Consider the following 55914-nt stretch of genomic DNA (forward strand, 5'->3'; position numbering starts at 1 on the left):
CTGGTGGCTCGACGTCGAAACGGGCAACAGCTGGTCCGCCGACCAAACCGCCAACAGGGCCGATCTCGAGGGCATGACAGCCTACTTCACGAGCATCGGTGCGACGGCGGGGTTTTACTCCACGAGTGCCCAGTGGTCCCAGATAGCCGGCATCGTGCCAGCGTCAAGTCCGCTTTACACGCTCCGCAGCTGGCTGGCCGGAGCAAGATCCCTGACATCAGCCAAGCGCAAGTGCTCCGACGCTCCATTGACAGGCGGCGGGAAGGTCACGCTGACTCAGTACGTCTCAGGCGGGTTTGACTACGACTTCTCCTGCATCTGACCGCCAGTCACCGCCAGTTCCGCGCAGCCAGACGAAAGGGAACGAATACAGCGCGCTCCTGTGGCGGTCCTGCGATGCCCTCATCGGGCAGTTCTCCCGTCGCACAAGGCGTTAGTCTACGGGAGCTACTTCGGGATCCTGGGCGCTTTCAACGGCGTCGTCACCGTCCCCGAACGGCGCATACCGCAACTGGCCGTCCACGACCTGCCGCTGCTGTTGCTCGGGGTGCCGCCCTGGTGCTTACGGCCGTGTTCGCCGTGGCCGGCGCGGCCCGGCTGGCACGGCCGGACATGGCGGCCCGGAACGCCTGACGGTTCCGCCCGGGAGACCGGTCAGCGGTCTTGCTTGGCTCGCCTTCTGCCCATGACGACGGCGGCTACTGCACCGGCGATGCCTAAGCCGAGCGCAATGAGACCCGCTCCTCCCCAGACCGCGGCCGCTGGCTCATCCGTCATCGCATCTGCAGCATCGATGCGCACGCCGAGCACCCACCAGACATAGACGGCGGTCGCAGCGCCAACGGTCAGCGACACAGCCAGGAGTACGCGCAGCGCGGCGGATGTCCGGGAAGGTGCCACGCTCATCGCCTCTTCCTCGTCTTCAGGAACCACACGGCTGCCGCGACCGCCAGGAGGCCAGTCATGATGCTGAGGAACACGGGCGCAACCCAGTTCGAGGATGCGCTTTCCGCGGACAGCTGCTCCGGCGCCTTGGCGTCGGCGCCGGGTGCGGAGGTATCGGTGGCCGCCGGCGACGGGGTCGCCGACGGCGTCGTGCCGGCCGGCGCGGTCGGTTCCGGGGCGTCGGATTGAGCCGGTGCGTCGGTCGGTGCCGGTGCCGGCATCTCGCCGGCAGGTTTCAGGACAGCCTCGCCGGGGGCGAGGACTGCCCCGGCCGGGTCGGGTTCGCCGTCCGGGCCGACGGTAGCACAGGCGTCCTGATCCGTGTAGATGACGTGCATGTAACCGTCCGGGCACAGGACGGGGTCTTCCGGGACGGCGTCGGCCATGTCCGGCTCCTCGTAGGTCTTGTCGGGTGTTTCCACTTGGGAGCCGCCAGGGAGCCTGTCCTCTTGGATGACTTCGCCGGTGGACGTGATGATGATCCCTATCGTGAGGGGCTCGCCGCCGGGTCCGGCCGGGGCGCACGCATCCTGGTTGTCGAAAACGACGGGGATGTAGCCGTCGGCGCACGTCCCGGTCTCCGTGTCGGCGGTGGCGGGTCCGGCCCCGGTCAGGGCGATCAGGGCCGCGGCGGGCAGCAGAGCGGCCAGGGCCAGTGCCCTGCGGAGTGTGTTCATGTCCCTGCTGTTCTTTCGTTGCTGTAGCGCGGTCTGAGGTAGCCACTTGCCGCTGCGGGTGTGCGGACGGTCGACAGACGGCCGGAGGTTTCAGAAGAAGTGCAGTTCGCTGGAGGAGTCCGGCGACGGGTGCACTACGGGCGCCTGGCCGAGCTCGAGCAGGACATCGTTGATGCTCAACTGGCCCTCCAGCTGAGCATCGACCTGCAACGGGAAGACAGCCTCCGGGGCGGCATCCGAACTCATGTCCTGATCCTATGTGGGGACTGCTCCGGCTCCCCCGGGCCACGCCGACAGCTGGCGTGCCGGGAGGCCGGCCGTCAGCGGGCGAAGTACGCTTCGCTGTCCCGGGAGGCCGTGATGTAGCCGAGCTGCGAACCTGTGACGCGGACGGTGATCTTTGCGTCCTTATCGGCCGTCCGGACCTTGTAGGTGGCGGCCTTGGCGTCGTAGATGGAAACGCCGTTGCGCATCCACCGGTAGGTGAACACGGTGCCACTGGAGAGTGTCCCGGACCTTGGTGTGGCCCCACAGTGCTGTGTCGGATGAGTCCGTGGAGCTGACGGTGATCGCTTTCGCGACGACCGGGTTCCCCACGATGGACGGGGCCACGGTCAGGGTCGGGTCACGGGCCGCAATGGGTTTCGGACGAGGGGCGCCGGCGTCCAAGACCACGGGTGGACCGTCCCGCCACCCGTGACCACGGTGACCCGCCAGATGCTCGTGTCGCACAGCACGGCGATGACCCGTTCACTGCGCGCGTTCACAGACTGGAAGGCCGCGCCCTACACGGACGGCAGGTCAGCGGCCGTCCAGCCGTCCGCGGGTGCGGGGACGGAACTTTCCAGACCAGTTGACGGACTACTGGACGGAGCGTAGACCGGGCCTTGTTGTTGCGGGCCGCTGCCTGACGGTCTGCAGATCGTGAGGAGAGAGAAAATGCCAGTCGCAGTCATCATGGAATTCAACGGCGCCACCTTGGCGCAATACGACCAGGTCATCGTCAAGATGGGTCTCACACCGGGCGGCCCGGCCCCGGCCGGAGCACTGGGCCACTGGGTTGCCGCCACGGATAACGGGATCCTCGTCACCGATCTCTGGCAGTCCCGGGAGATCTACGACGCTTTCGCGAAAGACCAGATCGGACCCTACGCAGCCGAAGTCGGAATCCCGGAGCCACCGAAACTCACCTATCTCGAGGTCCACACCTATTTCACGCCCGGGCCCGGCGCCTGAGCCTTTCGGATCGGGAGGAGCGGAACTGGACCTCACGGCAAACTGTCCCTACTTCACAGTCAGCACCGGGTTGACGGGGGCCTTGAGTGAATCGACCTGCAGACCCACGGAGACCTTCTGTAGGGGGGCGATCTTGGTGGCCCAGTCGGAGCCGGTGCAGGTGACCGAGACCTTGGCGACGACGGTGCACTTGACGCCCCAGGAGTTGGCGACGCCGGTGACGTTGGGGTCCCGCCAGCTGACGCTCCAGCCGGGGGCTGCCCTGAGCCCGGTGATGTCGAGGCTGGCGACATAGCCGCCGGTCCAGGAGCTCGTGAGCCTCCACACCGCGTTGATGGGCGCGCCCGACGTCGGCGTCGGCGTGGGTGACTCGGTCGGCGTCGGCGTGGGCGTCGGCGTCACGGTCGGCGTCGGAGTCGGCGACTCGGTCGGCGTCGGCGTCGGCGTGGTGACCACCGGCGCGCCGCTCAGAATCGGGGCGAGCGCCGCCAGCTTGGCTGCCTCCGGCGTGCGCCAGTCCGCCTGGACGAGGCCCCCGGTGATGCCGCTGTTGGGGTTGAACGACCAGTACGCGAAGCTCATGGAGTTGGTCCCGAGGTAGGAGACGATCTTCTCCATCCACTGCTTGTCGGACGTGGTCTGCAGCGCGGTCCCGAACTCGCCGAGCAGGACCGGTGCGATGCCCTGTTTCTGGATGTAGCCCCAGTTGGCGCCCCAGACAGCGGGCAGGTTATTGGGGTAGTTCGCGTCGCTGAACCACTGCTGCGGATACAGCGAGGCCGGGTAGTCGTGCGGGGAGTAGACCACCCGGTTGGGTGTCGCCAGGGTGACCGGCTTGTTCTTGACGTCGGCGAGTCCGCCGCCCCACCAGGTGGAGGTGCCGTTGCCCTGGTTTTCGATGCCTTCGACGATGATCAGCAGGTTCGGGTTGGAGGCCAGGACGGCGTTGCCGCCGCGGGTGGCCGCGGCCTGCCAGTCGGTGGAGGCCGCCCCGCCCCAGGTTGCGGCTCCCGCAGGCTCATTGTGAAGGTCAGCTCCGATGACGGTCGGATCGTTCTTGTACCGCGCAGCGAGCATCTTCCAGTCGGAGATCCACTTGGACTCCGGGTACGCGGAGGTGTACCAGAGCGGGGACTGGTCCGCGGATGACGGACGGTGCCGGTCCAGGATGACCTGCAGTCCGTTGGCCTTGGCCCGGGCGATCACAGTGTCCATCAGGACCAGCGGCGTCTTGCCCTCGAGCCCGTAGGCGCGGTTCGCCCAGTAGTTCATATTGCCCTTGATGGACGTCGCGGCGAGGCACTCGTTCGAGTACGGAAGCCGGACGGTGTTGAAACCCATCGACTTGATGTTGGCCAGGGCGTCGTCGATGGTCAGGGTCCCCCACAGGCCGTGCGGCATGCAGTCGGAGGTTTCCATGCCGAACCAGGACACGGCCTTGATCGTGTACGGGGCGTTGTTGGAGTCCAGGATCTTGCCGCCGGCTGTGTGCAGCCAGCCGGTCGGCGGCGCCGATGAACCTGTCTCGGCCGCTGTTGCCGCGCCGCTGGGGACTGCGGCCTGCGCCGCGACGGCGAAGCCGGAAAGGGCGAGTCCGGCGGCCAGGGCGGAGCTGAGAAGTCCGGCGGCCACCGCCTTGCGTCTTCCGCCGGCATGGCGTGGTTGGTGCGAAAAAAGCTTCACAGTTCCTCCGTGTGGACGGGGCGGGGCGGAGTCCTGATTCACAGGGCGCCGGGCGCGGAGCCCTGATACTGGGGTGAGCTCATGGTTGTGAAGCCTTTCGATCCGTCATTGTGGGTCCCCCCGGCCCGCACACTGCGGTTCGGCTTTCAAAAAGTACCAAGCGGGCGCAGAAAATGATGCACTTCGCCCAATATTTCCTTCTGAGCGGCAGAGCACGGGTGGCCGGTAACTCGTATTGTCTTTTGCGCGGCGGTCCGCGAGCCTTAGGGGATGGAACGTCCAGCCCGGAGGTTGCCAGCCCGTCCGCGGGAGGGCCCTCCCGCGGTGTCCGGCATGCAGCGGCGCCTGTCCTGGGGCCCGGTGGTCGGATTCGGACTGGTCAGCCTGGCGACGGACGTCGTTTCCGACGGCGCCCGCCCGCTGGCAGGTCCCCTGCTGGCCCAACTGGGCGCGTCCGCGCTGCTCGTGGGTCTCGTTACTGGAGGTGCCGAGGCCGCGGCTCAGGGACTCCGGCTGGTGTTCGGGCCCTGGGCGGACCGCACGCGCAAGTACTGGACCTTTACGATGGCCGGATATGCGCTGACTGCCGTGTGCGTCCCCCTGCTCGCGGTGGCGCCCCTGGCGGGGGCCGCCGGACTGGTCCTGGCCTCGGTGCTCATTATCGGAGACAGGGTGGGAAAAGCCGTCCGCAGCCCGGCCAAGACTGTCCTGCTGGCCGCCGCTGCCAAGCCGGTTGGCAGGGGGCGCGGCTTCGCCGTCCACAAGTCGCTGGACCTTGCCGGGGCGCTGCTCGGGCCGCTGCTCGTCTCCGCGGTGCTGGTTGCCGCCGGTAACCTGTCGGCGGCCTTCGCCGTGCTGGCCGTTCCGGCAGCCGCGGCACTGCTCCTGCTGGTGTGGCTGCGGCGCCGGGTCCAGGATCCGGGCAACGGCCCGGCCGCTCCCGCGGAAGGCGACGTCGAGCCCCCTGTACCGCAGGGCGCCGCCGGGCAGCCGCCTGCCGGCAGACCGGCGTCGGTCTTCTCCGGCGTCTTCATCCTGTTTGCCGTGGCAGCGTTCTTCTGGAGTGCGGGTCTGGTTGCCTTCGGGGTCATTTCCTTCCACCTCACGACGACGGTGGCCGTTCCGGTGTCGGTGGTCCCGTTGCTGTACGCCGCCGCGATGGGCGCGGCGGCACTCGGGGCCCTGGCCACCGGGGTCCTGTACGACCGTGCCGGGGCGGCTGTACTGCTGGCGCTGCCCGTGCTGATCGCTTCCGTGCCGGTGCTGGCCTTGGCGCCGGGCGCCGGACTCGTCCTCGCCGGCATCCTCGTCTGGGGCATCGCCACCGGCATCCAGGACTCCACGGTCAAGGCGCTGATCGCCGATCTGGTGCCCGAACTCCGGCAAGGCACGGCCTACGGCGTGTTCGCGGCCTTCGAGGGGGCCGGGGCGCTGGCGGGCGGGGCACTCTACGGGGCGCTCTACGATGCCCGGCCGCTGCTCATCGCGGCGGTGGCCGTGTTGCAGGCCGCTGCCTTGGTGGTGCTCCTCGTGACGCTGCGGAAGGTGCGCCCCGCGTCCTGACGACCAGGGCCTCAGCGCCCCGAGGCTTTGTCCGGCTGCAAGGACGCCGTCCCGAACATCCGCTGCAGGAAGGGCAATTCGACGGCGGCCACCTGAAGCACGGTCGGCAGCAGGACTGATCCCCACAGCCGCTTGCCCGCCAATTTGCTCCTATGATTCTTGCATGGGAGCGCGGGAACTGGGGGGCATTGCGGGGCAGCTGTATGCCTTGCCGTACGGCGATTTTGTGGCCGCCCGGACGGCCGCGGCCAAAGAAGTGACCGCGGCTGGCCCCGCCGCCGAAGAACAGCGGTCCCTGGCCGCGGAAGTGCGTTCCCTGCCCAAGCCCTCCGTTGCGGCGTGGGCGGTGAACATGCTCGCGGCGCACCATCCCGAAACCCTCCGCGACCTGGCCGAGCTGGGGAAGTCGATGCGCGCCGCGCAGTCCGCCTTGGACGCCGCGGGGCTCCGCAGCCTGGGGCAGGAGCGGCGGCAGCTGCTGTCCGGTGCGGTGAGGACGGCACGCGCCGTGGCGGAGCAGCGGGGCCGGAAGATCAGCGACGCGGTGGCGACCGAGGTGGAGCAGACGCTGCGGGCCGCCACGGCGGACGAGGGGGCGGCGGCTGCCGTGCAGAGCGGCCGTCTGCTGCGGGCGCTCTCAGCGGACGGGGTCGACGTCGTCGAACTGGCAGGTGCCGTGGCGGTGCCCGGCAGCGGAGCAGGCAGTGAAACAGCCAGCGGACCAGGCCCGGTGCCCGGCGTGGCCGGCGCCCCCGGGCGGCGGCCGGCGGAGCAGCCACTCTTGCGGGCCGTCCGGAAGGAGCCGCGGGCGCCCGCACCGTCGGCCGTGGAACGGGCCCGGGCCGGCCTGCAAGCGGCCGAACAGGCGGCCCGGGCAGCCGCCGAAGAAGCCCTCCGTTGCGAAGAGGAGCTGGCCGCCGCAACGGCGGAGGCCACCAGGCTCGCCGACGAGGAACGCCGCATCAGGGAGCGGCTGCGGCGGACGGAAGAGGAGCTCAAGGGGGCGCGGAAACGCCGTGACCTTGCCGCGGCCACAGGGCAGCAGGCGGCCCGTGCCGCGGACAAGGAACGGCGCAAAGAAGTCCTCGCCCGGGAACGCTTGCTGAGGCTCGGCAACACGCCGGAGTCATAAAGTCTTACTGTCAGAGGCCTGTTGCACACTGGAATCATGGAGAACAACCAGGATTTCGAAGCCGCCCCCTATTTTGAAGTCACCTATCTGGATACGGACTCCGGCCGGATCCGCACCGAGCTCTTCGATGACGCCGCGGAGGCGGACCGCTTCGCGAGCCGGCGCATCGCGGATGCGGACGGCTGGGCCGTTGTCGACGCCGTGTCGGTGAAGAAAGTGGACCGGGCAGCCGCCTGAGCGACGGACCAGAGAGATGAGGGTCGCCACGGGCCCGCAACCGTCGGGACGGCAGCAGGGCCCTCACCCTTGCGGATGAAGGCCCTGCTGCGCGCATCGGCGGCTCCGCCAGGCGCGGCTCCGCCAGGCGCCTCTTAGGCGAAGTCGGAGACCGCCGGGTCGGGGCCGATGCGTCCGGTACCCTCCGCGGAGCGGTCCAGGCCGTTGATGGCTTCGACGTCGGTCTCGTCAAGGGTGACGTCCAGGGCCCCGTAGTTCTCGCGGATCCGGGACTCCGTCACCGACTTGGGGATGACAACGTTGCCGATGGCCAGGTGCCAGGCGATGACAACCTGGGCAGGAGTGGCGCCGTGCTTGGCTGCGATCTTCGCGATGACCGGGCTTTCCAGGAGCTCGCCGCCCTGGCCCAGCGGTGACCAGGCCTGCGTGAGGATGCCCTTGGAGGCATTGAATTCGCGCAGCTCCGCCTGGTTGAAGAACGGGTGGAGTTCGATCTGGTTGATGGCCGGAACCACGCCGGTCTCATCGATGAGGCGCTGCAGGCCTTCCTTGGTGAAGTTGGAGACACCGATGGTCTTCACGCGGCCCTGCTTCTGGAGCTCGATGAGCGCCTTCCAAGTGTCGACGTACTTGTCCTGCTTCGGCTGCTGCCAGTGGATCAGGTACATGTCCAGGGTATCGAGGCCGAGCCGCTCCATGGACTCCTCGAAGGCCGTCAGCGTGGACTCATAGCCCTGGTCCGCGTTCCACAGCTTCGTGGTGATGAAGATGTCCTCCGGCTTGAGGCCCGAGCGTTCGATCGCCTGGCCCACGCCTGCTTCGTTGCCGTAGATCTTCGCGGTGTCGATGTGGCGGAAGCCGGCCTCGAACGCCTGGACAACCACCTTTTCGGCCACGTCGTCTTCAACCTGCCACACACCGTAGCCGAGCTGGGGGATGGTGTTGCCGTCATTGAAAGTAAGAACAGGAGAAAAAGTCATTCTTTTATCCTGCCAACATCCACGCGGTCCGGCCAGTGTCAGGGCGAAGCTAAGCTAGGCGCGTAACCGGGAATAAGGCTCAGCCGGAGTGCCGGCCGCTCTCGGCGGCCTCCGCCAGCCGCCGTTCGGCGTCGCCGACCTGTTCCAGCACGGATTCGGCGCGACGCCGCACGGACGCCGAACCCGCGGGAACCGGCCCGACGGCGAGGCGGAGCATCGCCGCCGCTTCCGCCGTCGTGGCCAGGGAGTTGCCTGCCGTGGACAAGGAACGGTGGACTCCTGCCAGCGCCCCGGGAATGTCGAGGCCGTCGCTGGGTGAGCGCCGCTGGGCCTCCACGCAGATCCACCGGACCCGGGCGGAGAGGGCTGACAGCTCGTTGCCGATTTCTACGAGCTCGCCATACAGGTCTTCATCCTCGACGCCTTCGAGGACCTGGTGGTAGCGGTCCAGTCCGCGGTTGAAGCGGTCGTGGGCCCGCCGCCAGAGGCCCTTGCCGAGCTCGGCGTCGTCTTTGCGTCCCTGCCGGGCGGCGCTGAACAATCCCAAGGCTGCCCTAGAGGTACTGGCCGGGGCCGTGGTCCGGATCAGCGGGCTCGGGAGGCTGTGAGCCGTCCGCACCGCGTTTCGGCGCGGCCGCCCGGACCGGTTCACCGTTCTCCCCGATGACAACGCCGGGCGCGATCACCGTTCCCGGCGGCAGCTGGCGGAGCTGCATCTGCGCGTAAGCGTGCTCCCGCGCGGCGTGCTGGGCGGCGATGGCGGTCTGGATGCCGTGGAAGAGGCCCTCGAGCCAGCCGACCAGCTGGGCCTGGGCGATCCGCAGTTCGGCGTCGGAGGGGGTTGCATTCTCGGGGAAGGGAAGGTTGATCCGTTCGAGCTCCTCGACGAGCTCCGGGGCGAGGCCGTCCTCGAGCTCCTTGATGGAGCGTTCATGGATTTCAGCCAGCCGGACCCGGGCCGCGTCATCCAGCGGCGCGGACTTCACTTCGTCCAGCAGCTGCTTGATCATGGTCCCGATCCGCATGACCTTCGCCGGTTCGTCCACGAGGTCCTGGAGCTCGCTGCCCCTGGGCGGCCTGGGCACCGGTCCTCCGGCGGATCGGGCTGAAGCGGCGGCCGGCGGCGTCCGCGGCTCGCCGTCCGTGGGCAGTCCGTTGTCCAGGGTGGTGCCTTCGACGGGAACATCCTCGGCGGACTGAGTGTCGTTCTGATCGCTCATGGCTTCATACTCTCATGCGCCGGGGACCGGCGATCCGGTCAGCCGCCGCCGTCGAGCCGCAGCGGTTCAGCAACGGAGGAGGGGCGCCGTCGAGTGCTGTTGTGCCCGACGGCGCCCCTCCTCCGGACCCGCTGCCGGCCTCAGCAGCCCAGCAGCACCGGCCTCTCAACAGCAGCGGCCCTGCGGGTTGCTGTCCTGGCGGTCATTCCGGTCCCGCCAGAACTCGCGCTCCGTCAGGGGCGGACCGGCGTGGCCCGAGGCCTCATGGTGCTCCAGGTACTTCCTGTACGCATCTGCGCCAAGGACGCCGCCGAGGTACCCGGCAAATCCCCGGAACCCTGCCAGTACCCCGTTCATGTCAGGCTCCGCATCAGTGGTGCGTGGCCTTTTCGAGCCGACGATCTGCCGAGAGCTGATTCCACTCCGCCATGAGCTCACGCTCGGCTGCGGTGGGAATGAACCCGGCCGGGGAGTAGACCCGGGACGGCTGCGCTTGGTCTTCATGTTCGGCATTGGCGATCCCGGCGGCCGTGTTGCGGAGGGCCTTGATCGTCGCGGCCACCGCGGTGATGATGACGATGATGCTCAGCACCACGAATGTGACCGACAGCCAGCCCTGGATCATGGTGTTGCGGACCACGGCTTCCATGGCGGCCTGGGTCTTGGCCGTACCGAAGGAGGTCTTGCCGTCCGCGAGTGCCTTGGTGAAAGCGGCGTTGTTGGCGAAATAGCCAACGGCCGGCACCGGTGAGAAGATCTTCTGGAAGCTGGCCGTGATGGTCACGACGGCAGCGAATGCCAGCGGCACCGCCACAATCCACAGGTACTTCCGGGCGCTGCGCTTTGCCGCGATGGCCAGGCAGACCGACAGGGCGATTGCTGCCAGCAGCTGGTTGGCGATGCCGAACAGCGGGAACAGCGTGTTGATGCCGCCCAGCGGGTCCGTGACACCCATCAGCAGCACGGCACCCCAGGCGACGACCATGACGGCGGTGCAGATCCAGGCACCGGGCCGCCAACCGTGTTCCTTGAACTTGGGGACGAAGTTGCCGATCGAATCCTGCAGCATGAACCGCGCAACCCGGGTGCCGGCGTCGACGGCGGTCAGGATGAACAGTGCCTCGAACATGATGGCGAAGTGGTACCAGAAGGCCATCATGGCCGTGCCGCCGATGAACTGCTGCATGATGTGGGCCAGGCCGACGGCGAGGGTTGGGGCGCCGCCGGAACGCGAGATGATGCTTTGCTCCCCCACGTCCTTGGCCGTCTGCGCGAGCTGGCCAGGGGTGATGTTGACGCCGGCCAGGCCCAGGCTGTTGACCCACTGCGCCGCCGTTTCGACGGTTCCGCCGGTGAGCGCCACTGGGGCGTTCATCGCGAAATAGATGCCGCGGTCAATGGAGATCGCGGCCACGAGCGCCATGATCGCCACGAACGACTCCATCAGCATGCCGCCGTAGCCGATCAGGCGGGTCTGGCGTTCCTTCTCGATCAGTTTCGGCGTGGTGCCGGAGGCGATCAGGGCGTGGAAGCCGGACAACGCGCCGCAGGCGATGGTGACGAAGAGGAAGGGGAACACGGCCCCGGAGAAGACCGGCCCGTTGTCCCGGCCGGCGAACTCGCTGAAGGCCGGAACCGTGATTTCCGGGCGGACGACGATGATGGCCAGGGCCAGCATCACGATCACGCCGATCTTCATGAAGGTGGAGAGGTAATCGCGGGGTGCCAGCAGGAGCCATACCGGAAGGATGGCCGCGATGAAGCCGTAGATGATTAGGCCCCAGGCGATGGTGACCTTGTCCAGGTGGAAGAACGCGGCGCCCCACTCGGTGCCGGCCACGGCGCCGCCGCCGATGATGGCGGCCATGAGCAGCACGAAGCCGATCAGCGAGACTTCCATGACCTTGCCGGGCCGGATGTAGCGCAGGTAGACGCCCATGAACAGGGCGATCGGGATGGTCATGCCCACCGCGAAGACACCCCAGGGGCTTTCGCCCAGGGCGTTCACGACGACGAGGGCAAGGATGGCGACGATGATCACCATGATGAGCAGCGTGGCCACGAGGGCGGCGGTGCCGCCGATCACGCCGAGTTCCTCGCGGGCCATCTGGCCCAGCGAACGACCGCCACGGCGCATTGAGAAGAACAGTACAAGATAGTCCTGGACCGCGCCGGCGAGGACGACGCCGATGATGATCCAGATGGTGCCCGGCAGGTATCCCATCTGCGCCGCGATGACCGGGCCCACCAGCGGGCCGGCGCCGGCGATGGCGGCGAAGTGGTGGCCGAACAGGACGTTGCGGTCCGTGCGGACGTAGTCCTTGCCGTCGGCCTTGTATTCGGACGGGGTGGCGCGGCGGTCATTCGGCTTGAGCAGGTACCGCTCAATGACCTTGGAGTAGAAGCGGTAGCCGATCAGGTACGTGCAGACGGACGCGAACACAAACCAGATGGCGTTGACGGTTTCGCCGCGGATGATCGCGAGCATGAACCAGGCCAGGCCGCCCAGCAGCGCGATGGCCGCCCACAGCGCAATCTTGGCCGGTGTCCATCTCCGGTCTTCGGCGTCCTGGACGGATTCGTCCACGGATGGGGCCGGAAGGGCCGGGTCCGGGGTGAGGCCGTCGTCGCGTTGTACGGTGCCGTGCCTTCTGCTGCCTTGCTTGCCATCTGGCATTGTGCCCATGTCTCCTCCTTGAGAAACCCAGCTTGGCAGTCCACCGGTGCAGAACTGCCCCACGCACCGTACCAACGTGGCATGGCCACGGACGCGGCTGTGCGCCCGGCGGTGCGGTTGGCGCGACGAACGGTCGGGCAGGTGTGCGGCGGGAGCGGGCGGGCGCGCGGCGGGAGCCGGCGGCCGGACCTTTCCGAAGGGTTATCCCGGCGGATTGGTCAGCTGCATCAGCCGGGCCTCGCAGAGGTCCAGCCAGCGGACTTCGGCTTCGGTCTGGAAGATGAGTGAATCCAGCACCAGGAGCCTTGCGGTGTCGACCGGCCGCTGCAGGGCGGCGGTGTCACGGCGGGACTTGGTGTAATCCTGCAAGGCCCGAATGGAGACAGCCCGCTGTGCCTGGATGATGGCGCCGACGTCGATCCCGGGAATCGTCAGGCCTAGGGCGAGTTTGATGGCCAGTTCGTTCCGCGGCGGGTTGGTGCGGGCCACGGGCGACGTGAACCAGCCGCTGACCTCCGACTGGCCGGCCGGGGTGAGGCTGTAGATCACGTGACCGTCGCCGTCGGCGCCGTCCCTGCGGACAAGGCCGTCACGTTCCAGCCGGTCGAGGGTGGTGTACACCTGGCCGATGTTGAGCGGCCAGGACGAGCCGGTGCGGTCCTCGAATTCGATCCTGAGCTGGTAGCCGTAGCGCGGCCGGTCCTGCAGCAGGGCGAGGAGGCTGTGACGGATAGACATTTTGCTCCCGGAGATCGCGGAACGACACAGCATACACGCGCCCCAAGACGCGTGTATACCGCGTATGGAATCACATTATCGTCATTGGCGCCCCGTGGGCAAACAGCGCATGCCCCAGCCGGTATAAGTCCTCGGTGACCTGCGGCTTGGCGGCCTGCCCCCGCTACTTCGGGAGCTACATCACCAGCTACATCACCAGCAGGACCTTGCCGACGTGGTCGCCCGAATCGAAATACCGGTGCGCGGCGGCAACCTCGTCCAGCGGGAACGTCTTGGCCACGAGCGGCCGGATCCGCCCGTCGGTCAGCAGCGGCCACACGGCGTCGCGGACGGCGTTCATGATCACGGTCTTTTCCTCGACCGGGCGCGGACGCAGTGCAGTGGCGATGATGGCGGCCCGCTTCTTCAGCAGCTGGCCCAGGTCCAGCTCCGCCTTGGACCCGCCCTGCAGCCCGATCACCACGAGCCGTCCGTAATCGGCCAGGGCGTCGACGTTTTGATTGAGGTATTTGGCGCCGACGACGTCGAGGATCACGTCCGCCCCTTTGCCGCCGTTCTGCGCGCGCAGGCTCTCCGGAAAGTCTTCCTCGGCGTAGTTGATGGCGATGTCGGCCCCGAGGAACGCCTTCGCCGTGCCGACCTTTTCCGCGTTGCCCGCCGTCGTGGCCACACGTGAGCCTAACGCCTTCGCCAGCTGGATGGCCATGGTGCCGATGCCGCCCGTGGCCCCGTGAATGAGCACGGTTTCGCCCGGCTGCAACTGCGCCGTCATGATCAGGTTGGAGTAGACCGTGGCCGCGACTTCCGGCAACGATGCGGCGGTGACGAGGTCCACGCCGTCGGGAATCCTTAAGACCTGCCCGGCCGGAACGGCCACCTGCTGGGCGTAGCCGCCACCGGCGAGCAGTGCCACCACCTTGTCCCCCACGGAGAAGGGCTTGGTCACGCCCGGGCCGAAGCCGGCGATCCTGCCGGAAACCTCCAGCCCGGGAATCTCCGAGGCGCCCGGCGGCGGAGGGTAGTGGCCCTTACGCTGCTGGACGTCGGCGCGGTTCAGGCCGGCGGCCACGACGTCGATCAGCACCTCGCCGTGCCCGGGGACCGGGGCCTCGACCTCACGGACTTCCAGGGCCTCCGGTCCGCCGGGTTCTGAGATATAGACGGCCTTCATGGAGAACTCCCGATTCCTAACTGGCTTCGTGCACGAGTGCGCCGCGCAAACCAGGTCCGATCAACACCTTCCCCCAGAATATGGGGAGGAGCTGCACCCGTCCGCAAGCGCAGCGCGTTTTTTGTGGCAGCCGACTGCCTATGAAAGACTACTCGTTAGGGAAGGTTGTCCGAGCGGCCGATGGAGCTGGTCTTGAAAACCAGTGTGCGGTGACCCCGTACCAAGAGTTCGAATCTCTTACCTTCCGCGAATAATGCCCCCGGCGCCTGCGAATCACGCGGGAACCGGGGGCTTTTTGCGCCCCGGGAGCACACCAGGCCTGCGGATCAGGCGCGCGGATCAGGCGCGGGCGGATCAGGGCGCATGCCCGGCCGGGATCCGCCCTGATCTGCCCGCGCGACGCCCGCCTCAGTTCAGCCGGGCCAGCCCTGTGCCCGCAAGGCCTGCCGGACCCGCACCAGCACCCAGTCGTCGCCGTTTCTGACGTCGAGCTTGTTTATGACCAGCTGCCGCCAGCCGGCGCTCGCGGTACGTTCGTTGCGCAGCGCATCGGACTGCTGCTGGGCCGGCGTCAGGTGGTGACCGCCGTCGTACTCCACGGCCAGACGGTATTCCGGACAGCCGAGATCCATCCACAGCGGGGTGCCCACGGAATCCATGAGGACGTAGTTCGGCTCAAATCGCGGGATGGCGGAACACCCGAAGAGCAAGCGGAGCCGTGTTTCGGGCGGGGAGTCGACGCCGAGGCAAACCAGTTCGAGGGCGCTCCGGAGCAGCGGAAGGCCGGCGACGCGGCTCTTCTGCTCCACGTACAGGAGCAGGTCCCTCAGCGGAAGCCGGGCGATCCTCCGGTGCTGGTACCGCGGGTGCTCACAGACGAGGTCGTCGGCAATGACCACGATGTCTTCGCGGGTCAAGGCCCCGGTTCCGGCCAGATCCACCAGGGTCCGGGGTATGGAGGTGACGGGAACGCCCTGCAGCATCAACACGTCCTCGGGCGGCAGGGCGGAGCGGTGGCCAACGACCCCCTTCCGACGGGGAGCGGCGGACCCGTTCCGGGTCAGGTGCAGGATCCGGGCTGAAAGCGGAAGCCGGACGCCCGCAACGCCACCGGGCAACTTGAAGGCGTGGATTTCCGCGGCCGAGAAGAAGCTGACGGTATCGGCGGTGCCCATCGGTGTGTAAGGCCTGGCCCGCGCCAGGAGTGACTGCTCCGGCCCTGCGGGCACCCGGATGCCGCGGCTCGGCACGTGGATATCCTTGGCTTTGGCCCGCCACGGGGAGAGTCCATCCAGCCGGGCTTCGCCGATCGTGAATGAACCTGCCGCCAGTCCCTCCGGCAGGGGTTTCGCCGTCGCCATTGGACAATTAGGCCACAGGACGGCGGCAGACGCGCCGGGTTATCCACAGCCCCGGGGTGACAGGATCGGCGTCGGACCTCGCGTGCGGGCAGATCAGGGCGGATGGCCGGCCGGGATCCGCCCTGATCTGCCCGCGGCAGGCCTCCGCCACTCGCCGCCGGCCGCGTTGGAGCTTCCGCCGGCGCCCATCGTCAGGCCCGGATCCTGCGGACCATTGCAACAGTCGTGCCCCCGACATAGTCTCTGTGTTGTCTCCACCACCCACCCGAATCCGGCGGCCGCCGCAACTGGCACGAGCCGCCGAACTAGAGAAGGAGCCCTCAATGCCAACACCCGAACACTCCAACGGCGCACCATGCTGGAACGATCTGATGACAGCGGACACGGAAAAAGCCAAATCGTTCTACGGCACGATCTTCGGCTGGGACTTCCAAACCGGTGACGAGGAAAAATACGGCGGCTACATCACGGCGTGGAAGAACGGAAAGTCCGTGGCCGGAATGATGCAGAAGCAGGAAGGCCAGGCGGGCATGCCGGACACGTGGTCCACGTACCTGCGCTCGGATGACGCCGCGGCAACCGTCAAGGCCGCGGCCGAGCACGGCGGGCAGGTCTACATGGAACCCATGGACGTGCCGGAGCAGGGCCACATGGCCATGATCGGCGACGCCGCCGGCGCAGCAATCGGCGTGTGGCAGCCGGGCGAGATGAAGGGCTACGAGTTGGCCGAGGAACCCGGGGCCCCCGTCTGGCACGAGCTGCACACCAAGGACTACACCACGGCCGTCAAGTTCTACCAGGACGTCTTCGGCTGGGACACCGATGTCATGAGTGACACCCCCGAATTTAAGTACACCACCCTCGGCGCCGGCGACGCCGCCAAGGCGGGCATCTTCGACGCCTCCGGCTTCCTCCCGGAAGGGGTGCCGTCCAACTGGCAGGTCTACTTCGGCGTGGAGAACGCCGACGCCGCCGCCGCCAAGGCCGTTGAACTGGGCGGCACGGTTCTCCGCGCCCCCGAAGACACCCCGTACGGCAGGAATGCAACCCTTGCCGATTCGACCGGCGCCGTATTCATGATCAGCCAGGAACTGCCCCGCGGCGGCGCATCCACCCCGACGCAGGAGGCCTGAAGGGCTGATTCCCCTGCTCGCATGCCCTAGCCCGCACCAGTGAGCATGCCCGCCCCCGGGCCGCAGCAATGGACATTTAGGCCAAGTGTCCCCTGTTGAGCCCGGGGGTGGGGCATGCCCACTTTTCATGTGAAACCAATGTGACAGATGATGCACATGAGACAGTGCTAGCATCCAGCGAATGGGCAGAGGACGGTTCCACCAGGAGGTCGGCCTCGTGATTGCGGTCGCGGCATCCGCCGGAGCCACGCTCCTCTAGTTCACCGTGGTCGCGGGCGGGCCGGACATGGCTGTCGAAACCACCCACGAAGTCGTTGTCGGCGTCTGGAGCCTGCTCTGCAATACCGATGCCCCGGCCCCGCGCGTGATCTTCGCCGCCATCGCCCTCGCCCTCCTGATGGCCGCCGGCGTCGCACTGCTTGAACGCCGGATCACCGCCAGAACCCGCCGGTCCTCAAATCCGCGGATCACTCCCCTCGCACCCAAAGTGGTGATGGCGGCAACCCACGGCGTGTTCGCCGGGCCAGTGACGGTGACCGTGCTGATCCCTGCCTACAACGAGCAAGCCTCACTCCCTTCCACGCTCGCCTCCCTCCTGGCCCAGTCCCACCGCCCGGAGCGCATCATCGTCGTCGCGGACAACTGCACCGACTCGACCGCCGACCTCGCCCGGCGGGCCGGCGTCGAGGCCATCGAATCCGTCGGCAACACGCAAAAGAAAGCCGGCGCCCTCAACCAGGCGCTCAAGCAGCTGCTTCCGGGCCAAAGCGACAACGACGTCGTCATGGTGATGGACGCTGATACCCAGCTCGACGACGGGTTCCTCGCCGCCGCCGTCGCACGCTTCGTCAAGGACCGTGCGCTGATGGCCGTGGGCGGGCTCTTCTACGGCGAGGAAGGCCACGGCCTGCTGGGTCAGTTCCAGCGCAACGAATACATCCGCTACGGTCGGCAGATACGACGACGACGGGGCCGCGTCTTTGTGCTCACCGGCACTGCCTCCCTGTTCCGGCCCCGCGCCCTGCGCACGGTCGCCGAACAACGTGGCCATTCTCTTCCTGGCTCAGCCGGAGATGTCTACGACACCGCCGCGCTGACGGAGGACAACGAGTTGACGATCGCACTGAAATCCCTCGGCGCGCTGATCATCTCCCCAACGGAATGCACCGTGGTCACCGAACTGATGCCGAGCTGGCGCACGTTCTGGGCGCAACGGCTTCGCTGGCAGCGGGGCGCCCTTGAGAACATCGGCGCCTACGGGATCACACCCCAGACGATGCGTTACTGGGCTCAGCAGCTGGGGATCGGCTACGGCGTCATTGCCCTGGGCTGCTACCTGTTGCTCCTGCTGCTCATGCTGCTCATGCTGCTGTCCCTGGATGACTGGATCTGGTTCCCGTTCTGGGTGGGCCTGGGCGTCCTCTTCAGCATCGAGCGCGTGGCCACGGCCTGGCACGGCGGCTGGCGGGCACGCCTCCTGGCCATGACGCTGTTCCCCGAGCTGTTCTTCGACATGTTCCTCAACTTTGTCTACGTCAAAGGGATCGTCGACATTTCCCTGGGCCGGACCGCGAAGTGGAAACACCTCACGCACACAGGCTCCGACACTCCCGCGAAGGTGGGCCCGTGATCCCCGGCCTCCGCGTTCCTGCCGGCATCCTGTTTCCCGAGTCGTTCCTGCACACCCCGTGGTTCGCCATCATGGCGACCTTCGTGGCGATCCACACGGTCATGTACGCCGCATTGGCGGTCTCGAAGCTCCTGCCCAAGGTGCACCGCCCGAATTGGCTACGCCCCCGCCATGAACGCGCCGAGACGCGCAGCATCTACCCGGACGGGCCGCGCTGACCACGCCCTGCACCAATGAGCATGCCCTCCCCTGGGCTGCGGCCATGGACATACAGGCCATATGTCCGCCGCTCAGCACAGGAGTGGGGCATGCTCAATTTTGCGTTGCGGCCTCGACGCCGAGGATGTCGCGGGCGATCTCATCGGCGTCGTGCAGCGTGCGCTGGCCGCTGCGGTAGACGGGGCCGGACTTCGGCCAGGCCTCGGCCGCGATGGCTGTGCCCCACTGCGCGGCGGACAGCTGGAGCCCCAGGACGTAGAGGCCGTCCGTCACGGAGCCGTTCGCCCCCAGCGGCCGGTACGGGTGCGGGACAACATCCAGCCCGGATGTCTGCACCGGGGTGCCTTCCACCGTCATCATGAGGCGCGGGCGCACCAGCCCCTCGGCGAGCAGCTGTTCCAGCAGGGGCGAGGAGTTGACGGCGACCCGGTTGGCCGGCGCGAGCGCCTCGATCATGGCGACGGCCGCCACGGCGTCGCCCGCCATGCCGCTGCGCTCGGCTCCGCCGTCCGGGCCGCCGCCCACCCACGGCGATGCCGCGGTGAACGTCCCCGCCTTGCGGTCCACGCCGAACTTGGGATCCGGACCGACGAACCGCACGACGCCGGCGCGGACCAGGGCCGCCAGCTGTTTGGCACGCAGCGCCGGCGGCCCGCTGGCAAGGCCTTCCACGAACGATTCGAACCAGCCGCGCAGCCCTGCGACCCACGACTCGTCCGTGATGCCGCCGTCGGCCACGGCCGTCTTGAGCACCGCCCGGCCGTGGTGCAGGGCGCCGATCGTCATCTTCACGGGGTCGTCCTCGCCGAGCGCCGAACGCCGGGCATCATCCATCAGGTAGTCGACGACGGCGGCGTCCAGCTCGGCCCGGGAGCTGAACGAGCGCCCGGCCAGGGGCGCCGCGAGGCCGGGCAGGTCCAGGCGGTGGGCCGGCCGGATGTGCACGTCGATCACCGATTCCGCGGCGTCCTCCCATTTGCCCGTGGAATGCGCGTGCGGGTGCAGGGACTCCTGCAGCGCCCGCAGGAACTCGGCCGGATCCGTCAGGATCGCGCCGGGCTGCGAGCGCGCGAGCGTCGAGTAGTAGGCCCAGACGGCGTCGCGGTGCAGGAGCGGCCAGAGGTCGTGGTCGAAGGAGGGCCGGATCCCCGCATCGGCGAACTTCGCGATCGCGCCCTCGGTGCAGTAGCGCAGCGACACCGCGGCAGGGTAATAACCGGTCAGGGCGGCCTTGGCCCGGTAGGGGGTGCCGCGGCGTGAAGCGGCGATGATGAGCGGTTCGCGGCCGGACGGCAGGTACGTCAGTTCGCCGCCGTCCTCCCCCGCACGGAAGCTGCCGCCGCGCCCCTCCGTCAGCTGGCCCATCACGTCAAAGAAATTCAGGCCCATGCCGCGCACCAGGACCGGCTTGACGGCCGGCACCAGGGACCAGTCGACGTCGGCCGGCGCGGCCGGAGGCAGGTACAGGAGCCCGAGTTCCTCCGCGGCGGCCCGTAGCTCCCGCTGTTCCGCGTTCAGCTGCGCTTCGAGGTGGCCCAGGGCCAGCACCACGGAGTCGACGGTGAGCACCGCGCCGTCGTCGAGCCCGACGTCGAACCTCACCCTCCCGCCCTGGGAACCGTCCTGCCCGGCGGAAGCGGTGCCGCTGTCGCCGGCGGCCGCGGCGTGCCTGACGGACGTCGCCGTCGCCTGGTGGAAGTCCACGGTGACACCGGCCGGCAGCCGGGTGAGCAGTTGCTCGAGCGTGCACCGGAGGTAGCGGCCGTACAATGCGCGGCTGGGAAAGTCCGCCGGGCCCAGCCCGGAGAGTTCGGCCCGTTCCTGGGCGGTCAGCGAGGGATGGGGATGCCGCCGCTGGAGTTCGCGCCAGCCGTCAAAGGTGTGTCCGGCCAGCGGCTTAACCAGTTCCCGGTCTTCGGGGACGATCGTGGGGTAGAAGGACTGCGTGTTCATCAGGTACAGCCGGGACTGGCCGGGCTGCCACACGTGTCCCGGGCCCGCCGGATAGGGGTCAACCACATCGAGGTGGAGGGTATCTGCGGGTTTGGCGGGCGTCCAGTTGGCGAGAAGCCGCTCCAGCACGCTCGTGCCCCGGGGGCCGGCGCCTATCAGTGCCGTCCGGATGCTCTGCGATGTGCCCACGGCATCCAGCGTATCCGCAACTGGATTGCAGCTCTGACGTGGTTGCCCGACTGGCGCCTTGACTTGCTACCGCCGCGCTGATGTTGCTTGGATGGAAGGATGACCACCACAGAAGCTGCTCACCAGCCCGCGTCCGGCCGGCCTTCCGGATCAGTCCCGGGCGCCGGGACCGTCCCTGAACCCGTCGACGAGAACATCTGGCTTGAGGAGGTCTACGGCGAGGAGCAGCTGGCCTGGGTCCGGGAGCAGAATGCCCGCACCGAGGAGCTGCTCGAGGATGCGGACTTCGCCGCGCTCGAGGGCAGCATCCTGGAGGTCCTGGACTCCACGGACCGGATCCCCATGGTGGGCAAACACGGCGAGTGGTACTACAACTTCTGGAAGGACCGGGAGAACCCCAAGGGCCTGTGGCGGCGGACCAGCTGGGAGAGCTACACCAGCGGATCCCCCGAGTGGGACGTCCTCCTGGACGTCGATGCCCTCGCCGTGGCGGAAGGCCAGGAATGGGTCTTCCATGGCGCCAACTTCCTCCGCCCTGCCGCCGGCGACCCGCACCGGCTGGCCCTGCTGGCTTTCTCCCCCGACGGCGGCGACGCGAACCGCTACCGTGAGTTCGACGTCGAGACCCGCGGTTTCGTCGACCCCGTGGCGGGCGGCTTTGACCTCCCGACAGGGAAGGGCAGCGCCTCTTGGCTGGACGCGGACAACCTGCTGGTCGCCACCACCGCCGAGGGGCTGCCACGCACCACCTCGTCCTATGCCCGGACCGGCGTGAAGCTTGGCCGCGGCGTTTCCCTGGCGCAGGCCGAGCGGCTGTTCGAGATCCCCGAGGACCACATGATGGCGATCGTGGCGCACGACTCCACGCCGGGCTTCGAACGGACGTTCGCCGTGGACTGGATCAGCTTCTTCGAGAAGAGCACCTCGGTGCTGCGCGACGGCCAGTGGCTGGAGATGGATGTTCCGAATGATGTGAACCTGAGCGCGCACCGCGAATGGCTGATGTTCCGGCCGCAGCGCGACTGGAGCGTCAACGGGACCACGTACCCAGCCGGTTCCCTGCTCGCCGCCGACTTCGAGGACTTTCTTGCCGGCAGCCGGGAGCTGTCAGTGTTGTTCACCCCGGATGCGAACACCTCACTGCAGTCCTGGAGCTGGACGCGGGACTTCCTGCTGCTCAACCTGCTCCGGGACGTCTCCTCGGAGATCCGGGTCCTGGATCCGCAGCGGCCGGGCACGGATGCCGCCTGGGCCTCCACCCGGCTGGACGCCTGCCCGCCGCTGCACGACGTCAACGCCTTTGCCGTCGACGACGAGGACGACGCCGAGGTCTCCGGCGACGACGGCACCGGCGGCGCTGCATCGGTGTCCGAGGGCGAGGCCCCCGGCGCCGGGAACGACTTCTGGCTCGTCGCCACCGGCTTCACGACGCCCAGCACCCTCACCCGGGGAACGCTCAAGCGGTCCGGTCACGGTGCGGTCAGCACGCACGAGGTGATCCGCTCCTCGCCGTCGTTCTTCAATGAAGCGGATTACGAGGTCCAGCAGCACTTCGCCGTGTCCAAGGACGGCACCCGGGTGCCGTACTTCCAGGTGGCCTCGAAGGACCTGGTCCTGGACGGCCAGAACCCGACCCAGCTCTCCGGCTACGGCGGCTTCGAGATCTCGCGGACCCCGGCGTACAGCGGTGCGATCGGCCGGGCCTGGCTGGAACGTCGCACCGCGGAGTCCGCCGGCGCCGACGGGGAGGCCCCGCATACCCGCGGTGGCGTCTACGTGGTGGCCAACATCCGCGGCGGCGGCGAGTACGGGCCGTCCTGGCACCGCGCCGCCCTGCAGGAGAACCGGCACCGGGCCTTCGAGGACTTCGCCGCCGTGGCACGGGACCTGATCTCCCTCGGCGTCACCTCGCGCCAGCGCCTCGGCTGCGTGGGCGGGTCCAACGGCGGCCTGCTGGTGGGCAACATGCTCACGCAATATCCGGAACTGTTCGGCGCCGTGTCCTGCGGGGTCCCGCTCCTGGACATGCGCCGGTACACCAAACTGTCCGCCGGGAACTCCTGGATTGCCGAGTACGGCGACCCCGAGGTGCCGGAGCAGTGGGAGTTCATCAAGACGTTCTCGCCCTACCACCTGCTCAAGGACGGCGTGGACTATCCGGAGACATTCATCTGGACCGCTACCTCGGACGACCGCGTGGGTCCCGTCCAGGCCCGGAAGATGGCAGCCCGCATGCAGGCCATGGGAATCCCCAACGTCTGGTTCCACGAGGCACTCGAAGGCGGCCACGCGGGGGCGTCCGACAACCGGCAGGCGGCCGCCCTGCAGAGCCGCAGCCAGTACTTCCTGTGGCGTTCGCTGGCCGGCCGGACAGCCTGAGTCCGCATTCCGCGGGGGCGACCACAACGCGGGGTCACACCGCGTTGTCCGCTTGGGTTGTCCGTTTTGCACTGCATGGCCCCTTCTGCGTATCCTTGGTTGGCTAGTTACTAGCAATTGGAGACGTGCCAGAGCGGCCGAATGGGCTTCACTGCTAATGAAGTGTGGGGCACAACTCCACCGGGGGTTCAAATCCCCCCGTCTCCGCGTTTGGCCCCGGTCCCTGACCGGGGCCTTTTGCGTTTCCGGGGCCTTTCGCGTTTCCGGCCCTGTCTGCGGCGTTATTCCGGGGGTTCTTCCCGGGTTCTGGTCAGCGCGCGGGCAGATCAGGGCGAATCGCCGTCGTCCATTCGCCCTGATCTGCCCGCGCCGTCCGGGTGCCAGCCGTCCGGGGGCCGGACGCCTCGCGCCTTCCGGCGGGTCCGGATGGCAGGATAGGCCCATGTCGGGCAACAACGCGTTTGACGCGATCATCGTAGGCGGCGGCCACAACGGCCTTGCCGCGGCTGCGTATCTGGCCAAGGCCGGCCGGGACGTCCTGTTGCTGGAGAAACTCGAGCACCCCGGTGGCGCCGCTGTGTCCGCGCAGGCGTTCGACGGCGTCGACGCCCGCCTGTCGCGCTACTCCTACCTGGTCAGCCTCCTGCCGCAGCAGATTATCGACGACGTCGGCCTGCGGATCCGGCTGGCACGGCGGCGTTACTCGTCCTACACCCCCGATCCGCAGGACGGCAGCCGGGCCCTGCTGGTCGACAACGGGGACGCCGCCGCCACCGCGGCATCCTTTGCAGCCGTCGGCGCCCCCGACGACGAGTTCCGCGCCTTCACCGAGTTCTACGCCGGCTGCCGGAAACTCACGGAAGCGCTCTGGCCCACCATGACCGCACCGCTGCGGACACGGTCCGAGGCGAGGTCCCTCGCCGCCCGGGCCGGCGCCGCCGAGGCCTGGGACGCGATGATCGAGCGGCCGATCGGCAACGTCATCACCAAGGAACTGCACAACGATCTGGTCCGCGGCGTGGTCCTGACCGATGCCCTGATCGGCACGTTCGCCCGGGCGGACGACGAAGACCTCCAGCAGAACATCTGCTTCCTGTACCACCTGCTCGGCGGCGGGACAGGCGACTGGGATGTGCCGGTCGGCGGCATGGGCGCCGTGTCCGGTGAGCTGGAACGCGCCGCCCGCGCCGCCGGCGCAACCATCCTGACCTCCGCGGACGTCACGGCGATCCGCCCCGGCGGCGTCGTGGACTACCGCCGCGGCGGGCAGGACCATACGGCCACGGCACCGTGGATCCTCGCCAATGTGGCCCCCGTGGTCCTTGGCCGGCTGCGGGCCCGGGGCGCGGCCGACAGCGCGGTCATCGCCGGCACCAGCGCGGCCGAGAGCGCCGGCACCGCGGCGTGCCTCAGGACGGAAAACCCGAACCATCTCCGCGAAGGCGCCCAGGTCAAGGTGAACCTGCTGCTCAAGCGGCTCCCCCGGCTGCTGGACAGGACCGTCAGCCCGGAGGCGGCCTTCGGCGGGACGTTCCATATCAATGAGACCTGGTCCCAGCTCGACGCCGCCTACCTCAGCGCCGCGGCCGGAACCGTGCCCGCGCCGCTGCCGTGCGAGATCTACTGCCATTCGCTGACCGACCCCAGCATCCTGTCTCCGGAACTGCAGGCAGCAGGCGCCCACACCCTCACCGTTTTCGGCCTGCACGTCCCGGACCGGCTGGTCACGGCGGAGAACAACGAGGACCGGCGCGCCGAACTGCAGGCCGCCGTCCTGACATCCCTCAATTCCGTGCTGGCCGAGCCCATCCAGGACCTGCTGCTGACCGGCCCGGACGGACGCCCCTGCATCGAAACGAAGACCACGCTGGACATCGAACGCGCCGTCGGCATGCCGCGGGGGAACATCTTCCACGGCGGGCTCGACTGTCCGTTCGTGGAAGACGGCGCACCGCTTGACACGCCGGCCCGGCGCTGGGGCGTGGCGACCGATGATCCGCAGATCCTGCTCTGCGGCTCCGGCGCACGCCGCGGCGGAGCCGTCAGCGCAATCGGCGGCCACAACGCCGCCATGGCCGTGCTGGAATCGTATGAGCACCCCTCCTGACAGGCCCGACGCTGACGGGCCCGACGCTGACAGGCCCGGTGCTGACAGGCCCGGCGCTGACAGGCCCGACGCCGCCACGATCACGGACGCCTGGAGCCCCCGGCTGGCCCTGCTGGTCGCCGCGACATTCTTCATGGAATTCCTCGACGGGACCGTCCTCACCACCGCCATTCCCAGCATTGCCGCCGATTTCTCGGTGGCGGCCGCTGACGTCAACATCACCATGACGGCCTACCTGATGACCGTGGCGATGGGGATCCCGCTCAGCGGCTGGCTCGCGGAACGTCTCGGGGCACGGCGGGTCTTCTGCCTTGCCATCGCCACGTTCACTGCCGCTTCCCTGCTCTGTGCGCTCAGCCAGGACCTCACGATGCTGACCCTGAGCCGCGTGCTTCAGGGGGCCGGCGGGGCGATGATGGTCCCTGTGGGCACCCTCGTGGTGCTCCGCGGAACACCGAAGAAGGACCTGCTGCGGGCCACGGCCTATCTGGTGTGGCCGGGCCTGCTGGCGCCGGTCCTCGCGCCGCTCGTGGGCGGGGCGCTGACCACGTACCTGTCGTGGCACTGGATCTTCCTGGTCAATCTCCCCTTGGGGCTGGCGGCGTTCCTGGCCGCCCTGCGCCTCGTCCCCGCTGCCGCCGGTGACAGCAGGCGCCGGCTGGACTGGCCGGGGCTGGCATTGACCACCCTCGGCGTCGGGGCCCTGATGGTGGGCCTGGAACTCGCGGGCGGACACCGGTCCGGGACGCCGGCGGCTGTGGGCATCGTCGCGGGGCTGGCATTCCTGGCCGCCGCCGTGACCTGGATGCGGCGGGCCCGGACCCCCTTGTTCAACTTGTCTGTCTTCTCCACGAGGACGTTCCGTGCGACGGCCACGGGCGGTTTCATCTACCGGCTGACCATCAGCTCTGTGCCGTTCCTGCTGCCGCTGATGTTCCAGAACGGCTTCGGCTGGGACCCCATGCACGCCGGGATCATGGTGGCCGCGGTGTTCGTGGGCAACATCGGGATCAAGCCGGCCACGACGCCTATCATCCGGCGCTTCGGGTTCAAGCCCGTGCTGGCGTTCGCCTCGCTGGCCTCCGCGGCCACCTTTGCGCTGTGCGCACTGATTGAGGCCGGAACTCCGGAGCCGCTGGTCTTCGCGCTGCTGGTGGCCAGCGGAGCGTTCCGTTCCATCGGGTTCTCGGCGTACGCGTCCGTCCAGTACGCCGACGTCGACCCCGCCCAGCTGCCGTCCGCCAACGCCGTCTCCGCCACGCTCGTGCAGCTCGCGGCCGGAGCCGGGATCGCGGTTGGCGCACTGCTGCTCCGGATCTTCGGCTCAGCCGGCTTGATCCCGGGCACGGCGGCCGGTGACCCGACGGCACCGTACCGGAGTGCCTTCCTGGCCATTGCCGCCGTCATGCTCCTGAGTACGCTTGACAGCCTGGCACTTCCCCGCCATGCAGGAGCCGAGGTCAGCCGGCCTGGCCAAGCACCAACGGCAGCACAGCGCCGGCGCCCGCAAGCCTGAGAGCCCGTCCCGCCACGGTGACGGTCCAGCGGCTGTCGACAAGATCGTCCACAAGCATCACGCTCTGGCCCTGGAACCCGGCGAGGGCCGCTTCCAGCTCCTGGCCCACGACAAGGCGGTCCCAGACCCCGGCGAGCCGGTAGGCGCTGTTGCCGCCGCGCCCGCCCGTGGGTCCGCCGTGTTGGAGCTGCAGCTGCCCCAGGTACGGGATGCGGCCGATCTCCGATATCCCCCGGGCCAGGGAATCGACAAGTCCCGGTTTGCCCCGGGAGGGGACGCTGATGATCGCGGCGGGACGGCAGGCCCCGCTCCAGCCCGGGTTGCGGCCGTCTCCGGTGCCCCATTCGCGCAGCACCTGGACGCAGGCCTGCAGCATCCCGGAGTCCACGGGCCGGTCCGCCGCACCGGCGGCGAAGGCTTCCCGCAGGGCGCCGCCCCAGCCCAGGTCCGTCAGTCGCGCCAGCACCCGACCGTTGGCGAGGCTTTCCTCGGCCTTGATCCTGCCCTTCACCGGCACGCCCAGGCGGTCCATGCCGCTGGGCCACTGCAGCCGCGGCTCCAGGACGACGCCGGCGCGGCTCAGCGTCTGGCCGGCGGCTTCCGTCGCGGACGCGGCGATGTCGGCCGGGAACCATTGGCCGGCGCAGTTGTCGCAGCGGCCGCAGGCGTGGGCGGTCTCGTCGTCGAGGACCGAGGTGATGTACTCCATCCGGCAGCCGGCCGTGTCCTGGTAGATCAGCATGGAATCCTGCTCATCCACGCGGGCCTCCGCGATGCGGCCGTACCGCTCGGCGTCGTAGCTCCACGGCTCGCCGGTGGACCGCCAGCCGCCGCCGACCCGCTCTACGGCCCCGTCCACGGCGAGGACTTTCAGCAGCAGCTCCAGCGGGGTCCGGCGCAGGTCAACCCGGGCCTCGAGCGCCACCGTGGACACTGCTGTTCCTGCTTCGGCTAGGGCGGTCAGCACGGCGGCGGCCTTCTCCTCGGACGGCATGGACGCGGTGGCGAAGTACTGCCAGATGTCGCGGTCCTCGGAGCCGGGCAGCAGCAGGACGTCGGCGTTCGCCGCCCCTCGGCCGGCACGGCCCACCTGCTGGTAGTAGGCCACGGGAGACGACGGCGCCCCGAGGTGCACCACAAAGCCGAGGTCCGGCTTGTCGAAGCCCATGCCGAGGGCTGACGTGGCCACGAGGGCCTTGACCTGGTTTTCTTTGAGGAGCTGTTCGGCGCGTTCTCGGTCCGCGGGGTCGGTGCGGCCGGTGTAGGCGAGCACCTCGTGGCCTGCTTCGGCCAGGAGGCGGGCGGTGTCCTCGGCCGCGGACACCGTGAGCGTGTAGATGATCCCGCTGCCGGGCAGGTCTTTCAGGTGCGTCAGCAGCCAGCCCAGCCGTTCGCGGGAGTCCGGCAGGGTCAGCACCCCGAGCCGCAGCGACTCACGGCCCAGGGCACCGCGGATGGTCAGGACGCCGTCGCCGAGCTGTTCCTCGATGTCATGGACCACCCGGGAGTTGGCGGTGGCCGTGGTGGCGAGCACCGGCACAGTTTCCGGCAGCTGGGATATCAGGTCCGCGATGCGCCGGTAGTCAGGGCGGAAGTCGTGGCCCCAGTCCGAGATGCAGTGCGCCTCATCGATCACCAGGAGCCCGGTGCGGCGGACCAGTTCCGGCAGCTGGTTTTCGCGGAAGGAGGGGTTGGTCAGCCGTTCCGGTGACACCAGCAGCACGTCGACCTCGTCGGCGGCGAGCTGCTCCCGGACGGTGTCCCAGTCCAGTTGGTTGGCGGAGTTGATAGCCACCGCCCGGACCCCGGCCCGCGCCGCGGCCGCCACCTGGTCGCGCATGAGCGCCAGCAGCGGGGACACGATCAGCGTGGGCCCGGCGCCGCGGCGGCGCAGCAGCAGGGAGGCGACGAAGTACACGGCCGATTTTCCCCAGCCGGTGCGCTGCACCACCAGGGCCCGCCTGCCGCCGTCGACCAGCGCTTCAATGGCCTCGAACTGGCCGTCATGGAACTCGGCCCCCGGATGCCCGACCAGCTCGCGCAGCACTTCCTGGGCCTGGTCCCGGGTCGCGGAAGAAGTGATGGATGCGGAAAGGACTGCAGCGTTCTGGTGATTGGCCATTGCTTCAGTATCCCAGCCACCCCTGACACCCGCGTAGCCCGCACCCCCGCCATGTGGACAAGCCCGCTGCGCCGGAAGAGCTTCAACGTAAGATAAGACGCGTGACTACGGACAAGACAAAGACTTTTGACCTCTCGGCTTCGTTCAAGGCCTACGACGTGCGCGGAATTGTGGGCCAATCCATCACCGCGGAGATCGTCGAAGCCGTCGGTGCTGCCTTCGTTGACGTCCTGGATCTCGCGGGGCAGACCGTGCTGGTGGGCGGCGACATGCGCCCCTCCTCCCCCGAGTTCACCAAGGCCTTCGCCGACGGCGCCGCCACGCGCGGAGCCAACGTCCAGCTGCTGGACCTGATCTCCACCGACGAGCTCTACTACGCCTGCGGCGCCCTGAACGCGGCCGGCGCCACATTCACGGCCAGCCACAACCCGGCCGAATACAACGGCATCAAAATGGCCAAGGCCGGCGCCGTGCCGATCTCCTCCGAAACCGGGCTCAAGGAAATCCAGGCGCGCGCCGAGGAGTACCTCAACGCCGGCTCCATCCCCGCGTCCGGTACTCGTGGCCTGATCGGCGTGCATGACGTCCTCAAGGGCTACGCGGAGTACCTGCGCAGCCTGGTCGACCTCCGCGGATCCCGGCCGCTGAAGGTCGTGGTGGATGCCGGCAACGGCATGGCCGGCCTCACCACTCCGGCCGTGCTGGGCGACGCCCTGCTGCCCAAGCTGCCCCTTGACATCGTCCCGCTGTATTTCGAGCTCGACGGATCCTTCCCCAACCACCCCGCCAACCCGCTCGAACCGGCGAACCTGCGTGACCTGCAGGCCGCCGTCGTCGAGCACGGGGCGGACATCGGCCTGGCGTTCGACGGCGACGCCGACCGCTGCTTCGTCATTGACGAAAACGGCGACCCCGTCTCGCCGTCGGCCATTACCGGCATGGTGGCCCGCCGCGAGATCGCCCGTGCCCAGGTCCTCGGCGAGGACACCCCCACCGTCATCCACAACCTGCTCACCTCCCGGGCCGTGCCGGAACTCGTGGAGCGCCACGGCGGCCGGGCGGTCCGCACGCGGGTGGGCCACTCCTTCATCAAGGCCGTGATGGCCGCGGAAGGGGCCATCTTCGGCGGCGAGCACTCGGCCCACTTCTACTTCCGTGACTTCTGGAACGCGGACACCGGCATGCTGGCGGCCATGCACGTCCTGGCGGCGCTCGGCGAACAGGACGTGCCCCTTTCCGAACTGGGCCGGGAATATGAGCCCTACATGTCCTCCGGCGAAATCAACTCGGAAATTGAGGACAAAGCCGCGGCTGTTGAGCGGGTCCGGGAAGATTTCCAGGCCGAGGACGTCGAGGTGGACTACCTCGACGGCAGCACCTTCATCGCGACGGACGGCAGCTACTGGTTCAACCTGCGCCCCTCCAACACGGAGCCGTTCCTGCGCCTGAACGTCGAAGCCACGGACGCCGACACCATGGAACGTGTGCGCGACCGCGTCCTGGCGCTGGTCCGGGGCTAGGACATGGCGGAATCATCGGCGGAGGCATACCCGGATTTCTCCGGAAGTGCGGACTCCTGGCGCGGTTCGGTGCCGGAAGCCAGCGCGACCGATCTGGAGAACCTGCTCGGCACCGGTGTCGGAGCCGCGCAGGAGCAGCTGGAGCGCAACGGCGGCTTCCTGCCGTTCGCGCTTGTCGTCGAGAACGACGGCGAGGTGCGGCTGGTTGCCGTGACGCCGGCGGACGCGGCGGAGGGCACGGACGCCGACTTCGATGCCGACTCCATGATCAGCGACCTCCATGAGCTGCTCCGGCAGCACCGGGAGGACTTCCGCGCCGTCGCCGTCGTCTGCGACATCACGCTGCTGGAAGAGGACTCGGACGCCATCCACGTGGCCGCCGAGCACCGGGACGGCTCGTTGTTCGCGGCGGTCCTTCCCTACGCTGCGAATCCCGCGACGCACGAGTTGGAGTTCGGTCAGCTTTCCGCCGATACCAATGAACCCGCCGTCTGGGTGGACTAGACCGGCCTAAGCTGGTGACATGAAGATCAACGCGTTTGCGGATGTGAGCCTGCGCGCCATGATGGTGCTCGCGGCCGCACCCGACGGCGGGCTGCTGACCACCCAGAACATCGCCGACGCCGTCGGAACGCCGTACAACCACGTCAGCAAGGCCATGGCGAAGCTGCGTGAGCTGGGCATGATCGACGTCGAACGCGGCCGCAACGGCGGCTCGCGCCTCAGTAGCGCGGGCCGCGCCGCCACCGTGGGCCAGCTCCTGCGGCAGCTCGATACCAGGCTGGACCCGGCCGACTGCGTCGCCGCGGGCGGGACCTGCCCGCTCATCACCGAGTGCCGCCTCCGGGCCGCGTTGGCCCGCGCCCGCGAGGCCTTCTACCGCGAACTCGACGACGTCGTCGTCGCCTCCCTGCCCGGCTCCCGGCAGATGACCCCAGTGTTCCAGGCGATCGGCCTGCGGCCCGGGCTCTGAGCCTGCCGGCTGGGTTCGGCGCCGGGCCAAGTGCAGAACCGCTCGCGGGTTCCGTCCGCCGCGGGGCGTCTCCACACGTCGAGCCGGGACCGAACCCGCGAGCCGGCCGGATTTGCTTTCCTTTTCTACACCCTGTAGAACTGAGCTATGAATACTCGCATTTCAAATGCAGGTATTTTATCGCGGTCCGGTTGAAGACCCCGGCCCACTATCTCAGGAGTCAGCATGCTCTCGGACAAGTCCTTCCCCGTCATCGAGGCCACCCTGCCGCTGGTCGGTTCCCGGATCGGAGAGATCACCCCCAAGTTCTACGCCCGCCTCTTCGCCGCCCACCCCGAACTGCTGGACGGCCTGTTCAGCCGCTCCAACCAGCGCTCCGGCGACCAGCAGCAGGCCTTGGCCGGAAGCATCGCCGCCTTCGCGAGCCACCTGGTGAGCAACCCCGGCACCCTGCCGGAGACCGTGCTGTCCCGGATCGCCCACCGCCACGCCTCCCTCGGCATCAGCGAACCGCAGTACCAGGTGGTCTATGAGCACCTCTTCGCCGCCATCGCCGAGGACCTCGCCGAGGTCATCACTCCGGAAATCGCCGAAGCCTGGACCGAGGTCTACTGGCTCATGGCGGACGCCCTGATCAAGCTCGAAAAGGGCCTCTACGCCGCGCAGGCCAACGGCAAGATGTGGAGCCCCTGGAAGGTCGCCGCCAAGACTCCCGCCGGCACCGGCTCCATGACGTTCGCCCTGGAACCGGCGGACGACACGCCCATCACCGCCGCGCTCCCGGGCCAGTACGTCAGCGTCAAGGTGGTCCTCCCGGACGGCCTGCGCCAGGTCCGCCAGTACTCACTGTCCGGCGACGCCGGCACCAGCCGCAGCTTCACCACCAAGCTGGACGACGGCGGCGAGGTCTCCCCCGTGCTGCACAACACCGTGGAGGTAGGCGATGTCCTGGAGATCTCCAACCCGTACGGCGAAATCACGCTCAAGGAAGGCGACGGCCCGGTGGTCCTGGCCTCGGCCGGCATCGGCTGCACGCCGACCGCGTCGATCCTGCGCTCCCTCGCCGAGTCCGGTTCGGACCGCCAAGTCCTGGTCCTGCACGCGGAAAGTACCCTGGACAGCTGGGCGCTGCGCGGGCAGATGACGGACGACGTCGAACGCCTCGACGGCGCCGAGCTGCAGCTCTGGCTCGAGCAGCCGGAAGCCGGGGCGAACGCGGGCTTCATGTCGCTGCGCGAAGTGGATCTGCCAGCCAACGCGTCGCTGTACCTGTGCGGGCCGCTGCCGTTCATGAAGAGCATCCGCAACGAGGCCATCAACGCGGGCGTCCCGGCCACGAAGATCCACTACGAGGTCTTCGGCCCGGACATCTGGCTCGCCAGCTGATCCGGACCTGTCCCGGAAAGCCAACAACGACGGCGGCGCCGCACCTTCGCAAGGTGCGGCGCCGCCGTCGTTGTTATGGGTAAGACTAGCTGAGTCGTGCCTTCAGCCCTTCGAGCTCGTTCTGCAGCGCCTCCGGCAGGGAGCCACCGAAGTTGGCGTACCACTCTTCGATGGAGGCAAGCTCGGCGGCCCACTCCTCGGGGTCGACGCGGACTGCGTCTTCCACGTCGGCGGGGGTCAGGTCCAGGCCGGCCAGGTCCAGGGAGTCGCCGGTCGGCACGAAGCCGATGGGGGTCTCGACGGCGGCAGCCTTGCCTTCGAGGCGCTCGATGGCCCACTTCAGGACGCGGGCGTTGTCGCCGAATCCGGGCCAGGCGAAGCCGCCGTCGGCCGTGCGGCGGAACCAGTTGACCAGGAAGATCTTGGGCAGGCGTGCCGGGTTGGCCTTCGCGGAGAGGTTCACCCAGTGGTTCAGGTAGTCGCCGGCGTCGTAGCCGATGAACGGCAGCATGGCCATGGGGTCGCGCCGCAGCACGCCGACCTGGCCGGCAGCCGCCGCCGTGGTCTCGGAGGACAGCGTGGAACCCATGAAGATGCCGTTGGACCAGCTGCGGGACTGCGTTACCAGCGGAATGGTTGTCTTGCGGCGGCCGCCGAACAGGATCGCGGACAGCTCGACACCGTCGGGGCTGAAGTACTCCTCGGCCAGCATGTCGATCTGGGAGATCGGCGTGCAGAAGCGCGAGTTCGGGTGGGCTGCCGGCTTGTCCGAATCGGGAGTCCAGGAGTTGCCCTCCCAGTCGGTCAGGTGCGCCGGGACTTCCTCGGTCATACCCTCCCACCACACGCCGCCGTCGTCGGTCAGTGCGACGTTGGTGAAGATGCTGTGACCCTTGGCGATGGCGCGCATGGCGTTGGGGTTGGTGCCCCAACCGGTGCCCGGAGCGACGCCGAACAGGCCCGCCTCGGGGTTGGTGGCGCGCAGTTCGCCTTCCTTGCCGATCCGCATCCAGGTGATGTCGTCGCCGAGGGTTTCGACCTTCCAGCCTTCGATGGTGGGGTCGAGCAGGGCGAGGTTGGTCTTACCGCACGCCGAGGGGAAGGCAGCGGAGATGTAGTACTTCTTCTGCTCCGGCGACGTGAGCTTGAGGATGAGCATGTGCTCCGCGAGCCAGCCCTCGTCGCGGGCCATTACGGAAGCGATGCGCAGGGCGTAGCACTTCTTGCCCAGGAGGGCGTTGCCGCCGTAGCCGGAGCCGTAGGACCAGATGGAGCGCTCTTCGGGGAAGTGCACAATCCACTTGTCCGGGTTGCAGGGCCAGGAGACATCGGCCTGGCCGGGAGCCAGCGGGGCGCCGAGGGAGTGCAGTGCGGGGACGAAGAAGGCGTTCGTGGCGGTCATCCGGTCCAGGACCTCGGTGCCGATCTTGGCCATGATGCGCATGGAGGCGACAACGTAGGCGCTGTCGGTGATCTCCACGCCGAACTTGGGGTCCTCGGCGTCAAGGTGGCCCATGACGAACGGGATCACATACATGGTGCGGCCGCGCATGGAGCCGGCGAACAGGCCGTGCAGCTTCTCCTTCATCCGCGCCGGAGCCATCCAGTTGTTCGTGAAGCCTGCGTCGCGTTCGTTCTCGGAGCAGATGAAGGTCTGCTCTTCCACGCGGGCAACATCGGCGGGATCGGAGAACGCGGCAAAGGAGTTGGGGAACAGCTTCTCGTTCAGCCGGGTCAGGGTGCCCGCGTCAACGAGCTCGTCCGTGAGCCGGGTGTTTTCCTCTTCCGAACCATCAACCCAGTAGATCCGGTCCGGCTGGGTCAGTTCAGCTACCTCTTCAACCCATGCCAGCAGTGCGGCATGTGTGGTGGGTGCTTTTTCAAGCAACGGCAGTCGCGCCAGATCTCCCATTACGGTTCCCTTCCTCGGGTTCAGTCGTGTGTCCTAAATGCTAGGTCTCGCGGGGGATCCGATTTCGGGCCAGGATGTGGGATGACCGGGGCTCTTGGAATCAAAAACCGCGGAAATCCAAGGAATCGTCCGGACCGTGGCATCCTTTTTTGTGACCAAGGTCACGTAGACCGGTCTAGTCGCCTAGATTACACCTGTTTCGATTTGTAACCAGGCCCCTGCTCGCGTAAAGTAATTCGAGGTTCGGGGAGCGAGAAGTTCTCCCAGAGCCGAGAATGCGCCCATAGCTCAGCTGGATAGAGCGTCTGTCTACGGAACAGAAGGCCGGGGGTTCGAATCCCTCTGGGCGCACAGAGAATGAAGATCCGCACCGGTCCGCCGCTGCGGATCTTCTGGTTTAAGCCTCCTGACCCGACGGCTCGCGGGTTCGCTCCACACTCGCTGTTTCCACACGGCGAGTCCGGGCCGAACCCGCGAGTGAGCGCGGGGTTGAGCCTCTGTCAGTTCGTGGCCTGGGTGATACGGCTACGGATCCCGTCGAAGTGGCTGCTGAGCCGCTCGGCTGCCAGCACCTTGTCCGCCGCGGCGACAGCCTCGTAGATTCCCCGGTGCAGCGCGGCCGCCTCCGCGAGGTCGACGGCGTCCGTGCCGCCGAGTTCGATGTGGATCCTGCGGTACACCTTCCAGAACACGCCCATCAGGCTGATCAGCAGCTCGTTGTTCAGCGGTTCGAACAGCCGGCGGTGGAATTCCGCGTCGGCTTCAACGAAGTGCTCGGCGGCGCCGGCCAGCGCTTCCATCTGGCGCACGGAATCGTCGACGGCTACCAGCTGTTCCGGCGTTATCTGGTCCATGGCGGCGCCGATCAGCCCCGTTTCCAGGGCCTGCCGGACGTCCACAAGCTGCAGCGCCTCCTGCCCGTGGTGCCGTAGCGACAGCCGGGCCCGGAACGTGAGCCCGTCGGTCAGGGCATCGAAATTGCTGGGCGCCACGAACATACCGAAGCCGTGACGGATCTCGATGACGCCCAGCGCCTGGAGCACCTTCAGCGATTCCCGCAACGTGTTACGCCCGACGCCGAGCGCGGCGGCGAGCTCGTTCTCGGTAGGCAGCGGATCCCCGGCTTCAAGCTCGCGCTCCAGGATCAGCTCCATGATGTCCGCTTGCAAAGCGCGAAGCCTGGCCTGCGCACTGAACCTTGCCTGAGGCACCATCTTGCCTGCGGTCATATTTGCTGCTGTCACGGTACTTCCCTTCCCCCATATGTGCTCTCTACAGTAGCGAAGGTCCCACGTCCTGCACAGGCTGTCGGGGCGTGCGGTTGGTGCAGACTGTCGGCGCGGGCAAGATTCCGCGCTGCCACGGGCATGGAGGGCCCCCGGAACCGGTCATGACCCGGGCGTAGGCTGTTGCCATGACGGCACAGCATGAGCGGGAATTCGATGTCATCGTGATCGGTGCGGGCGCAGTGGGCGAGAACGTGGCGGACCGCGTGGTCCGGGGCGGGCTGACGGCGGTGCTGATCGAGGCCGAGCTGGTGGGCGGTGAATGCTCCTACTGGGCCTGCATGCCGTCGAAGGCGCTCCTCCGCCCTGGCACAGCGCTGCATGGCGCCCAGGCCGTCCCGGGCGCCGAACAGGCGATCACCAGCACCCTCGATGCGGCTGCCGTGCTGAAGCGCCGGGACCACTTCACGTCCAACTGGCAGGATGACAGCCAGGTCACGTGGGTCGAGAAGTCCGGGATTGAACTGATCCGCGGCCACGGCTGGATCACCGCCCCGCGCAGGGTGGAGGTGGCCGGGCTGGACGGCAACAGCTACGCGCTCTCGGCCCGGCACGCCGTCGTGGTCGCCACGGGTTCCACGCCCAATCTGCCGCCCGTTGAAGGGCTCGCGGATGTCGGGTACTGGACAACCCGGGAGGCAACCTCCGCCCACGCGATCCCTGACCGGCTGGCCGTGCTCGGCGGCGGCGTGGCCGGCGTCGAACTTGCCCAGGCCTACGCGCGCCTCGGGGCAGCCGTGACGCTGGTGGCCCGCGGCGGACTGCTGGGCGCCTTCCCGGAAGAAGCCGCCAAACTGGTCACCGCCGGACTGCGCGCCGACGGCGTCGTCCTCCACCTGCGCACCGGCACCAGAAGCGTCAGCGAGAACGCCGACGGCTCCCTCACGCTGGTGCTCGACGGCGGCACCACCGTCACGGCGGACAAACTGCTCGTGGCCACCGGCCGGCACCCATCCCTCGAGGGGATCGGCCTGGAGAGCGTGGGGCTTGCCGCCGCCGAGGGCCGTCCCCTGAGGCTCACCACTGATTCCACCGGCCTAGTCCAGCACGCAACGGACAACGCAACAGCCAGCACAGCCGACGGCGCCCCGTGGCTCTACGCCGCCGGCGACGCCGCCGGGAGGGCCATGCTGACCCACCAGGGCAAGTACGGGGCCCGGGCCACCGGCGACGCCATTGCCGCCCGGGCCAAGGGGGAGCTCAGCGGCGAGCCGGCCCCGTGGAGCCGCTTCGCCCACACCGCCGATGACCACGCCGTGCCCAACGTGGTGTTCACCGACCCGGAACTGGCCAATGTCGGCCGGACCGTGGACAAGGCGGAAAAGGACGGCTTCAGGGTCTCCACCGTGGAGCTCCCCATCCAGGTGGCCGGCTCCTCCCTGCACGCCGAGCACTACGAAGGCTGGGCCCAGCTGGTGATCGATGAGGACAGCAAGGTCCTGCTGGGCGCCACCTTCGCGGGTCCGGATGTGGCTGAACTCCTGCACGCCGCCACGATCGCCGTCGTGGGCGAAGTGCCGCTGGACCGCCTGTGGCACGCCGTGCCCTCCTATCCCACGATCAGCGAGGTCTGGCTCCGCCTGCTTGAGGAGTACGGGCTCTGAGCCGTGCCGCACCCCCACGGCACCGGCACGCCCACGGGCACGCCGACGGGCACCGGCCCGGGGCCAAAGTGCGTCTGGTTGATCACACCCGGAACATTTTATTTGAACTGACTGGTCAGTTCGGTTAGCATTGAAGCAGACATCGTTCCTGCGAAAGGCCCGCTTTGCTCTCCGTACAACAGCTCTCCGTAACCGGCCGGCGGGATGACCTGCTCCCGCCCACCTCGCTGCAGGCCGGGCGCGGCGGGCTCCTGCTGGTTGCGGACAGCCGGCAGGACCAGCGCACCGCCCTCGCCCTGACCCTGAGCGGACGCATGAAGCCCTCCGCCGGGACCCTCGAGTGGGACGGCAAGGCCGGGATCAAGCCCCTCCGGCAGGCGAGCGCCGTGGTGGACTCCCCCGGCGTCAACGAACCCGAACAGCACCTGAGCGTCCGCGACCTCGTCACGGAGGACCTCGCCCTGGTCCCGCGCCGCTACCGTGGCGCCCTGCTCAGCACGCCCTGGCTCAAGGTCAACAGCTTCGAGGACATCGCCGGGCTGTGGACCGAGCAGCTGCGGGCCGGGCGGCGGCTCGAGCTGCTGACGGCCCTGGCACTCGCAAATCCGCACACCGACCTCCTCGTGGTCGATTCCCCGGACCGGCACAGCGGCGATCCCGCGGACTGGCTGCCGCGGCTTGTTGAGCTGGCGCACGACGCCGGGCGGCCGCTCGCCGTCGTCGCCACCGTCACTCGTATCCCGGGGGACTGGACAGGCCCCGCGGCCGTGATCGGCAACGCCGTTCCGCGTACTGACGACGATTCCCTAACCGATTTCCTAACCGAATCCGTACCCGAAACAGAGGATCCAAAGTGACTGTGCTGCGGCTGGCCCGCTCCGAACTCAAGCGCATGACCGGCGGGCTGCTGCCCAAGCTGACCATCCTGGCGCTGGCCATGGTTCCGCTGCTCTACGGCGCCGTGTACCTCTACGCCAACTGGGATCCGTACGGCAAGCTGAACCAGATCGACGCAGCCCTCGTGGTCGAGGACTCGGGCGCCACCTCCGCCGACGGCACGCGGCTGGAGGCCGGCCGGAAGGTGGCCGGGAGCCTCGTGGACGGCCACGTCTTCAACTGGCAGACCGTTTCCAGCACTGAAGAAGCGGACCAGGGCGTCAGCAACGGCAAGTACGCCTTCGCCCTGAAGATCCCCAAGGACTTCTCCGCGAACCTGGTCTCCCCCGGCAGTTTCGACGCCGCCAACCAGGCCATGCTCAATGTCACGACCAACGACGCCAACAACTACCTCCTGAGCACCATCGTGGACAAGCTCACCACGGCCGTGCACACGACGGTCGCCAAGGAAGTGGGCGCCGAAACCGCCAACCAGCTCCTCACCGGGTTCGGCACCATCCATTCCCAGATGCTCAAGGCCTCCGACGGTGCCGGGCAGTTGGCCGATGGCGTCGCCAGGCTCCACGACGGAACGGTGACCCTGCACCAGGGCACGGGCGAGCTCAAGAACGGCGCCGCCGAGCTCTACAACGGCCAGCTCAAGCTCCGGGACGGCACCAACGCGCTCAACGCCGGAGCGGGGCAACTCAGCGGCGGCCTCACCCAGCTGAAGGACAAGACGGCCACGCTGCCCGCCGATTCGCAGCGGCTGGCGGCCGGCGCCGCGCAGGTGGCCGCCGGCAACGCCGCGCTGAATGCCCAGGTGCAGAGCATCGTCGGGCAGCTCGGGGCCACGGAACAGGCCACCGCGCAGGCCCAGCGGAGCAGGGTCGTGGCGTCCAACGGCCGCCTCGTCACGGCGGGGGTCATCAGCCAGGAACAGGCCGCCAAGATGGTCGCCGACTTCGACGCGACCGCCGCGCCGCCGGCGGCGGGTGCCTCCGCCACCAAACTCCAGGCGGCCGCCGCCCAGGTCCAGCAGCTGGCGGACGGCTCCGCGGCCGTCAGCGCCGGGGCCTCGAAGCTGGCGGGCGCCGCGCCGGTCCTCGGCGACGCCGTCGCCACGGCCTCCGCCGGGGCGGACCAGCTCGCCGGCGGCTCCGCGGCGCTCGCCGCCGGGCAGCAGAACGCGCTGGACGGCGCCGGCATGCTCTCCCAGGGCGCGCAGAAGCTCGACGACGGCGCGGCGCAGCTGGAGAGCGGCGCGGCCACGGCATCTGACGGCGCCGGAACCCTGGCCGCCGAACTCGCCGCGGGCGCCGGGAAGGTCCCCGACCCGGACGACGCCCAGAAGAACAGCCTTTCGAAGGTGATGGCGGATCCCGTCGCCGTCAGCAATGTGTCGCAGGCCAAGGCCGGCTCCTACGGCGCGGGTCTGGCACCGTTCTTCCTCACCCTCGCCCTGTGGATCGGCGTCTTCGTGCTGGTCCAGGCAATGCGCCCGGTCACGCAGCGCGCGCTGGCGTCCAACGCGCCGGCCTGGAAGATCGCGGCCGGGGGCTGGCTTCCGTTCCTGGCGGTCTCGGCCGTCCAGGCAAGCCTGCTTGCCCTCGTGGTGGACGTGGGGCTGGGACTCGATCCCGCCCACCCGGTGTTGATGTGGTTCCTCATGCTGGCGGCCGCGATGGCGTTCAGCGCGATCATCCAGGGCGTGGTGGCGCTGCTCGGATCACCCGGAAAGCTGGTGGTGCTCATCCTGCTCGTGCTGCAGCTGGTTTCCTCCGGCGGCACGTTCCCGTGGCAGACCACTCCGGAGCCCCTGCACCTGGTGCACCAGGTGCTGCCGATGGGCTACGTGGTCAGCGGTATGCGGCACCTCATATACGGCGCCGAGCTGTCCATCATCCTGCCCACCATGCTGGGACTGGTTGGCTACACTGTGCTGGGACTGGCCATGTCAACCCTGGCCGTGAGCAAGAACAAGTACTGGACCCTCAAGTCGCTGAAACCGGAGATCGCCGTATGACTACCAGCAGCCCGGCAGGCTCCCCCACCAGCAGCCCGGCTGGCTCCGCCGACGCCGGGAAGAAGCTCCGCCCCGGCCGCACCAACGCCACGAAGCAGCGGCTGTTCGAGGCCTCCATGGAGCTGATCGGCGAACGAGGCGCAGCGGGAGTGACGGTCGATGAGATCGCCGCGGCCGCGGGGGTGTCCAAGGGCACGGTGTATTACAATTTCGGCAGCAAATCGGACCTGATTGCCCAGCTGCTGCGCCACGGCGTGGACATCCTGCTGGCACGGCTCCTGAGCGTCAGCGACGAATCCGCCGATCCCCTCACCGCCATGGAGGAGATGATCGGCCAGGCGATGGACTTCATGGCCGAGTATCCGTCCTTTGCCCGGCTGTGGGTGAGCGAGAACTGGCGGACACCCAGCGAATGGCAGGACACCTTTGCCGAGCTCCGCGGGCGTCTGCTCGCGGTGATCGGCGCCGCGATTGACAGCGTCGCCGCCGTCTACCCCGTGTATCCGGCGATTTCCCGGGGCAGCCTGGAAACCGCGATCTTCGGCGCCTGCTTCGTGGTGGGCCTGGACCGCCAGACGTACAACCCGGAGCGCACCAGGGAGCAAAGTGTTGCCGCAATCATGGCCTCCATGCGCGGCTACGTGGTGAAGTAGCCGCCTGCTCGTGCATGATTATTCACATGCGCCACATGGGTAACAGCGGAAAGATCGCGATCGGAGCGTTCCTCGCTGCCCTGGCGCTCCTGGTGCTCACGGGCATCACGCTGCATGAAACCGTGCTGCTGTGGTTCCTCGGTGCCTCCGCCGCCGCCTACGTGGCCTGTGTGACCGAGCTCGTGATCCGCCGCCGGCACAAGACCCTGGCTGCGAGCGGGATCGGCAGCATCCTCTTCATCGCCTTCGGGATCGCGTTCCTGCGGCAGTGGGGACTGGCCTTCAACCCCGATCCCGACGCCTTGTCCAGCCACGTCGATTCCGAGCATCCGGACCTGTATTTCTATCTCGCAGCGGCCGCCGGCGCGGCCACCCTGCTGCTGCTGTTCGCCGGGACTGTCCTGCCCGGCAGGGCGCGCGGGCCTCGCTCCCCCGGCTACGCCTCGCGCCGCCGTCCGGCCTCGGCCTCACGGGGTGCGGCGAGGGGCACGGCGTCGAGGACCGCGGCGTCCCGGACTTCCGCGTCGCGCCCGACGCCGCGGGGCGCCGCCGGGCGCCCCGCGGCCAAGCGCCCGGCCGCAGCCTCCGGGGGAGCGTCCGCCGCAAAGTCGCCGGCCAAGCTGCCGCCCAAGGCACCGACGCGGCCGTCCGCCAAGACCTCCGCCCGCCGCTGAACGCCCCGCCGCTGAGTCGCGGGGCGCGGAGTTCGGGGGCGCAGAACCGCCGTCGACACCCCGCCAAGCAGCAGCAGGCCGCCGGCCACTTCGGCTGGTGCGGGCACCTCGTGCAGGATCAGCCACGCCGTCGTCATCCCCACTACCGGGACCAGCAGCGTGAACGGGACCACGGCGGAGGACGGGTAGAGTCCCAGCAGCCGGTTCCAGATTCCGTACCCCACAAGGGAGCCGAACACGGCCGTGTAGAGGGCGCTCAGCAGGGTGACCGGCTGCAGTTCCATCACGGCACCCGACACCGCGGCCGGGCCGTCGACGATCAGGGAGAGCCCCAGCAGGGGCAGCGGGACCACGGCCCCGGACCACACCACGAGCCCCAGACCCGACGCCGCCTTCGCCTGCCGTGCCACGATGTTTCCCGCGGCCCACGACAGCGCCGCGGCCAGCACGATCATCAGCGGCAGCACCGGCGCCACAAGGCTCCGCCCGACGGCAACGACGGCGAGGCCCGCCACCCCGAGCACGACGCCGGCCAGTTGCCGGCCACTGGGACGTTCGCCGAGGAAGCCGGCAGCCAGCAGCACCGTCAGCAAGACCTGCGCCTGCAGCACCAGCGAGGCGAGGCCGGCAGGCATTCCGAGGGCCATTGCCAGGTAGAGGAGGCCGAACTGTCCGGCACTCATCAGGAGTCCGACGCCGATGATCGCCCTCCAGCTGACGTCCGGCCGCCGGATGAAGAAGATGCACGGCAGGACCACCAGCGTGAAGCGCATGGCCACGAACAGCAGCGGGGGCATCACCTCCCCGTCCGGATGCAGGCCAAGATCAATCGCGACAAAGTTGACGCCCCACAGGACGGCGACGAGCAGGGCCAGGGCGGAATGACGGGCGTTCACAATGCCACTATGCCGGTTCCGGCCACGCCCGGGCCCGGGGTGTCCGCCATCTGGAGGCCCGGACCCAGCCCTCAGAGGTTCCGGGGCCTGCCGTCCCGGGGGTGGTCGACGCCCGGATCCTGGGGGCTGCCATCGATGACGCCGTGCTCCCGCGCGCCACCGTCCCGCCGCAGCTCCTCATCGTTCGTGGTTTCCCGGGCGTCGTCGCCGCGTTCGGCGCCGACCACGTCCGGGTCCATCTCATCGGCTTTGCGCAGTTGCTCCTGCGCGCGGGAGCGGACGCTTTCAGCCTCCTCCTGGCCGCCGCGGGCTTCCTGGCGCAGGCGCTCAGCCTCGAGTTCGGCCTGCTGCGCATCAGCTTCGGCGTGCACTGCCTTGGCTTCGCGTTCCCGCGCGCCGAACTCGTCTGCCTTGGCCTGTTCCCGCATCTCCGCGGCCCGGCTCCGGTCCGCGGCCACTTTGCGCTTGCGGTTGAACATGATTGCCACCACGAGGATCGCCAGCACCACGACGATGCCGACGATGATACCTATGAGCTGCCCTGAATCCACGATGATTCACCTTTTCTCGGATCGAATTCCCTGGGTCGAAAAACGGTAGGACTAAACAGGAACAGTAAACCGCAGATCGGGGCGCGTGGCCATGGAATCCGGACCGGCGACCTGGCGGGCCGGCTATTTTGCCCGGGGGACCTTGAAATGGGTCAGCCGGGCGTCCTGTCCATCCAGCTCGGCCCATGATTTCTCTGTCTCCAGCACGGTCAGGCCGCTCGTGGGATACCGGGTGGCCGCATCCATGTAGGCATCATGGTCGGAATCGCGGGACGCCAGGTGCATGGCGAGATCCTGGACTCCGGGCATGTGCGAAATGACCATGAGCGTGGTGACGGTGTCCGGGACATGGTTGATGACGGACAGCATCCGCAAGGCCGAAGCGGCGTACAGCCCGTCCTCAAGCTTCGGTGTCGGCGCCTTGTCTCCGAGCTCGAAGCAGACCCAGGTGCAGGTCTGCCGTGTACGGAGCGCACTGGAGCACAGGATGAAGTCGGGGACCACACCGTGCTTGAGCAGCCATTTACCGGCGACGGGGGCGTCCCGGTGGCCCCGCTCTTCCAGCGGCCTGTCGCGATCGGCGACGCCGCCCGGCCAGTCGGCCTTGGCATGCCGCATGATCACCAGCCGTTTGATGTGATGCGCGCTCATGCGTCAATCCTAGTGTTGAAGCGATACGCCATGAGCGCGCTGCTGTCCGCCTGCCGGTCAGTCTTCCAGGACAAACGTCACTTCCAGCACGACGTGCCAAGCGACGACGGCGCCGTCGACGATCTCAACCTTCTGATCCTTGACCCACGCACCTGTGACATTGCGCAGGGTCTTATTGGCCCGGTCGACGCCCTCCTTGATGGCGGCGTCGAACGAAGTCTTGGAGTTGGCGCTCAGGGTGGTGATACGTGCAACAGACATGGTTCCTCCCAATAGTCGGATCAACGATCCGAGCCTACGCCGGAGGCCTAAAACGCAACAGGGCCAACCAGCCACGGAGGCACATGCACGACAGCTCCGGAGCCGGACGCACGAAAGCGGTATTCCGCGTGGTGCCGCATCGCCGACTGAGGAACGAAGGAGGTGTCTAAGGCACGGCGGAATGCCGCTTTCGGGCGATTCGCGCTAAGGAAAGGCTAGATCGAGTATTCCGGAGCGGCCCAGACAATAACCTCGGGGTGCTCGTAGAAGCGGTAACCCTGGCCGCGGACGGTGCGCACAGTGTTGGCGAGGCGTCCGAGCTTGGAGCGCAGGCGGCGGATGTGGACGTCGATGGTGCGCTCGTTCGGGACCTCTTCGGCGTTGCGCCACAGACCCTCAAGCAGCTCGTCGCGGCCCACGGTGCGGGTGCCGTTCTCCACGAGGTAGTTCAGGAGCTCGAATTCCTTGAACGTGAGGTTCAGGGATTCGCCGTCGAGGTGGACCTCACGGCGGGCAAGGTCGATCAGGACTCCCGAAGGCCGCGGGTCCTGCGGCTGCTGGAGTCGTGCAGTCTCCGCACGCTGGCGGGCGCCGGCGGTGGGGTCACCGAAGGTGGAGCGGACGACGTCGAGGGCGGAACCCGGGGCGCTGGCCGGCGCGACGGCGACGGCCGCGTAGCTTTCGGCGCCGGCAACCAGGGACTGTGCGTAGGCCCGGATCTCCTGGGCGAGCTTGGCGATCGAGGTGCCGGCAGCCGCCGCGGTTTCCTCGTCGATGCCCATGTACAGCACGAAACCGCGGGCGACGTTGTCGCTGGCGACCGGACGGACGGGGCTGCCGCTACCCGGGGCAATCACGGGCGTGGGTGCAGTGGACTCTGCGGGCGGAACAGCGCGGAGCTGGCCGTAGGAGTCCGGGTTGTATCCCTGTGCCGCATAGCCGGGGGCAGGGAAGTTGTTGGTGGGACCGGCGGCGGCGAAGGCGGGACGGCCGCCAAAGCCCTGACGGATCCCGGAGGTCTGGCCGGCCTTGCTGGCGTTACGGACGGAGATGTGGACGTATCCGGATGCAACTGACATGGATTGCTTACCTCAATGTGAATGGCCGTCATCGCGGCTCGAATGCTACTTTTCCCCGCAATGAAAACTGGGGAGGGGCGCCCGACGCTGGGCTGGGGCGAATGCCTAGAAACTCTTGGGGTGTAGGAGTTAGGCGTACATTCGACAACAGCGCATCTCGGTATCAGCGGGTGGGCTGATCCAGGAAGCTGCGGCTGCAGGTGCTGTTGAGTTCTTGTTCACAATTGAAGTGTGCAACGTAACAATGCGAACTTGCAAGTAACAATGGACCCAAGGTTCCACATAGTGAGACAGAATGCCGGATTGTAGCGCAAATCACAATTCTGCCGGGTCATTAAAACAACAAGTGTTTTTCCAACCGGCCGGTCAGTAGGGGACTTTGTCCGAATATTCTTCGCTTTCACCCCGACTTCCATCAAAATCGTTCACTGTAAGGGTATGTGGTAGAACCGCACTCGCCCCGCCCGCGCCTGTCCACCATTCCACGGAGTGGCCAGGCCGCAGGCCCCGCAGGACCCGTCGGCAGCGGCCACTCCGGCTCACGCGGACCCGGCGGCTGGAATCAGCCTGAGTTAAAGGTGGGGCTCAGTGGGTCTCGGTGGGTCTCAGTCGGCACTCGGTTGGGGCTCAGATGGGACTCGGTCGTGTTTCAGCTGGCCTGCCCCGTGGACGTCTGCGCCACCACCAGGACCGACTCTGCCGTGTAGTCCGAGCCGTCCTTGGCCGCAACGATCCGCACGGTCCCGCCGGCGACAATGTCCGCCAGGCTCAGCTGGCTGCCGGTGCTCCCTCCGGTCTGCTGGCGTCTCTGTTGCTGTTTGCTCACCACCACGTCCCCGCCCAGCGCGTAGCTGCGCGTGAGGCCGTCGCTGCTCGTGACGGTGACTGACGTTGAGCTGACTTCCGAAACCTTGCCGAGCTGCTCGGCCTTGGTGACGTACTCGCTTCCTTGCAGCACCACGTATTCGGCGTGCACAGCCGCGGAAAGTCCGCCCGCTATGCCTCCCATCCCGCCTGCGGCGAAGTCGCCAGGGGTGCCCTGGCCAGGCATTCCGCCCCCGGGGAAGCCGCCCTGCGACGATCCCGTCCCGCCTTGGGCGGAGCCCGGACCGAGGCCCTGCCCGCCGGCGCCGGCGAACCCCCCGGCCGCGCCGCGCGCCGTTCCATCAGCTGCCGCGGAACTTGTCGTCAGGGCGTAGACCCCCACCCCGGCGCCGGCGGCGAGCACGACTGCGGCCCCGGCGACAACGAGCCCCCGCTTCAGCGTCCAGGGTTTGGTCCGGGCTTTGGCCGTGGAGGCCCTGTTGGGAGCGGTCCCCGGCGCACCCAAGCCCTGGGCCGGCGCTCCCGGCCCCTGCGGGGGCGCACCCCATCCGGACGCGGACGGCGTCGTCGATGTCGACGGGGGCGTGCCCCAACCCGGCGCAGCCCCGGGCACCGGCTGCCCGGCGTCGTACGGCGTGGTCGCGTGCGGGGTGTTTGCCGGCGTGGCCAGGGGGGTGCCGTCGGGGGTGGTTTCCGGGACGGGTCCGGGATGCTGACCGCTCATGGGGTTCTCCTTCAGGTGCGGGATCGGTGTTCTTCCCAGAGTGCTGACGGATCCTGTGCCCGGGCTGTGCGGCTCAACAGGCCCGGCTGTGACCTGACAGCCGTGACCTGCCCGCGTGCCCGGAAAGCCCGCACGGGCCCCGCACGGGCATCGCACCGGCACCGCGCTGCCATCCAGCTCGCTAGGCTGGGATTCACAGGTGCCGCACAGGGTCCCCAAAGCCGCATCTAACCGGCAGAACGGAGAGTTGTCCCATGGCCACTTCGCACTCCATGACCAACAACCTTCCCCAGCTCACGCATCCGGACGGCTCCCCCATCCGCGCACTGGTGGTGGACGATGAACCCAGCCTTTCCGAACTCATGAGCATGGGCCTGCGGATGGCCGGCTGGTCGGTCGCCATCGCCGCCGACGGCCCCGAGGCGGTCAAGCTCGCCAAGGAGTTCCGCCCCGATGTGCTGGTCCTCGACGTCATGATCCCCGGGTTCGACGGCGTCGAACTTCTGGGTAGGATCCGCGCCTTCGCACCCGAGGTGCCCGCCCTGTTCCTGACCGCGAAGGACGCCGTCCAGGACCGGATCACCGGCCTGGCGGCCGGCGGGGACGACTACGTCACGAAACCGTTCAGCATGGAGGAAGTGCTGCTGCGCCTGCACCGGTTGGTCCAGCGCTCCGGTGTGGCCGCCATGGACACCGCGGAGCTGGTGGTGGGCGACCTGGTGCTCAACGTCGACACCCGGGAAGTCACGCGCGCCGGCGAGGAACTGCATCTCACCGCCACCCAGTTCGAACTCCTGCGCTACCTCATGGAAAACCCCAAACGCGTCATCAGCAAAGCCCAGATCCTGGACCGGGTCTGGGACTATGACTTCGGCGGACAGGCCAACATCGTCGAACTGTATATCTCCTACCTCCGCAAGAAGGTCGACGCCAACCGGGCGCCCATGATCCACACGGTGCGCGGCGCCGGCTACGTCCTGAAGCCGGCGGATTGATCCGTGCCCACACTCTCCGGTGAGACCCGGGCCCCCGGGCGCGACTGGCGCAACCCGTCCACGTGGCATCTGCGCACCCGCCTGGTCCTCGTGGCCATGGCCCTGCTGGTGGCCATCTGCGGCGCCGTGGGCCTTTTCAGCTACGCCTCCATGGACCTGTTCCTCACCCGGCAACTCGACACCCAGCTTGACCAGGCCTCCGGACGGGCCCGGGAATTCGGCCGGCCCGTGCCCGGAAATCCCGGCCGGCCCGACCCGCTGGAGGCTCGGGGGCAGGGCGTCGGTACGCTTAACGCCCGGATTCTGGACGGCGCGGTCAGCAGCGCCGGCTTCCTCGCCGGGGACGCCAGCCGTAAGGGCCTCTCCCCCGACGACAATCACGTCCTCGTGGCGCTCACGCCGAACGGCGTGCCCGTGGACCGCACCCTTTCCACGGGCGCGTACCGTCTCACGGCCGTGCAGGCCCCCTACGGCGACGTGATCGTCACCGGGCTTCCGCTGGCGGAGAAACAGAACACCCTGGCCTCGCTGGTCTGGACCATGGTGGTGGTGTCCGCGGGTGGCCTCGTGCTGATTGGCCTCGCCGGCACGGCCTTGATCCGCCGCACCATGAAGCCGCTCGAACAGCTGTCGGAGGTGGCCACCAAGGTCTCCCGCCTTCCGCTCGACGCCGGCGAGGTGGCACTTGCGGTGCGGGTGCCGGCGTCGGCCGCCCATCCAGGCACGGAAGTGGGCAGCGTGGGCTACGCGCTGAACCAGATGCTCGAGAACGTTTCCAACGCGCTCGAGGCACGGCAGCACAGCGAGATGAAGGTGCGCCAGTTCGTGGCCGACGCCTCGCACGAGCTCCGCACTCCGCTCACCGCCATCCGCGGCTACACCGAGCTGATCCGGATGACCGAGCACTTCACGCCGGACGGCCAGAAGTCCCTCGCCCGCGTGCAAAGCCAGTCCGAGCGGATGACCACCCTCGTGGAGGATCTGCTGCTGCTGGCGCGCCTGGACGAGGGCCAGCCGCTCAAGGTCGGCGACGTCGACCTCACCCAGCTGGCGATCGAGACGGTCAGCGATGAGAAGGTCATGGCCCCGGACCGCATCTGGCAACTGGAGCTCCCGGAAGAGCCCGTGGTGGTCCGCGGCGACGGGACGCAGCTCCACCAGGTGCTGGCCAACCTGCTCTCCAATGCGCGCAAGCACACCGGACCAGGGACCACCGTGGTCACCGGCGTGATGCGTTCTGCCGACGGCAGCGCCGTCGTGACGGTGACCGACAACGGCAGCGGAATCGCCCCCGAGTTCATCGGCCGGATCTTTGCACGCTTCGCGCGGGCGGACGCCGCGCGGAGGAACCCGGCGGCCGCGACGACGGCGGCAGTCAGGTCTGGGGCAGCTCCTGCCGCCGGGGCTGGCACCGGAGCTTCTGCCGGTGCTCCTGCGACGACGGCGGCTGCGGTACCCACCGCCGAGGGGACCAGCGGGCTGGGGCTGTCCATCGTGCAGTCCATCGTGGAGGCCCACGGAGGAACCGTCGAAGTCACGTCCCGGCCGGGCCGAACGGAGTTCGCCGTGCGCCTTCCCGCCACGCCGCCGTCGGCGTAGTCCGGCACCCTTATCCGGTGGTGCGCAGGCGCAAGCCGACGCACCGTCGTCGTGATTCCTGTTACCGAAATGTGACTTAAGCTTCCAACTCCTGTAGCGTTTTTGGAGTGCGGCCTCCATTGGTGCCGCATATCCGGACGGACGCCAAACTCTGCCGCTTCCCGGATTCCGCTGGACCAGGCAGAGGCGGGGGACCCAGAGTTCCCGGGCATTCTGCACACATGCGCCCTTGGGGTGAAGCCGACACGTGAATTTCCGTGCGGCCGGATGACCTCATCCGAACCCGACAGCTAACTCCGCCGGCGTTGAGAGGCGATCATGACTGAATTCAAGGCACAAACACGCCCCGAGGGCGTTTCACGGACATCGGGTTCCACAAAGTCGCGCCACCGCGCCGAGCCAGCCCAGCCCGCGTCCGCCCTGTCCCGGTTTGCTGCCGGAATCGGCACCACCGGCCGCCGCGCCGCCGTCGTCACTGCCGCCTGCGCGGTGCTGATCGGGGTCGGCGCCGCCGGACAGGCATCGGAGACAGCCGCACCAAACACCAGCGCCGTCAGCGCCGCGAGCACTGGTGCGGCCACCACCAGCGCCGACCCGCTGACGAAACTCAACTTCGAGAAGGTACGGGTCGCGGCGCAGCCTGGCGCTACCGCCAGCGGCAGCGTCGCGCCCCAGTCATCCGAGGTGAAGCCGGCCGAAGCGCCGGCCCCGGCAGCACCGGCCGCTCCCGCACCGGAGCCGGCTGCCGCACCGGCGCCGGCTGCCGCACCGGCGCCGGCTGCCCCCGTGGCCGTCGATGACCCGGCCGGGGCGCAGGCCTACGCCGCCGCCTCGCTGGCAACCTACGGCTGGGCTCCCGGCGAGATGCAGTGCCTGATGAAGCTCTGGACCAGGGAGTCCGACTGGAACACGACCGCCACGAACGCCAGCAGCGGCGCCTACGGTGTGGTCCAGTCGCTGCCGGCCGAGAAGATGGCGAGCGCTGGCGCCGACTATATGACCAATTACAGGACGCAGATCAACTGGGGCCTGAACTACGTCAAGCAGCGCTACGGGTCCCCCTGCGGTGCCCTGAACTTCCATTACGCCAACAACTGGTACTGAGGCCGGACGAAGCCCGCTCGGACATTGTTCGCATCAGCCGGAGGCCCTGAATCCATGGATTCGGGGCCTCCGGCCACATTGAACGGCGGGCGCTGAACTTCCACAGGCGCTGCACAGCTTGACCCTAAAGCCCTCATAAGGGCCGGCGGGAAAGTTGAGCCATGACGTTCACAGACCAGGACACAGGAACCCTGCCGCACTCCATGGCGACGCCGGCCGGGCTCGCCCTGGCCGCCCCGCCCCTCACGGGTCCCGCCGCCGGGCCCGTCGACAAAGCAGGCAGCCGGCGCTCCCCCGTCGATACCCGCACCACCGAACCGGTGCTGGATGTCACCATCCCGGTTTTCAACGAGGAACGGGACCTGGAAGCGTGCCTGCGCCGGCTGCACGCCTATCTGCTGGGTTCCTTCCCCCACAGCTTCCGGATCACCGTGGCGGACAACGCCAGCACCGACGGAACACTGAAGACGGCAGAACGCGTAGCCCGCGAACTCCGCGAGGTGACCGTGGTCCACATGGCCGAAAAAGGCCGTGGAAACGCACTGCGCAAGGTGTGGCTCGCCTCGCCGTCGCCGGTCCTGGCGTACATGGACGTGGACCTGTCCACCGATCTGGCGGCGCTCGGACCCCTGCTTGCGCCGCTGTTCTCAGGGCACTCGGATTTGGCGATCGGGACCCGGCTGACGCACAGTTCCCGCGTGATCCGCGGGCCCAAACGGGAAATCATCTCCCGCAGCTACAACTTCCTGCTGCACTCCTTCATGGGCGCCCACTTCAGCGACGCCCAGTGCGGGTTCAAGGCCATCCGCGCGGACGTGGCCCGGCAGCTCCTCCCGCACACCCTGGACAACGCCTGGTTCTTCGACACCGAACTGCTGGTGCTGGCCGAAAAGTGCGGACTGCGCGTCCACGAGGTACCCGTGGACTGGACCGACGATCCCGATTCCAGCGTCGACATCGTCCAGACCGCCCTGGCCGACCTGCGCGGCATGGCCCGGCTGAGCCGCGACCTGGTCTCGGGCCGCATCCCTGTCCCCGAGCTGCGCGCCGCGCTCGCCCGCGGCCCCCTCGCCGCGTCCTCCCGCGCCCAGGAACAAAGCCCCGGCGGGAGCCTGTTCGGGCAGTTGGTCCGCTTCGGCAGCATCGGACTCGCGTCAACCCTCGCCTACCTGGCGATCTTCCTGCTCTGCCGCGGCCTCATGGACCCGCAGCTCGCCAATTTTCTCGCGTTGCTCACCACGGCCGTGGCCAACACCGCCGCCAACCGCCGCTTCACCTTCGGCATCCAGGGCAACAGCCAAGTGGCGCGCCACCACTTCGAGGGCCTCCTGGTGTTCGGCCTCGGGCTGGCACTGACCTCCGGCGCACTCGCCCTGGTGCACGGCGCCTCCGCCGGCCCGCCGGACCGCTGGCTTGAGATCGTCACGGTCACCGCGGCGAACCTCGCCGCCACTGCCGTCAAGTTCCTGCTCTTCCGGCTGGTCATCTTCCGCCAGTCTTCCGCCACCGGGGCACCCCCGCGGTTCCGCCGCCCGGCGCCACAGACGCTTCCCGCCCCCACACAGAAACGGCCAAGTAAATGACCGCCACGATCAGCTCCACCACCGGATCCCCTGCCGGCTCCGCAGCGCCGAACTCCCCGACTCCGGCACCGGACCCCCAGGCGTCAACACCACAGAGCCGCCGGGGCCGCGTGCTGTTCGGAAGCCAGCCGCACTGGGTGCGGCCCTCGGCGGCGCTGCTGCTGGCCCTCGCGGCTGGGCTGTACCTCTGGAACCTGGAAGCCACCGGCTACGCCAATTCCTTCTACGCCGCGGCCATCCAGGCCGGCACCAAGGACTGGACGGCCCTGCTGTTCGGCTCCCTGGACGCAGGCAATGCGATCACCGTGGACAAGCCGCCGGCCGCCCTGTGGATCCCGGCCCTCGCCGGGCGGATCTTCGGCTTCTCGGCACTGAGCATGCTCATTCCGCAGGCGCTCATGGGCGTGGCCGCCGTCGGACTGCTCTACCTGACGGTCAAGCGGGTGTCCGGCCCGGCCGCAGGCCTGCTGGCCGGCGTCGCCCTGGCGCTTACGCCGGTGGCCGCACTGATGTTCCGCTTCAACAATCCGGATGCCATGCTGACCCTGTGCCTGGTGCTGGCCGCCTACCTGACCACCAGGGCCATCGAGAAGGCCGGCTGGGAGTGGCTCGCCGCCGCGGGCGCCGTGATCGGCCTGGCCTTCCTGACCAAAATGCTCCAGGGCTTCCTGATCGTGCCCGGGCTGGCCCTCGCCTATCTGTGGGCAGCCCCCGCCACGCTGGGGCGCCGGCTGCTGCACCTGCTGGCTGCGGCCGCCGGGATCGCCGTGGTGGCCGGGAGCTACATTGCAGTGTTCCAGCTGACCCCGGCCTCGGCCCGGCCGTACATGGCCGGCTCGGAGAACAACAGCTTCCTGGAGCTCACTTTCGGCTACAACGGCCTGGGCCGGATCACCGGTTCCGGCGGGGGCATGCCGGGCGGCGGAGCGGGCGGCGTTGGAGCGGGCGGCGTTGGAGCGGGCGGCGGCGCCGGGATGCCCGGCGGCGGAAACGTCGGTTTCGGCGGAGCCGCCGGGATCACCCGGATGTTCGGGGCCAGCTTCGGCGGGGAGGTGTCCTGGCTTCTGCCGGCGGCCCTGATCCTGCTGGCCGCAGGGCTCTGGTTCACGCGGCGTGAGGCACGGACCTCGAAGACCCGCGCGGCGCTCCTGCTGTGGGGCGGTTGGCTCGCGGTCACGGCGGGAATCTTCAGCTTCATGAGCGGCACCGTGCACCCGTACTACGCCGTGGCCCTGGCTCCCGCGATCGCCGCCCTGGTGGGCATCGGCTCCGTGGAACTGTGGCGGGGGCGGGCCCACTGGCCGGCACGGAGTGTCCTGGCCGCCACGGTGCTGGCCAGCTCGGTCTGGGCTGCGGTGCTCCTGGGCCGTGACCCCGCCTGGCTGCCCGGGCTCCGGGTGATCGTCGTCGCCCTGGGTCTGCTGGCCGCCACGGCGCTGCTCCTGCGGGCGGACACCTTCCCGGGCCTTCCCGGCCGGTTCCGCCGGGCCGCCACGGCCGGCGTCGTGATCCTTTCGCTGCTGGCCGGCGGCGTGGGGAGCGCAGCCTGGACGCTGGCGACGGCGGCGCAGCCGCACGCCGGTTCGATTCCCACCTCCGGGCCCACCGCCTCCGCGATGGGCGGCGGGCGGGCGATCGGCGGCGTCGGTGGCGGCATGGGCGGCGAAAGCACCTCCGCCGAATTGACCGCGCTGCTGAAGTCCTCCGGCGCAAAGTGGTCCGCCATTGTCTCCGGCGCCACCCAGGCAGCGAGCCTGGAACTCGCCACGGGCACCAGCGTGATCGCGCTCGGCGGCTGGAACGGCGGCGATCCGTACCCGACGCTGGCCCAGTTCCAGGCCATGGTGGACCGCGGCGAGATCGGCTACTTCATCTCCGGCGGCATGGGCGGCATGGGCGGCGGCCGCGGGGGCAACTCCGAGGTGGCCACGTGGGTCGCGGCGAACTTCCAGGCCCAGACGGTCGGCACCTCCACCGTCTACAAACTGGGCGCGTAGGCCGCCATGACGGGCACCCTCCGCCCCGTGCCCTCCCGCACGTCCCGCACGGCCCGCGGTTCCAGGAGCCACCGGAATCCCGGGCTCCGGGCACCCGGCCCGGACCGTCAGCCCCGCACCGCGCGCGGCGCCACCGCGCCCTTGTCCGGGCCCCAGCTGCTGCGGCCGCGGCTGGAACTGGCAGGGCTGCTTCTCGCCGCCGCCCTGTACCTGTGGAACCTCGGCGCCTCCGGCTGGGCCAACGCCTTCTACTCCGCGGCTGCCCAGGCCGGATCCCGGGACTGGACGGCCTGGTTCTTCGGCTCCTCCGACGCCGCCAACGCCATCACCGTGGACAAGCCGCCGGCCTCGCTCTGGCTGACGGGCCTGTCCGTGCGGCTGTTCGGGCTCAGTTCCTGGAGCATCCTCGCGCCGCAGGCGCTCATGGGAGTCGCGACGGTCTGGCTGGTCTACCTGACCGTGCGCCGGGCCGCCGCCCCCGCCACCGCCGACGCCGGGCTCGCCCACCGCGCGGGGCTCCTGGCCGGCGGGGTCATGGCCCTGACGCCCGTGGCCGTGCTGATGTTCCGCTTCAACAACCCGGACGCCCTGCTGGTGCTGATCATGACGGCGGCCGCCTATGCCGTGCTGCGCTCCATCCAGGACGCACGGCTGCGCTGGCTCCTGCTGTCCGGCGTGCTCCTGGGCATCGGGTTCCTGACAAAGCAACTGCAGGTGCTGCTGGTTGTCCCGGGCTTCGCCGCGGCGTACCTGCTCGCGGCGCCGGCCGGGCCCGGCAGGCGCCTGCTCCACCTGCTCGGTGCGGGCGCGGCGATGGCGACGGCGGCCGGGTGGTGGCTGGCCGCCGTCGAGCTCATCCCCGCCGGGTCCCGCCCGTACATCGGCGGTTCGCAGAACAACTCCATCCTGGAACTCACCCTCGGCTACAACGGCCTGGGCCGGCTGAACGGCGACGAAACCGGGAGCGTGGGCGGCGGCAACGGCTGGGGCACGCCGGGGCTGTTCCGGCTCTTCAACAGCGAATTCGGCGGCCAGATCGCCTGGCTGCTGCCGTCGGCGCTGCTGCTCGGCGCGGGCCTGCTCTGGCTGGGACGCCGTGCCCCGCGCACCGACGCCGTGCGGGCGTCAGTGGTCGTCTGGGGCTCCTGGGTGGTTGTCACGGGGCTGACGTTCAGCCTCATGGCCGGCATCATCCACCCCTATTAGGGGTGGCTTGTGAAAAAGTGAAATATCCGACGCTAAGGTTTTGCCGTGCGTCGTAGCGGCCTGTATTTGATGTGGTTGGCGCGTGGCCAGGTGTAGTCCCCGGTGAGGTTGACGTGTTCCCAGCCGTGATGGTTCCGCCGATCAGGGGCGCCAACGTCGAATACTCCGGATCGTTGGTAGGTGTGTAGAGGCGGGCGTCGCCGATATTGCGGATCCGTGGTGCGAACCGATAGCCGAGCAGGTGCATGAGAGCGAAGAGATGGTCGGTAAATCCGGCCGTGTCAGGCGACCGGCCCGGCGGACCTCCCGGCGGCCGCCGCCGGACTCCCGGACCGTGACCGGGCCCCGTACCCGGGCGGGACCGCCTAGCCATTCATTGCCGGTGCTTCCTCCAACGGTTGGGAGCACCGGCCCCGGGAACCACACAGACCACAGCAAAGACACGACCGTGAGTACCACCTGCACCGCCCTGGAAAGCCGGGGCAGTCCCGGGCCCTTGCCCCCGGCAGGGGCGGGTCCGCGACTTTCCTGCATCAAAAGCGGGGCTGGTTAACCCGCAACGGAACACAGCGCCTATTGCGCTGGCCTCCTCCCAGCTGGGAGGAGGCCAACGCAATCTCCCGTGCTAGGCCTTCAGGCCGGAGAGGGCGCCGGCTGCTGCCCGC

At 68.6% G+C, this 55914-nt stretch carries 50 protein-coding genes, 3 tRNA genes, 2 pseudogenes and 1 riboswitch (2 of these 56 cut by a window edge); of the genes and pseudogenes, 28 read left to right on the top strand and 27 right to left on the bottom strand.

The annotated features are described in order from the left end of the window. Positions 1 to 322, top strand: the 3' end of a protein-coding gene (locus ACQCSY_RS05545; protein ID WP_427133874.1) for a hypothetical protein. The gene continues 488 nt to the left of window position 1, outside the view; 322 of the gene's 810 nt are visible here — the last part of the coding sequence; its start codon lies beyond the left edge, outside the window; the stop codon is at positions 320 to 322. A 332-nt stretch (positions 323 to 654) separates the two neighbouring features. Here ACQCSY_RS05545 and ACQCSY_RS05550 read toward each other — a convergent pair whose 3' ends face one another. The 4 genes from ACQCSY_RS05550 to ACQCSY_RS05565 form a co-directional block, all read right to left on the bottom strand. Then, complete coding sequence (locus ACQCSY_RS05550) at positions 655 to 906, bottom strand: hypothetical protein (RefSeq protein ID WP_427133876.1); 252 nt, start codon at positions 904 to 906, stop codon at positions 655 to 657. After that, on the bottom strand, positions 903 to 1622 hold the full coding sequence (locus tag ACQCSY_RS05555) for a hypothetical protein (protein ID WP_427133878.1): 720 nt from the start codon (positions 1620 to 1622) through the stop codon (positions 903 to 905). Before ACQCSY_RS05555 ends, ACQCSY_RS05550 begins: the two co-directional genes overlap by 4 nt. Positions 1623 to 1712: 90 nt before the next feature. Further along, positions 1713 to 1868, bottom strand: coding sequence for a hypothetical protein (locus tag ACQCSY_RS05560; RefSeq protein WP_427133879.1), 156 nt, complete (start codon positions 1866 to 1868; stop codon positions 1713 to 1715). Between the two features lie 74 nt (positions 1869 to 1942). Further along, on the bottom strand, positions 1943 to 2113 hold the full coding sequence (locus tag ACQCSY_RS05565) for a hypothetical protein (protein WP_427133881.1): 171 nt from the start codon (positions 2111 to 2113) through the stop codon (positions 1943 to 1945). Positions 2114 to 2561: 448 nt separating this feature from the next. Between ACQCSY_RS05565 and ACQCSY_RS05570 the strand changes: the two genes are divergently transcribed. Further along, positions 2562 to 2858 carry a hypothetical protein gene (locus tag ACQCSY_RS05570; protein WP_427133882.1) on the top strand — a complete coding sequence of 99 codons (297 nt, stop codon included), beginning with the start codon at positions 2562 to 2564 and terminating at the stop codon, positions 2856 to 2858. Between the two features lie 48 nt (positions 2859 to 2906). Here the strand turns inward: ACQCSY_RS05570 and ACQCSY_RS05575 are convergent, their stop codons facing one another. Then, complete coding sequence (locus ACQCSY_RS05575; protein WP_427133884.1) at positions 2907 to 4541, bottom strand: cellulase family glycosylhydrolase; 1635 nt, start codon at positions 4539 to 4541, stop codon at positions 2907 to 2909. 333 nt (positions 4542 to 4874) lie between these two features. On the opposite strand from ACQCSY_RS05575, the gene ACQCSY_RS05580 reads away from it, so the two are divergent. Further along, entirely contained in the window at positions 4875 to 6104 is a 1230-nt protein-coding gene (locus ACQCSY_RS05580; protein ID WP_427133886.1) for an MFS transporter, read from the top strand. A gap of 11 nt (positions 6105 to 6115) precedes the next feature. On the opposite strand, the gene ACQCSY_RS05585 is transcribed toward ACQCSY_RS05580, so the two are convergent. Then, complete coding sequence (locus ACQCSY_RS05585) at positions 6116 to 6247, bottom strand: hypothetical protein (protein ID WP_427133888.1); 132 nt, start codon at positions 6245 to 6247, stop codon at positions 6116 to 6118. A gap of 20 nt (positions 6248 to 6267) precedes the next feature. Here ACQCSY_RS05585 and ACQCSY_RS05590 point away from each other — a divergent pair, with 20 nt between their 5' ends. Continuing rightward, a complete protein-coding gene (locus tag ACQCSY_RS05590) occupies positions 6268 to 7236 on the top strand; it encodes a hypothetical protein (protein ID WP_427133890.1) in 969 nt (322 codons plus the stop codon). A 36-nt stretch (positions 7237 to 7272) separates the two neighbouring features. Beyond that, the gene (locus tag ACQCSY_RS05595; RefSeq protein ID WP_427133891.1) at positions 7273 to 7473 is read left to right on the top strand and encodes a hypothetical protein; all 201 of its coding nucleotides are present in this window, start codon (positions 7273 to 7275) and stop codon (positions 7471 to 7473) included. Between the two features lie 134 nt (positions 7474 to 7607). Here the strand turns inward: ACQCSY_RS05595 and ACQCSY_RS05600 are convergent, their stop codons facing one another. From ACQCSY_RS05600 to ACQCSY_RS05630, 7 genes are all read right to left on the bottom strand, one after another. Next, complete coding sequence (locus tag ACQCSY_RS05600; RefSeq protein WP_427133893.1) at positions 7608 to 8453, bottom strand: aldo/keto reductase; 846 nt, start codon at positions 8451 to 8453, stop codon at positions 7608 to 7610. A 79-nt stretch (positions 8454 to 8532) separates the two neighbouring features. Beyond that, a complete protein-coding gene (locus tag ACQCSY_RS05605; protein WP_427133895.1) occupies positions 8533 to 9000 on the bottom strand; it encodes a hypothetical protein in 468 nt (155 codons plus the stop codon). A 7-nt stretch (positions 9001 to 9007) separates the two neighbouring features. Continuing rightward, complete coding sequence (locus tag ACQCSY_RS05610; protein ID WP_427133897.1) at positions 9008 to 9673, bottom strand: bacterial proteasome activator family protein; 666 nt, start codon at positions 9671 to 9673, stop codon at positions 9008 to 9010. A 165-nt stretch (positions 9674 to 9838) separates the two neighbouring features. After that, the gene (locus ACQCSY_RS05615; protein ID WP_427133899.1) at positions 9839 to 10030 is read right to left on the bottom strand and encodes a YbdD/YjiX family protein; all 192 of its coding nucleotides are present in this window, start codon (positions 10028 to 10030) and stop codon (positions 9839 to 9841) included. A gap of 13 nt (positions 10031 to 10043) precedes the next feature. Continuing rightward, positions 10044 to 12359 carry a carbon starvation CstA family protein gene (locus ACQCSY_RS05620; RefSeq protein ID WP_427133901.1) on the bottom strand — a complete coding sequence of 772 codons (2316 nt, stop codon included), beginning with the start codon at positions 12357 to 12359 and terminating at the stop codon, positions 10044 to 10046. Between the two features lie 192 nt (positions 12360 to 12551). Beyond that, positions 12552 to 13088 carry a PadR family transcriptional regulator gene (locus ACQCSY_RS05625; RefSeq protein WP_427133903.1) on the bottom strand — a complete coding sequence of 179 codons (537 nt, stop codon included), beginning with the start codon at positions 13086 to 13088 and terminating at the stop codon, positions 12552 to 12554. A 187-nt stretch (positions 13089 to 13275) separates the two neighbouring features. Then, the gene (locus ACQCSY_RS05630; RefSeq protein ID WP_427133905.1) at positions 13276 to 14259 is read right to left on the bottom strand and encodes an NAD(P)H-quinone oxidoreductase; all 984 of its coding nucleotides are present in this window, start codon (positions 14257 to 14259) and stop codon (positions 13276 to 13278) included. Positions 14260 to 14418: 159 nt separating this feature from the next. Here ACQCSY_RS05630 and ACQCSY_RS05635 point away from each other — a divergent pair. Then, positions 14419 to 14506 (top strand) — tRNA-Ser (locus ACQCSY_RS05635). Between the two features lie 166 nt (positions 14507 to 14672). Here ACQCSY_RS05635 and ACQCSY_RS05640 read toward each other — a convergent pair. After that, positions 14673 to 15620, bottom strand: coding sequence for an endonuclease domain-containing protein (locus ACQCSY_RS05640; protein ID WP_427133907.1), 948 nt, complete (start codon positions 15618 to 15620; stop codon positions 14673 to 14675). 323 nt (positions 15621 to 15943) lie between these two features. Between ACQCSY_RS05640 and ACQCSY_RS05645 the strand changes: the two genes are divergently transcribed. The 3 genes from ACQCSY_RS05645 (at position 15944) to ACQCSY_RS05655 (ending at position 18601) form a co-directional block, all read left to right on the top strand. After that, on the top strand, positions 15944 to 16753 hold the full coding sequence (locus tag ACQCSY_RS05645) for a VOC family protein (protein WP_427133909.1): 810 nt from the start codon (positions 15944 to 15946) through the stop codon (positions 16751 to 16753). A 286-nt stretch (positions 16754 to 17039) separates the two neighbouring features. Next, positions 17040 to 18383: a glycosyltransferase family 2 protein gene (locus ACQCSY_RS05650; RefSeq protein WP_427133910.1), complete on the top strand. Its 1344-nt coding sequence runs from the start codon at positions 17040 to 17042 to the stop codon at positions 18381 to 18383. Beyond that, entirely contained in the window at positions 18380 to 18601 is a 222-nt protein-coding gene (locus ACQCSY_RS05655; protein ID WP_427133912.1) for a hypothetical protein, read from the top strand. The genes ACQCSY_RS05650 and ACQCSY_RS05655 overlap by 4 nt, the downstream gene beginning before the upstream one ends. A gap of 94 nt (positions 18602 to 18695) precedes the next feature. Here the strand turns inward: ACQCSY_RS05655 and ACQCSY_RS05660 are convergent, their stop codons facing one another. Further along, on the bottom strand, positions 18696 to 20744 hold the full coding sequence (locus tag ACQCSY_RS05660) for an FAD/NAD(P)-binding protein (protein ID WP_427133914.1): 2049 nt from the start codon (positions 20742 to 20744) through the stop codon (positions 18696 to 18698). 99 nt (positions 20745 to 20843) lie between these two features. On the opposite strand from ACQCSY_RS05660, the gene ACQCSY_RS05665 reads away from it, so the two are divergent. The 4 genes from ACQCSY_RS05665 to ACQCSY_RS05680 all read left to right on the top strand — a co-directional run bounded on the left by ACQCSY_RS05665 (position 20844) and on the right by ACQCSY_RS05680 (position 26746). After that, positions 20844 to 23123, top strand: coding sequence for a prolyl oligopeptidase family serine peptidase (locus ACQCSY_RS05665; protein ID WP_427133916.1), 2280 nt, complete (start codon positions 20844 to 20846; stop codon positions 23121 to 23123). 119 nt (positions 23124 to 23242) lie between these two features. Then, a tRNA-Ser gene (locus ACQCSY_RS05670) sits at positions 23243 to 23330 on the top strand. Between the two features lie 235 nt (positions 23331 to 23565). Continuing rightward, the gene (locus ACQCSY_RS05675) at positions 23566 to 25230 is read left to right on the top strand and encodes a phytoene desaturase family protein (protein ID WP_427133918.1); all 1665 of its coding nucleotides are present in this window, start codon (positions 23566 to 23568) and stop codon (positions 25228 to 25230) included. Continuing rightward, entirely contained in the window at positions 25214 to 26746 is a 1533-nt protein-coding gene (locus tag ACQCSY_RS05680) for an MFS transporter (RefSeq protein ID WP_427133920.1), read from the top strand. The genes ACQCSY_RS05675 and ACQCSY_RS05680 overlap by 17 nt, the downstream gene beginning before the upstream one ends. On the opposite strand, the gene ACQCSY_RS05685 is transcribed toward ACQCSY_RS05680, so the two are convergent. Beyond that, positions 26691 to 28868, bottom strand: coding sequence for a RecQ family ATP-dependent DNA helicase (locus tag ACQCSY_RS05685; protein ID WP_427133922.1), 2178 nt, complete (start codon positions 28866 to 28868; stop codon positions 26691 to 26693). The genes ACQCSY_RS05680 and ACQCSY_RS05685 overlap by 56 nt on opposite strands. 101 nt (positions 28869 to 28969) lie before the next feature. Here ACQCSY_RS05685 and ACQCSY_RS05690 point away from each other — a divergent pair, with 101 nt between their 5' ends. The 4 genes from ACQCSY_RS05690 (at position 28970) to ACQCSY_RS05705 (ending at position 32747) form a co-directional block, all read left to right on the top strand. Continuing rightward, positions 28970 to 30388, top strand: a complete 1419-nt coding sequence (locus ACQCSY_RS05690) for a phosphomannomutase/phosphoglucomutase (RefSeq protein WP_427133924.1) — start codon at positions 28970 to 28972, stop codon at positions 30386 to 30388. Between the two features lie 3 nt (positions 30389 to 30391). Beyond that, positions 30392 to 30892: a hypothetical protein gene (locus ACQCSY_RS05695; protein ID WP_427133926.1), complete on the top strand. Its 501-nt coding sequence runs from the start codon at positions 30392 to 30394 to the stop codon at positions 30890 to 30892. 19 nt (positions 30893 to 30911) lie between these two features. Further along, a complete protein-coding gene (locus ACQCSY_RS05700) occupies positions 30912 to 31361 on the top strand; it encodes an RrF2 family transcriptional regulator (RefSeq protein ID WP_427133928.1) in 450 nt (149 codons plus the stop codon). A 225-nt stretch (positions 31362 to 31586) separates the two neighbouring features. After that, positions 31587 to 32747: a globin domain-containing protein gene (locus ACQCSY_RS05705; RefSeq protein WP_427133929.1), complete on the top strand. Its 1161-nt coding sequence runs from the start codon at positions 31587 to 31589 to the stop codon at positions 32745 to 32747. 85 nt (positions 32748 to 32832) lie between these two features. Here ACQCSY_RS05705 and ACQCSY_RS05710 read toward each other — a convergent pair whose 3' ends face one another. Next, positions 32833 to 34659, bottom strand: coding sequence for a phosphoenolpyruvate carboxykinase (GTP) (locus ACQCSY_RS05710; RefSeq protein ID WP_427133931.1), 1827 nt, complete (start codon positions 34657 to 34659; stop codon positions 32833 to 32835). Positions 34660 to 34936: 277 nt separating this feature from the next. On the opposite strand from ACQCSY_RS05710, the gene ACQCSY_RS05715 reads away from it, so the two are divergent. Further along, a tRNA-Arg gene (locus ACQCSY_RS05715) sits at positions 34937 to 35010 on the top strand. A 149-nt stretch (positions 35011 to 35159) separates the two neighbouring features. Here ACQCSY_RS05715 and ACQCSY_RS05720 read toward each other — a convergent pair. Then, positions 35160 to 35888 (bottom strand): FadR/GntR family transcriptional regulator, encoded by a 729-nt coding sequence (locus ACQCSY_RS05720; protein ID WP_427135699.1) that lies wholly within the window; start codon positions 35886 to 35888, stop codon positions 35160 to 35162. A 185-nt stretch (positions 35889 to 36073) separates the two neighbouring features. Here ACQCSY_RS05720 and ACQCSY_RS05725 point away from each other — a divergent pair, with 185 nt between their 5' ends. From ACQCSY_RS05725 to ACQCSY_RS05740, 4 genes are all read left to right on the top strand, one after another. Further along, positions 36074 to 37549 carry a dihydrolipoyl dehydrogenase family protein gene (locus tag ACQCSY_RS05725; RefSeq protein WP_427133933.1) on the top strand — a complete coding sequence of 492 codons (1476 nt, stop codon included), beginning with the start codon at positions 36074 to 36076 and terminating at the stop codon, positions 37547 to 37549. Positions 37550 to 37713: 164 nt separating this feature from the next. Next, positions 37714 to 38406, top strand: a complete 693-nt coding sequence (locus tag ACQCSY_RS05730) for an ABC transporter ATP-binding protein (RefSeq protein ID WP_427133935.1) — start codon at positions 37714 to 37716, stop codon at positions 38404 to 38406. After that, positions 38403 to 40451, top strand: coding sequence for a YhgE/Pip family protein (locus ACQCSY_RS05735; protein ID WP_427133937.1), 2049 nt, complete (start codon positions 38403 to 38405; stop codon positions 40449 to 40451). Before ACQCSY_RS05730 ends, ACQCSY_RS05735 begins: the two co-directional genes overlap by 4 nt. After that, complete coding sequence (locus ACQCSY_RS05740; protein ID WP_427133939.1) at positions 40448 to 41104, top strand: TetR/AcrR family transcriptional regulator; 657 nt, start codon at positions 40448 to 40450, stop codon at positions 41102 to 41104. Before ACQCSY_RS05735 ends, ACQCSY_RS05740 begins: the two co-directional genes overlap by 4 nt. On the opposite strand, the gene ACQCSY_RS05745 is transcribed toward ACQCSY_RS05740, so the two are convergent. The 7 genes from ACQCSY_RS05745 to ACQCSY_RS05775 form a co-directional block, all read right to left on the bottom strand. Next, on the bottom strand, positions 41089 to 41433 hold the full coding sequence (locus tag ACQCSY_RS05745) for a hypothetical protein (protein ID WP_427133940.1): 345 nt from the start codon (positions 41431 to 41433) through the stop codon (positions 41089 to 41091). The two genes, ACQCSY_RS05740 and ACQCSY_RS05745, sit on opposite strands and share 16 nt — an antisense overlap. A 107-nt stretch (positions 41434 to 41540) precedes the next feature. Further along, complete coding sequence (locus tag ACQCSY_RS05750) at positions 41541 to 42674, bottom strand: EamA family transporter (protein WP_427133942.1); 1134 nt, start codon at positions 42672 to 42674, stop codon at positions 41541 to 41543. Positions 42675 to 42745: 71 nt separating this feature from the next. Beyond that, complete coding sequence (locus ACQCSY_RS05755; RefSeq protein ID WP_427133944.1) at positions 42746 to 43225, bottom strand: hypothetical protein; 480 nt, start codon at positions 43223 to 43225, stop codon at positions 42746 to 42748. A gap of 123 nt (positions 43226 to 43348) precedes the next feature. After that, on the bottom strand, positions 43349 to 43876 hold the full coding sequence (locus ACQCSY_RS05760; RefSeq protein ID WP_427133946.1) for a SixA phosphatase family protein: 528 nt from the start codon (positions 43874 to 43876) through the stop codon (positions 43349 to 43351). A 57-nt stretch (positions 43877 to 43933) separates the two neighbouring features. Then, positions 43934 to 44137: a dodecin family protein gene (locus ACQCSY_RS05765; protein WP_427133948.1), complete on the bottom strand. Its 204-nt coding sequence runs from the start codon at positions 44135 to 44137 to the stop codon at positions 43934 to 43936. A 215-nt stretch (positions 44138 to 44352) separates the two neighbouring features. Next, the gene (locus ACQCSY_RS05770) at positions 44353 to 45216 is read right to left on the bottom strand and encodes a winged helix-turn-helix domain-containing protein (RefSeq protein WP_427133950.1); all 864 of its coding nucleotides are present in this window, start codon (positions 45214 to 45216) and stop codon (positions 44353 to 44355) included. A 649-nt stretch (positions 45217 to 45865) separates the two neighbouring features. Next, the gene (locus ACQCSY_RS05775; RefSeq protein ID WP_427133952.1) at positions 45866 to 46765 is read right to left on the bottom strand and encodes a hypothetical protein; all 900 of its coding nucleotides are present in this window, start codon (positions 46763 to 46765) and stop codon (positions 45866 to 45868) included. A gap of 254 nt (positions 46766 to 47019) precedes the next feature. Between ACQCSY_RS05775 and ACQCSY_RS05780 the strand changes: the two genes are divergently transcribed. From ACQCSY_RS05780 to ACQCSY_RS05805, 6 genes and pseudogenes are all read left to right on the top strand, one after another. Beyond that, a complete protein-coding gene (locus ACQCSY_RS05780) occupies positions 47020 to 47760 on the top strand; it encodes a response regulator transcription factor (RefSeq protein ID WP_427133953.1) in 741 nt (246 codons plus the stop codon). Between the two features lie 3 nt (positions 47761 to 47763). After that, positions 47764 to 49359, top strand: coding sequence for a HAMP domain-containing sensor histidine kinase (locus ACQCSY_RS05785; RefSeq protein WP_427133955.1), 1596 nt, complete (start codon positions 47764 to 47766; stop codon positions 49357 to 49359). A 159-nt stretch (positions 49360 to 49518) separates the two neighbouring features. Next, a riboswitch (cyclic di-AMP (ydaO/yuaA leader) is annotated at positions 49519 to 49679 on the top strand. Beyond that, on the top strand, positions 49678 to 50463 hold the full coding sequence (locus ACQCSY_RS05790; RefSeq protein ID WP_427133957.1) for a hypothetical protein: 786 nt from the start codon (positions 49678 to 49680) through the stop codon (positions 50461 to 50463). (Overlaps the previous riboswitch by 2 nt.) Positions 50464 to 50624: 161 nt before the next feature. Beyond that, positions 50625 to 52046, top strand: coding sequence for a glycosyltransferase (locus ACQCSY_RS05795; protein WP_427133959.1), 1422 nt, complete (start codon positions 50625 to 50627; stop codon positions 52044 to 52046). Beyond that, the gene (locus ACQCSY_RS05800) at positions 52043 to 54043 is read left to right on the top strand and encodes a glycosyltransferase family 39 protein (RefSeq protein WP_427133961.1); all 2001 of its coding nucleotides are present in this window, start codon (positions 52043 to 52045) and stop codon (positions 54041 to 54043) included. Before ACQCSY_RS05795 ends, ACQCSY_RS05800 begins: the two co-directional genes overlap by 4 nt. A 6-nt stretch (positions 54044 to 54049) precedes the next feature. Further along, positions 54050 to 55246, top strand: a pseudogene (locus ACQCSY_RS05805) (glycosyltransferase family 39 protein); the annotation flags it as partial. Between the two features lie 130 nt (positions 55247 to 55376). Here the strand turns inward: ACQCSY_RS05805 and ACQCSY_RS05810 are convergent. Both ACQCSY_RS05810 and ACQCSY_RS05815 read right to left on the bottom strand, forming a co-directional pair. Continuing rightward, a pseudogene (locus ACQCSY_RS05810) lies at positions 55377 to 55532 on the bottom strand (Tn3 family transposase); the annotation flags it as partial. 342 nt (positions 55533 to 55874) lie between these two features. After that, positions 55875 to 55914, bottom strand: the final stretch of a protein-coding gene (locus ACQCSY_RS05815; RefSeq protein WP_427133963.1) for an SDR family oxidoreductase. The gene runs 839 nt beyond the window's last position; only the last 40 of its 879 coding nucleotides appear in the window; the start codon falls outside the window, past its right edge; it ends in the stop codon at positions 55875 to 55877.

The sequence above is a fragment of the Pseudarthrobacter sp. S9 genome (assembly GCF_050156545.1).
In the GTDB taxonomy this organism is placed as follows: domain Bacteria; phylum Actinomycetota; class Actinomycetes; order Actinomycetales; family Micrococcaceae; genus Arthrobacter.

What these genes read in the sequence shown, in the direction of transcription:
- ACQCSY_RS05615 (WP_427133899.1), bottom strand. Translation starts at nt 10,030, where the DNA reads ATGAACGGGGTACTGGCAGGGTTCCGGGGATTTGCCGGGTACCTCGGC.
- ACQCSY_RS05700 (WP_427133928.1), top strand. Translation starts at nt 30,912, where the DNA reads ATGAAGATCAACGCGTTTGCGGATGTGAGCCTGCGCGCCATGATGGTG.
- ACQCSY_RS05555 (WP_427133878.1), bottom strand. Translation starts at nt 1,622, where the DNA reads ATGAACACACTCCGCAGGGCACTGGCCCTGGCCGCTCTGCTGCCCGCC.
- ACQCSY_RS05710 (WP_427133931.1), bottom strand. Translation starts at nt 34,659, where the DNA reads ATGGGAGATCTGGCGCGACTGCCGTTGCTTGAAAAAGCACCCACCACA.
- ACQCSY_RS05795 (WP_427133959.1), top strand. Translation starts at nt 50,625, where the DNA reads ATGACGTTCACAGACCAGGACACAGGAACCCTGCCGCACTCCATGGCG.
- ACQCSY_RS05580 (WP_427133886.1), top strand. Translation starts at nt 4,875, where the DNA reads ATGCAGCGGCGCCTGTCCTGGGGCCCGGTGGTCGGATTCGGACTGGTC.
- ACQCSY_RS05780 (WP_427133953.1), top strand. Translation starts at nt 47,020, where the DNA reads ATGGCCACTTCGCACTCCATGACCAACAACCTTCCCCAGCTCACGCAT.
- ACQCSY_RS05550 (WP_427133876.1), bottom strand. Translation starts at nt 906, where the DNA reads ATGAGCGTGGCACCTTCCCGGACATCCGCCGCGCTGCGCGTACTCCTG.
- ACQCSY_RS05760 (WP_427133946.1), bottom strand. Translation starts at nt 43,876, where the DNA reads ATGAGCGCGCATCACATCAAACGGCTGGTGATCATGCGGCATGCCAAG.
- ACQCSY_RS05570 (WP_427133882.1), top strand. Translation starts at nt 2,562, where the DNA reads ATGCCAGTCGCAGTCATCATGGAATTCAACGGCGCCACCTTGGCGCAA.
- ACQCSY_RS05620 (WP_427133901.1), bottom strand. Translation starts at nt 12,359, where the DNA reads ATGGGCACAATGCCAGATGGCAAGCAAGGCAGCAGAAGGCACGGCACC.
- ACQCSY_RS05680 (WP_427133920.1), top strand. Translation starts at nt 25,214, where the DNA reads ATGAGCACCCCTCCTGACAGGCCCGACGCTGACGGGCCCGACGCTGAC.
- ACQCSY_RS05650 (WP_427133910.1), top strand. Translation starts at nt 17,040, where the DNA reads ATGGCTGTCGAAACCACCCACGAAGTCGTTGTCGGCGTCTGGAGCCTG.
- ACQCSY_RS05790 (WP_427133957.1), top strand. Translation starts at nt 49,678, where the DNA reads ATGACTGAATTCAAGGCACAAACACGCCCCGAGGGCGTTTCACGGACA.
- ACQCSY_RS05770 (WP_427133950.1), bottom strand. Translation starts at nt 45,216, where the DNA reads ATGTCAGTTGCATCCGGATACGTCCACATCTCCGTCCGTAACGCCAGC.
- ACQCSY_RS05665 (WP_427133916.1), top strand. Translation starts at nt 20,844, where the DNA reads ATGACCACCACAGAAGCTGCTCACCAGCCCGCGTCCGGCCGGCCTTCC.
- ACQCSY_RS05745 (WP_427133940.1), bottom strand. Translation starts at nt 41,433, where the DNA reads ATGCTCGGAATCGACGTGGCTGGACAAGGCGTCGGGATCGGGGTTGAA.
- ACQCSY_RS05645 (WP_427133909.1), top strand. Translation starts at nt 15,944, where the DNA reads ATGCCAACACCCGAACACTCCAACGGCGCACCATGCTGGAACGATCTG.
- ACQCSY_RS05560 (WP_427133879.1), bottom strand. Translation starts at nt 1,868, where the DNA reads ATGAGTTCGGATGCCGCCCCGGAGGCTGTCTTCCCGTTGCAGGTCGAT.
- ACQCSY_RS05695 (WP_427133926.1), top strand. Translation starts at nt 30,392, where the DNA reads ATGGCGGAATCATCGGCGGAGGCATACCCGGATTTCTCCGGAAGTGCG.
- ACQCSY_RS05625 (WP_427133903.1), bottom strand. Translation starts at nt 13,088, where the DNA reads ATGTCTATCCGTCACAGCCTCCTCGCCCTGCTGCAGGACCGGCCGCGC.
- ACQCSY_RS05600 (WP_427133893.1), bottom strand. Translation starts at nt 8,453, where the DNA reads ATGACTTTTTCTCCTGTTCTTACTTTCAATGACGGCAACACCATCCCC.
- ACQCSY_RS05675 (WP_427133918.1), top strand. Translation starts at nt 23,566, where the DNA reads ATGTCGGGCAACAACGCGTTTGACGCGATCATCGTAGGCGGCGGCCAC.
- ACQCSY_RS05775 (WP_427133952.1), bottom strand. Translation starts at nt 46,765, where the DNA reads ATGAGCGGTCAGCATCCCGGACCCGTCCCGGAAACCACCCCCGACGGC.
- ACQCSY_RS05685 (WP_427133922.1), bottom strand. Translation starts at nt 28,868, where the DNA reads ATGGCCAATCACCAGAACGCTGCAGTCCTTTCCGCATCCATCACTTCT.
- ACQCSY_RS05595 (WP_427133891.1), top strand. Translation starts at nt 7,273, where the DNA reads ATGGAGAACAACCAGGATTTCGAAGCCGCCCCCTATTTTGAAGTCACC.
- ACQCSY_RS05640 (WP_427133907.1), bottom strand. Translation starts at nt 15,620, where the DNA reads ATGGCGACGGCGAAACCCCTGCCGGAGGGACTGGCGGCAGGTTCATTC.
- ACQCSY_RS05630 (WP_427133905.1), bottom strand. Translation starts at nt 14,259, where the DNA reads ATGAAGGCCGTCTATATCTCAGAACCCGGCGGACCGGAGGCCCTGGAA.
- ACQCSY_RS05725 (WP_427133933.1), top strand. Translation starts at nt 36,074, where the DNA reads ATGACGGCACAGCATGAGCGGGAATTCGATGTCATCGTGATCGGTGCG.
- ACQCSY_RS05800 (WP_427133961.1), top strand. Translation starts at nt 52,043, where the DNA reads ATGACCGCCACGATCAGCTCCACCACCGGATCCCCTGCCGGCTCCGCA.
- ACQCSY_RS05765 (WP_427133948.1), bottom strand. Translation starts at nt 44,137, where the DNA reads ATGTCTGTTGCACGTATCACCACCCTGAGCGCCAACTCCAAGACTTCG.
- ACQCSY_RS05720 (WP_427135699.1), bottom strand. Translation starts at nt 35,888, where the DNA reads ATGACCGCAGGCAAGATGGTGCCTCAGGCAAGGTTCAGTGCGCAGGCC.
- ACQCSY_RS05590 (WP_427133890.1), top strand. Translation starts at nt 6,268, where the DNA reads ATGGGAGCGCGGGAACTGGGGGGCATTGCGGGGCAGCTGTATGCCTTG.
- ACQCSY_RS05610 (WP_427133897.1), bottom strand. Translation starts at nt 9,673, where the DNA reads ATGAGCGATCAGAACGACACTCAGTCCGCCGAGGATGTTCCCGTCGAA.
- ACQCSY_RS05705 (WP_427133929.1), top strand. Translation starts at nt 31,587, where the DNA reads ATGCTCTCGGACAAGTCCTTCCCCGTCATCGAGGCCACCCTGCCGCTG.
- ACQCSY_RS05740 (WP_427133939.1), top strand. Translation starts at nt 40,448, where the DNA reads ATGACTACCAGCAGCCCGGCAGGCTCCCCCACCAGCAGCCCGGCTGGC.